A 57,671-nucleotide genomic window follows, 5' to 3' on the forward strand; every position below is an offset into this window, starting at 1 on the left:
TGGTTATTACTGGTGGTTCTGAGGGGATTGGAGCAGCTATTGCCCGCAAGTGTATTAGTCAAGGGGCAAGAGTTTTGATAACAGGGAGAGATGAGGTAAAATTACATGACTTTGCAGATACAGTGGATAGAGATAAAGTCAGCGTTTTAGATTGGGATATATCCGATTGCACAGTTATAGAAGAAAAATTTAAACACGTACTTAATGAATTGGGACAAGTTGATATTTGGATTAATAATGCCGGAATATATAGGGATGTTAATTACAGTTCATGCAGGTTACGGGATTGGGATGAGATAATGTCGACCAATATCAGAGGACCATATTTCGCTACAAACAGAGTGGCTAATTATTTTATAGAAGAAAAAATCAAAGGGGTTATATTAAATATTTCGTCTGAGACAGGAAAAGTAGCAGGCACAAATCCATATGGTTTTTCGAAAAATATAATTATGCAATATACAGAGGGGCTTGCGGTAGAATTAGGGAAATATGGAATTCGTTCGAATGCAATTGCCCCAGGTGGAGTTGCTACAAAGATTGCGGGAAGGACAACAGGTGACGAATTATCATTTCCTGCATTAGGTGGAAGATTAATTACATGTGAAGAAATTGCGGAGTTAGCATTGTTTTTAGTAGCACCTTTAAGTTCATGCATTAATGGACAAGTGATTTATGCTAACGAAGGTAATACTATTGTTATACCAAGTGGAAATATTTATTAGGAGAAAAGAATAAATGTTAGCAATCATAATGGCAGGTGGTAGAGGAACTCGTATTTCAGCTATTGCCCAAGATATACCAAAACCAATGATTCCAATATGTGGAGTGCCGGTATTGGAGAGAGAAATAGTCTGTCTTAGAAATCAGGGATTTACAGATATTATCCTTACTGTGAGTCATATGGGAGAAGTAATTATGGATTACTTCAAGGATGGAAGTCAGTTAGGAGTGCATATTAATTATTACTTTGAAAAAGAGCCGCTGGGCAATGCTGGGGCATTATTCCGGTTGAGACAGGAAATAGAAGAATCTGGAGATGATTCGTTTTTACTATTAAATGCAGATGCTATATTTGACGTTGATTTTAATAGAATGGTAACATTTCACAGAGAAAAGAAGGCTGAAGTGACTTTATTTACTCATCCGAATGCACATCCTTATGATAGTGGACTTATTATTGTTAATCGCAACGAACAGGTGGACAAATGGTTGGCAAAAGAGGATAAGAGACCTAGGTGGTATCAGAATAGAGTGAATGCGGGTTTACATGTTATTGCGAATAGGGTTATTGATGAATATTTGAAATTATTGGCAGATGATGAGAAGATGGTTGTCTCAGATGCAGGGGTGCATAGTGATAAGACGGCAATCGTACCTATTGGAAAAATTGACCTTGATCGTCAGATTTTGAAACCATTATCTGGAACAGGAAAGATGTATGTATACGATAGTCCGGAATATGTAAAAGATATGGGGACACCAGAAAGGTATTATGGTGTATGCAAAGATTATGAAAAAGGAATTGTTCAGGCAAAAAATTTGTCAAATAAACAGAAGGCTATTTTTTTGGATCGGGATGGTACAATAAATAAATATGTAGGATTTTTGAGAAATATTGATGAATTTGAATTGTTACCAGGCGTGATAGAAGCAATCAAAAAAATTAATGCATCAGGTTATCTGACTATTGTAGTGACTAATCAACCGGTAATTGCACGAGGCGAAGTGTCTTATGGAGAACTGGAAGAGATTCATAATAAGATGGAAACACTTTTAGGAGAGAAAGGTGCATATATAGATGCAATTTACTATTGCCCACATCATCCAGACAAGGGATATGATGGTGAAATACCAGAGTTGAAGTTTGAATGTGATTGCAGAAAACCAAAACCTGGGATGTTGTGGAAGGCAGCAACTGATTTTAATGTTGATTTGTCAAAATCATGGATGATTGGTGATGGAGAAAATGATGTATTGGCTGGAAAAAATGCTAGGTGTAAGACTGGATATATAAAACGTGAAAATAAGCTGATAGAAGCTGATATAACAGGTGAATCTTTGCTTGAGGTAATTACGGAAATTCTTAATTAGAATTTTATGAAGGAGAAATATGAGACATTTAGAAAAAAAATTAGGGAAACATATTGATTTGTTAATACAGCGATATCCTGTTTTAGAGTTGTGCAGGCAGGATATAATAGATGGTTATTTAGTTATGGAGGAGGCTTATGAAAATAACCATAAGCTTTTGATTGCAGGCAATGGTGGCTCGGCTGCTGATTCAGAACATATTGCGGGAGAGCTTATGAAACGTTTTAAAACTCCGCGAAAAGTATCAGCAGAATTTGCCAAGAAACTTTGTGAGGTGGATTCGGAGAGAGGACCATCTTTAGCTGAAAATCTGGAATGTGGTCTGATGGCTATTCCACTTGTTGCACATGAAGCACTTACTACTGCGTATATTAATGATGTGGATGGACTTGGTGTATTTGCACAGCAATTATTCGGATATGGAAGAGAAGGGGATGTTTTTCTTGGAATTTCTACATCAGGGAATAGTAAAAATATTATAAGTGCAACTGTTGTTGCAAGAGCATTGGGAATTAAGATTGTTGGACTTACGGGGGCAAAAGGTGGAGAACTTGCAAGTGTTTCGGATGTGGTAGTAAAAGTTCCAGAGACAGAAACCTATATGATTCAAGAACTGCATTTACCGGTATACCATTGCTGGTGCTTGATGTTGGAGGAACATTTTTTTGGATAGTTATGTTTGTTATAAAAAAGGGTTCAAGTACGAAATTAAAAAGTAAGTTTGTAAGGAAGGAAATATGACATGAGGGAAAAAGTTGTGAATAGTGCAGACTTTATTGTAAAAATATTGTCTGTTCTTGTATCAGTATACTTTGTCAGTTCATTAGTATATAGAAATATATATATATGTGTTTCACTGGACCTGTTAATGTATCTAATGTCAGCTATTGTAATTGTAGATTATGTAATGTATGCACTTGATACATATAAAATAAATTATGCAGAAAATAAAATAATAAGAGGATGTATATGGACGATAACAGCCTGTGTATGTAATGTAAAAATATTGGCAATATTATTTGCTGTTTCATTGCTATTTTGGCTTTATATATCCAATGAAAAAAGAAGAAAATTTGATTTTTCGTTTACATTTATGGTGGCATGTTTTGGCATGGAAATCATTAGCGTTATTGATATAATGTATGATTGCGAATATAGACATGGTGCAAAAATGCTGAATAGCTCGCTGGCAGTAGATATTTTGACAGTAATATCAGTATTGATGTATATATATTCAGACAAGATATTTACATGGATGGCAAAATTACCGGCAATTGAAAGAATGACAAATTATAATAGTGTGAATTTTAATGAGGAAACACTTTGGCAGAAGAGGATGACATATGTTGGAGTAATACTTATTGGGTTATTATTGGGATTACATACGTATAATTCTTTTGTCATTAATAAAGATATTTCGAGAATATTTATATTATCATTGATGATGATACTACAAATTGTAATTGTGTATTTTTTATATGACAAGATATGCAGTGACCTAGGCAGAACAGTCAATCTGTTTATAGCAGTAATTACGGTTTGCTTGCCATATATTAATTGTAAAAATTACAGTTTGAAAATGTCTCTTATATATTGTTCAGCGTTTGCAATTTGGTATTGCTGTTTCAAGTTTATAAAGAATAAGAAATGGAGTTGGATAATTGCTACAGTTTTGGCGATTTGTGCGGTTGCTTTTTTGGTTGTAAATGGTTATTATATTATCCCTTTCATAAATGTTGGCATCGGGATTCTTTTGGGAAAGATATTTAAAAAGAAGGAATGTTATTTAATTATTTTATGCATTATATTGATAATATGTGGTCAGGTGTTGTTTGATTATAAATATATAACACCAATGAAAGAATATGATGAAGTAATTAATACTTGCTATGATATCAATGAAAAAGTGGATGTTGACATGTTTTATGTGGGAGAAGATTCTCATATGATAAAGATGTTAAAAGATGGAGATATAACATTTAATTCAACAACCTGCGATAATATAACGGAAAGTGGAGTGATTATATTTGATGCCGCTATTCCAGAAAAATATATTATACATAAATATGTTGTGTTAGAAGACAATCAATTTATTGTTTGCTTTAACGATGAAAGTTTAGCGGAAAATTATCAAAATATGGGAGGAAAATATTCGAAGAAAGAATGTGATGCTCAATTGAATATAGACTATAAGCAGAAAACACACATGGCAGAAGTAACAGTCTCAAATGTAACGGAAGGGTATCATGACCTATCTGTGGCAGTCTGGAAAGGTAATGAGGAGCCAATATGGTATAATTTTGTGGATCATGGAGATGGACAGTTTCAAGTTAATGTAAAGTTGAAAAAATATAAGGAAAATGAAAGGATTAATTTTCATATATATGGGACATTTGAACAGGAAGACCCAAATATTATAATAGGAAGTGACTATTTAATCCCAGCGATTGAACAATAATCAGAAGTATAACAATAACAACAGAGAGGATAAGATAATGGTCTTGGCAGTAATACCGGCTCGTGGCGGCTCAAAAGGAATACCACGGAAAAATGTCCGTTTGATGAATGGAAAACCACTTATTTATTATGCAATTCATAATGCAAAGAATTGTCCAAGCATTGATGATGTTGTAGTTTCATCTGATGATGAAGAGATTTTGAAAATAGCTTCTTCTTATGGTGTAGAGACCATGACCAGAGATAGTGAACTGGCAAAGGATGCCGTGACATTAGACCCGGTTATCTATGATGCAGTCTGCACCATGGAAAAGAAGAAAGGGATTCAGTATGATGTGGTAATTACCTTACAGGTAACATCACCGTTACTTTCTTCTGATACCTTGGACAAGGCTTTGGAAAGCTTTTTGGCTTCTTCCGATGATACTTATATCAGTGTGGTAAATAAGCCGCATTTATCATGGACGAAGAAGGATGGCTGCTATGTACCGAATTATGAGAAACGTCTGAACCGTCAGCAGTTACCGCCGAACTATCTTGAGACAGGTGCATTTCTGATTACAAGAAGAGAATGTATGGAGGTAAACAGCCGTATTGGAAAGAAGGTTTCTGTCTATGAGATGCCGGAGCGTGAGGCGGTGGATATTGATGCAGCTTCCGACTGGGTATTGTGTGAGCATGAACTAAAAAAGAAACGGATTATTCTTCGGGCAGACGGATACAAAGAGCTAGGAATGGGACATATTTATCACTGCCTGACACTGGCATATAATCTGACCGGACAGGAGCTTCTCTTTGTAACAAAAGAGCAGCATGAGCCGGGACTGAAGAAACTGCAGGAAGCAAATATGCCGGTACATACCATTAAGAGTGACGAAGAATTCTTGGAATTCGTGCAGGAATGGAAGCCGGATGTAGTAGTAAATGACTGCCTGAATACCAAAGCAGATTATATCAAAGAATTAAAGAAATATGTAAAACGTGTCGTAACGATAGAAGATCTTGGTGAGGGAGCCGATTATGCGGATGCAGTGATTAATGCTCTGTATGAAGATCATACCAGAGGAGATAATTATTACTGGGGATCCAATTATGTATGTCTTCGGGATGAATTTTTCTGTGCCACACCATCCGTATTTCATGAACAGGTGCAGAATATAGTGGTTATCTTCGGTGGAACAGACCCTTCGAACTTTACCAAGAGAATCTATGAGATGGCAAAGCGGATCCATAAGGATTATCCGGAGATTAAATTCCATTTTGCACTGGGCGTAGGGTATGACCAGAAAGCAAATCAGATTGAGACAGATGAGACAGCAGGCATCTATGTAGAGCAGAATTTAAAACACATCAGCGACCTTTTTGGCAAGGCAGACCTGGCATTTACTTCTCAGGGCAGAACCGTCTATGAGCTTGCCACCATGGGCGTACCTGCAGTGGTTATGGCTCAGAATGAGCGTGAGATGAAGCACACCTTTGCACAGATGAACAACGGTTTCTTAAATCTTGGACTTGGAATCAACGTGGCAGATGAAACCATTGAGACAACCTTTCGCTGGCTGGTTGAGACACCGCAGATTCGAAAGGAAATGCAAAGCCTGATGATGCGTCATGACCTGAAGTCCGGTATTAAGAGGGTAATTGGATTGATTTTGGAGGACGAAGAATAGATTTTGGTAGCAAGAGTGAGACCATTGAGACTAAAAATGAGACCATTGAGACCAAAGTGAGACTAATTGGAGAACAAATATGCAGAAGAACATAGCATGGCTTTCGAGCCTGCGTGGAATAGGCTGCCTCTTCGTACTGGCGGCACATCTTGGCGCAAGCTCGACAAATTATGGAATGTATTTTAACGGCTGTGGCAAAATAGGTGTCTGGCTGTTTATGATTTTCAGTGGATTCTGGTTTCTGTATCCGCTCTGCCAGAGGCAGCAGGCTTTGAAGGGGCGGAATCTTATGGGCTATTATGGCAAGAAAATCATCCGGATTATGATACCATATCTGGCAGTTCTGTTGATTTCCATGGGACTGGGATTTATTCCGGATGGAAAGGAACTGGTGCGGCATTTGTTGCTGATAGATGGATTTGGGCATTTCTGGTATATGCCGGTTATTATGAAATTTTTCCTGATTGCACCGCTGTTCTGGCTGTTGCAGCAGATGATAAGGAATAAAAAATGGCTGTTTGCAATAATCGCAGGAATTGGCATTGCACTGTCAGTAGTATTTCCGTTTACCACATACACAGAAAATTCCACGCAGTTGCGGTGGTATGTTCCGGTATTTTTAATGGGAATGCTTCTTGCAATTATCTGGGACTTCTGGAATAACTGGAAGGAAAACAGCGTAGGAGCAGATGTAATTGTACTGGTGTTGGCAGTAATATTATTTTCCTTTACACCATGGTTCCGGCAGAAACTGTGGGGAATCGAGCCATCTGCTTATCTGCAGAATAAATATCTGCTGATGGGGGGATTGTGGTGCCTTATTATTCTTGGAATCGTAAAAGGAAAAATATGGAAAGCATGGCTTAATAAGAGCCGCATCCTGCAATGGATTGGAGAAATCAGCTTTCCGCTGTACCTCATTCATTTCCCAATCTTAATGCGGTTAAATACTACGGAAATGGGATGGACGAAAAAAGTGATTATTGTATTGGTTACAAGTATTTTACTGGCGGCAATTCTCCATTGGGGCGTGGAAAAGCCATGCATCACATTGGCAAAGAAACTGACAGAATATAAAAAGTCAGAGAAGTAAAGGAGAAATGAATATGAGTAAAATTATAGAACGTGCTCTGACACATAAAGCAGTACTGATTGCAGAGATTGGTGTAAATTATTATGACATTGCAAAGAAAATGAACATTTCCAATATGGAAGCTGCGAAGTTAATGATCAAGAAAGCCAAGGATGCCGGAATCCATGCAGTAAAATTCCAGACCTATAAAGCTGATACGCTGGCAGCAAAGGATTCTCCTTCTTACTGGGATACCACGGAAGAGACAACAACATCCCAGCATGAGTTATTTCAGAAATTTGACCAGTTTGGCGAAAAAGAATATCAGGAGCTGAAGGATTACAGCGACGAAATCGGCATTGAATTTTTATCCACTGCATTTGACATCGAATCTGCAGATTATCTCGATAAGATGATGGATGTCTATAAAATATCTTCATCAGATATGAACAACCTTCCGTTTGTGGAATATCAGGCAAAGAAAAATAAACCAATGCTTATTTCTGTAGGCGCAGCCAATGAGGATGAGATTGACCGCATGATAGCAACAGTCCGTAAGGTAAATAACCAACCGCTTTGCATCCTGCATTGCGTACTGGAATATCCGACTCCGTATGAGCATGCCAACTTAAATAAGATAGCAAGCCTGAAAGAAAAGTATAAGGATCTGATTATCGGATATTCAGACCATACGAAGCCAGATGCCTGCGCAGATGTAATCAAAACAGCGTACAATCTGGGCGCAGTAGTGATAGAGAAGCATTTTACCCTGGACAAGACCTTAAAGGGAAATGACCACTATCATGCTATGGATCCGGATGATGCAAGAAAGATTCTTGCTGGACTGGAATTTATTGATACCATTCGTGGCAAAGGTGATTTATGCTGCTTAGAGACAGAGCAGACTGCCAGAAAGAATGCGAGACGTTCGTTGGTAACAACCTGCGATATTGCAAAAGGAACCGTAATCACAAGAGAAATGCTGACCTTCAAGAGACCGGGAACTGGAATTTCTCCGGAACGGATGGAAGAAATTATCGGATGCACGCTGAAGGTGGATGTGGCAGAGGATACGATTTTGAAGGATGAAATGTTAGGATAGAAAATTCTGAAATGCATAAACTACATCATAGTAACAATTTGACAGTTGCCGTATTTTTTTTACGGCAGCTATTGAAAAGGACTGAGAAGTAAGTTATTATGGATGTAATGAGAGAAAGCGAGGAATCTATGTTATTAGAATTTCACGTAAAGAATTTTAAAAATTTTAAAGACGAATTGATTTTAGATTTAAGCAGAACAAACAATTATGAATTCAGTGAAGAGGCTGTCCAGGATGGTGTTGTTAAGACCGCTTTGATTTACGGTGAGAATGCCAGCGGAAAGACAAATCTTGGTTATGCCATTTTTGACTTGATTCTTCATTTGACAGATAAGGAAAAAGCAAGTGAAGATTATTCTCCATATGCGAATTTAGAGCATCGAGGATACGTGGAATTTTATTACAAATTTCGGTTTGGTGAGCATATTCTTGAGTACAGTTACAGAAAAAGCCCAACAATGCTTCTTGTGAAAGAAGATGTAGAGATAGATGGAAAGAGAGTCATCTTTTTTGATTATAGAGCAAATAAGGGAGAAGTTCTGCTGAAAGGTGCAGAGAATCTTAATACAGATTTGGCAGAGAAAAACATTTCCTTTGTGAAATATATTGCCCGCAATACGGTTTTAGATGATAATGATGAGAATAATACGTTTGAAACTTTTATTGATTTTGTTGAGCATATGCTGATGTTCAGTTCTTTGGCAAAGAATAGTTACCAGGGATTTACAGTAGGAAGTGAAAATATTGGAGAAGGAATTATTGAGAGAGGCTATGTGAAAGAATTTCAGGAATTCCTAGCATCAGTGGGAATTAAATATGAATTGGTGGCAAAAGAGAGTGATGGAAGCAAGCGGTTATTCTGCCGGTTTGGAAAAAGGGATGTAAGCTTCTTTCGGATTGCATCAAGAGGAACCAGTTCACTGGCATTGTTCTACTATTGGCTGATTCAGATGAAAGAAGCATCCTTTGTATTTATTGATGAGTTTGATGCATTTTATCATGATACATTAGCAGAGCAGGTAGTGCGGGAGTTGTTGGCAATGGAACATACTCAGGCATTATTTACAACACACAATACTGCAATTATGACGAATGATTTGTTAAGACCGGACTGCTATATGCAGATTGTCGATGGACAGATTCGTTCTTTTGCAGATTCAACGGAGAAGGAGTTACGCAAGGCACATAATCTGAGAAAGATGTACCAGGCGGGGGCGTTTGATGGAAAATAATTGTATTGCAGTTATCTATGAGGGGAATAAGACAGAACGGATATTGATTGAGAATTTGAAGAAGATTTTCTTTTTAAACAGAGCCAATATTGTTTTTGTTGGATTTCCTGCAGGTCAGAATATTTATATGCTGTGGAAACAAATCCAGAAAGATGAGTACGAAACAGATTTAATAGAGCTGATTCGTGAATATAATAAGGATGCAGCAGAAAAACTAAAGGGATATAGCCGGGATGATTTCTCGGAGATATATCTCTTTTTCGACTATGATGGACATAATTGTAATTTGAGTGCAACAGATCCGGATGGAACTGCTGTACTGGGGGAGATGTTAGAGACCTTTGATAACGAGACAGAATTAGGAAAGTTGTATATCAATTATCCGATGGTAGAAGCAATACGGGATAATAAAAAAGAAGACTGCTGTTACAGAAGGTGCAGCGTATCTTTGGAAGAAGCAGGAAAATATAAGAATATAGTTTCAGATATGAAAGAGTTTCAGGATTTTCGGAAGTATACATATGAAGACTGGCAGTATCTGTGCCAGCAGGCAATAAAGAAAGCAAACTGTATTGTTCAGGGAAAATATGAAACTGCATCTTATAAGGAATTGTTTCAATATTTGTCACAGAAGGATATTTATCAGAGTCAGCAGAAAAATTTTGTAAGCAAAGGGGAAATAGCAATTTTAAGTTCGGTTCCGTTATTTTTGCTGGAATACTTTCCGGGAACCTTTTATGAAAAGATATTAGAGCAAGCATTGTGTTGAAAAAAGTCATCAAAACAAGTAACATGAGATTATATAAATGTGTAAACAAATAAAAAATTAAGGAGGGCACCAATGAAGAAAAAAGTGGGAAACAGATTAATTGCCTTGTTACTGGCATTATTTATGGCAGTAACCATGATGCCGGATATGGTGGTTGGGGCAGAAGAGACAGACAATGGGGTGGCTGATGAAGCACAGAAGTGTGGCTATGAGCAGCCAAAGGCCATCAATGTCGGAGAACTTGATGAGGATGAAGCAGAAGATTTACCAATAGTCAGGGCACAGTATAATGTAGCAGATGCATCTTACTGGGCAGTATATGGCTCCGACTATTATTATAGTAAGATGTCTGGTGCAGAGAAGCAGTTCTATCAGGCACTTTATGATGTGAATATGTCATTCCTTACAGGAAATAAGAGCGCCGGCTATAAGACCTTTGATTCTACGAGACATTATCATTCGGGCTTTGTTTCAATCGGCAGTCTGGATTTGGATACTGCACTGGAAGTAGCAAAAATTCTCCAGATGTCCAATCCGCAGTTCTATTTTGTAAATGATGAGATGCTTTATGGTGTGAATTCAGATGGTAAATATCAACTGGCATTAGGCGTTTACAATACCTGCTCAAATGGAAGTGCAAGAGCGGATAAGACGAATGGAATTAAAAACAAGCTGGATTCATGGATAGCATCGATTAAGAGCAAAGCGACAATTCTTGATATGGAGCAGGAAGCACATGACATTATTATGCAGAATTGCTGGTACTCTGAGAAGGGAAGCTATCATCAGAGCAGTGCCGGAGTTCTGTTAGAAGGTAAAGCAGTATGTGCCGGTTATGCGGAAACCTTTGAAATGCTTTGCAATGCAGTTGGTATTCAGACGGTATGCGTTACCAGCAGCAGTCATGAGTGGAACAAAGTAAAATTATATGGCAGATGGTATGTGGTGGACTGTACCTGGGATGATGATGCAGATGATACAACCGGAACTGCCTATAGTTATTGGTGTTTTAATGTATCCGATAATTTCAGTGATGAATATGGCAAGTGGTCGCATACAGCAGAAAGCTGGTGGAGCAGCTATAGTGTTCCGGTCTGTGAGAATGACAAAGTAATTACAGATAGAGACTATAACTATCAGGGAGTGGATTATTCGTCAGTATTTGATGTGGATTATTATTTGAAAACCTACCCGGATATTAAAGCAGCTTTCGGTGCAGATGAGAATCAGGCATTTATGCATTTTATTAACTGCGGAATGGCAGAAGGACGTCAGGGAAAATCAAGCTTTAATGTAATCTCTTATAAGAACAGGTATAAGGATTTAAGGATGGCATTTGGCAATAATTTACGCTCTTATTATTTGCATTACATATCAAATGGTAAAGCAGAAGGACGTAAGGCGACTGGTGATGTGGCGATTACGGATGGTGTCTTTGTATATAATGGAGTAGACTATTCCGCAGTATATAATTACAGCTATTATATTAAGAAGTATCCAGATATTGCAAAGGCGTTTCCAAATGATGATATCAGTACACTGGCTCATTTTGTGACATGCGGCATGAATGAAAAACGTCAGGGAAATATGAACTTTGATGTGAATTCTTATTACAATCAATATGCAGATTTACGGAGTGCGTTTGGTACAAACTGGAGAGCTTATTATCTTCATTATATACAGAATGGCAAGGCAGAGGGTCGGAAAGGAACCGGAACTAAAACTATGCAGGGAACTACTGTATACAATGGAGTAGATTATTCTGCAGTTTATAATATGAGTGATTATCTGAACAAGAATACAGATGTGAAGAAAGCTGTTGGTGGGGATGACCTTGCTGCGATTGCTCATTTTGTGAATTATGGAATGAAAGAAGGACGTCAGGCAAGCAGTAAATTTGATGTGAATTCTTATCGTATGCGCTATAAAGATTTGAGAAGTGCATTTGGTTATGATTTGGCAAGTTATTATTACCATTATATGAGTTCCGGTAAAGCAGAAGGTCGTCAGGCAACCGGAAAAGTAACAGATATTGACGGGGTTACAGTATATAATGGAGTGGATTATGCTGCAGTTTATAATTTTAATTATTATGTGGACGCAAATCCGGATATCAAGGCAGCATTTGGAAATGACGATCTGGCTGTATTGTCACACTTCGTGAATTATGGAATGAAGGAAGGCCGCCGTGGTTGTGAAGCATTTAATGTGTTGACCTACCGTGAGAAAAATGGAGACTTAAAAGCCGCATTTGGCGATGACTTGAAACAGTATTATATCCATTATATAAACTATGGTAAAAATGAAGGAAGAAAAGCAGCATAGATTGGAATGCAGATAAGAAAGGCTGTTGCACAGGCAGATGAAATTCGGCGGTGCAGCAGCTTTTTCCATTTTGTGACAAAATTCTTAAGATTTTCATAATGACAAGTAGTAATTCTTTAAAGTAGATTCATATCGTGTTACAATACAAACAGTTGTGCAGATAGAAAAATATGGAGAAAATACTTATGAGAAAAACATGGAGACGACAGCTTGCCTTGGGGCTGGCAGTGGTAACAATATGGACGGGTGGAAATGCAGAACATTTCTATGCGGGGCAGAAAAATTGTGAGACTTTGGCAATCAGTACAGAGAGGCTGACAGATACAGAACAGAAAATCAATCTGGATAAAGTCAATTATCAGTTGAAGAAAAGTGCGTATGCACCTGTTTTTGATGCGTCCTATTATGCAAAGAATAATAAGGATTTAAAAATAGCATTTGGAAATGATGAAAATGCACTTTTTCAACATTTCTTAAATTACGGAATGTCAGAAGGCCGTCAGGCAAGTGCGGAATTTAATGTAAGGTCTTATCGGAATGCTTATGCAGATTTACGACAGGCATTTGGAAATGATTTAAAGAGTTATTATCTGCATTATATGAATTGTGGTAAGAGGGAAGGACGGAAGGCAGCCGGTGTTGCAACCTTGCAGAACCCGGTTACAGTATATAATGGCGTAAATTATTCGTCTGTATATAATTACAACTACTATATCAGCAGAAATCCGGATGTTGCAAGGGCATTTCCGGATGATGATATCAGTACTCTGGCACATTTTGTGAATTATGGAATGGCAGAAGGACGCCGGGGAGCACAGAATTTTGATGTAGCATCATACCGGAATGCGTATGCAGATTTGAGACAGGCATTTGGAAATGATTGGAAAAGCTATTATCTGCATTATATGAATTGTGGTAAGAGGGAAGGAAGAAAGACAACCGGTGTCACTTCATTGCAGAATCCGGTTACAACATATAATGGGAAAGATTATGCAGCCGTATATAACTATAATTATTATATTTCAAAATATAGTGATTTAAAGAAAGCATTTGCCGGAGACGACAGAGCAGCAATCCGCCATTTCGTGGAATGCGGAATGGCAGAGGGCAGACAGGCAAGCAAAGATTTTGTATTAGGCGTGTATAAGAGCAATTACAGTGATTTAAGAGCTGCATTTGGCAATGATAATAAGAGCTATTATCTTCATTACATAGATTGTGGTAAAAAGGAAGGCAGAAATGCAGTAACGAAGATTGGTACACCGCCGAAGCCAGAACCAAATCCGGAACCGGAAGAGCCGGCAACAACGGAGGATAAGATTAAAGCAAAGGTTGCAAAAATCAGTAACGATTATGGCGTGACAGTCCTGACTGGAGATTCGGCAGGCTTCTATTGGACGGATACTTATTGTTCCGGAGAGACAGACCCGGAGACAACGCTTACATGGATTACAATGGTGGATGAACAGATGGCAAGATATCCAAAAGGTTTTTTTACAGACATGCAGGATATTACTACAGTAACCATAAAGCTGGTACATAATTTGGATGCCGGTGGAGGTTCTTTTGCAGGAGTGACAAGCAGGGAGTATGGAGATCAGATGTTTATTGCACTAAATACATCTCAGTCCTTTTTATTGTCTGATAGAACCTTTAATCATGAAATGATGCATCTGATAGAATATTATATAGAAGCAAAATCATGGAATGCTTCTACACAGCAGTATGAATCACCATTAAAAGCAACGGAAGCAATCAAACCGGATGCAGAAGTGAATAGTACAAATAATGATTATACCACATCGGACTATAACAGAGGGTGTGAAGAACAATATTATATTTCTGCTTATGCCAAGACCAATGGAAGGGAAGACCGGGCAGAAACATTCACAGATTATATGTTCCGTGCCTATAAGAAGGACTATATGATAAGGGCAGACTATCCTATCCCAAAGAAACAGCAGATTATTGCCGACTGTATCAGACAGTATTTTCCATCAGCAGCAAGCCAGCCGGCAGGCAGTCTTTCATGGGAAAAGTGGTTGCCATAATCAGATAAAGTGTTAAAATAGATAGTTAGTAAAAAGAAACAAGTAGTAAAGCAGCAAAGGAGCAAAGACAAAATGAAAAAGAAATGGAGCAGAAAAGCAGCCCTTTTGCTGGCAGCAGTAACAATTCTTACCAGTCTGCCTACAGAATATCTGTATGCAGCACAAACGCAGGAAACACAGGATACTGTAACGCCAGAAGAGCAGAGCAATGAGGAAACAGTAATAGACACAGCCCTTACCGGACAAGAGAGTATTACAGACACTGAGCAGGAAACGACAGAGGCAGTAGAAGGAACAACCGCTACAGAAGAAACTGCTGATGGAACAGAAACTGCCGGAAAGTCAGAAATAGAAACACAGAGTGCGGACACACAAAATGCAGTGACAGCAGATATATTGGCAGCAGAAGATTTACTGAATTATCTGGTATTAGATAATGCGTACATAGCAGTTGGCGGTACACAGAATGTAGTTGCCAATATCGGAAATGAAGATTTAGCTATTGGTGGTGGCAGATTACTGTATCACAGAGTATCTGATGGAGCAGCTTATGAGATGGCAGCTACAGAGACAGATGGAAACGGTCTCAGATTTTCAGAGACTTTTGCAGATGAGAGCCGTACCGGTGAATATGCACTGGATGCTATCATTTATGAAAAAGATGGTCAGGAATATCAGATTAATTTATCTGATGCAGGAATGGACGTTAGGTTTGGTGTCAATACAGAAGTAGAGACCAATCCGGATGCAGAAGTAGTAGATGAAGCGACCACAGATGTAGATATGGATGTAGTAAGCTTTGATGAAAATGGCAATCAGACATCAGAAGATTCGATTGCAGATGCCATTGCAACCCAGAAAGCAGAAGCAGCAGAATCCGGAATAAGCACAGCACGTTATAATGGAAATGTGGTTGTTGTCTTAGACCCGGGGCACGATGGAACCCATGGCGGAAGTTCTGCAAATGGATTCGTGGAAGCACAGCTGAATCTGAAAATTGCACAGTATTGTAAAGCGGAACTGGAAGAATACTATGGTGTGACTGTATATATGACGAGAGATTCTGCCTCCTGCCCGAATGGTGGGGGAGATAATAAATCCTGCCTCCAGCGGAGAGCTGATATAGCAAGAGATATGGGAGCAAATCTTTTTGTCTCTCTACATAATAATTATTCCAGTGCATCCAGTGCATCCGGTGCAGAAATCTGGTATCCGAACCAGAATTATAACCCATGGACCAGTCAGGTGGGTGGCTCTGCAGCATCCTGTATATTAGAACAGTTGACCAGCCTCGGATTAAAAGGCAGAGGGACACAGATAAGAAATGCAAATGAGGATAAATATCCGGATGGTTCGGCAGCAGATTATTATGCAGTAATCAGACACTGTAAGGAATATGGTATCCCTGGAATTATTGTAGAGCATGCTTTTATGTCTAATTCTTCAGATGCTGCTAACTTTCTTTCCAATGATGAAGGATTAAAAAAACTTGGTGTGGCAGATGCAACCGGAATTGCACAGTATTTTGGGTTAAAGAAAGAGAAACCGGAAGAATATTCAGCAGTATTTGATGCTGCATATTATGCAGACCGCTATCCTGATTTAAAGACAGCATTTGGCAATGATGACAGTGCATTATTACAGCATTTTATACAGTATGGTATGGCAGAAGGACGCCAGGGAAGTTCCCAGTTTGATGTATATTCATATAAGAATCTGTACCCTGATTTGAGGGCAGCATTTGGTAATAATTTAAAGAGTTATTATATGCACTATATTAGTAGTGGAAAGTCAGAAGGCAGAAAAGCCACAGGTGTAAATACATTACAAAAGCCGATAACGACGTACAATGGAATAGATTATTCTGCCGTATACGATTATAATTATTATCTGAAAAAGCATAGCGATTTGGCGAAGATATATACGAATGATGATATAGGATTACTTGCTCATTTTGTGAATTGTGGAATGAGTGAAGGCCGTCAGGCCAAAGACAGCTTTGATGTTTTCTCTTATCGTAATCAATATCAGGATTTGAGAGTAGCTTTTGGAAATAATTTAAAGAGCTATTATATGCATTATATTAGTAATGGTAAAGCAGAAGGAAGAAAAGCTACAGGTGTGAAATCTATTCAGAATCCAATAACAACATATAATGGAGTAGATTATTCTGCGGTATATGATTACAATTTTTATATCAAAAAATATAGTGATTTAGCAAGAATATATACAAATGATGAAGTAGGATTGCTTGCCCATTTTGTAAACTGTGGGATGGCTGAGGGACGTCAGGCAAAGGCTGATTTTGATGTTTTCTCTTACCGGAATCAGTATCAGGATTTAAGACTGGCATTTGGTAAGGACTTAAAGAGTTATTATTTTCATTATATGAATAGTGGCAAAAAAGAAAGGCGGACTGCTGCCGGTGTCAAGGTACTTCAGAATCCGGTAACAATTTACAATGGAACGGATTATTCTGCGGTATATGATTACAACTATTACAACAGTAAATACAGTGATTTGAAATCTGCTTTCAAGGGAGATGACATTGACCTTTTAGCCCATTTTGTAAATAATGGAATGAAAGAGGGACGTCAGGCAAGCAAGAAGTTTAACGTTCAGATATATAAAAACAATTACATGGATTTGCAGCAAGCGTTTGGCAATGATTTAAAGCCATATTATATGCATTATATCCAGAATGGTAAGGCAGAGGGCAGAAATGCAGAATCACAGATATATCATTCTGTAATAACAAAATCAACTACAACAGTAAATCAGATGGTAAATTATTATAATGCCAAAGCTTCTTATCCGGCATACTACGGAAATGCCAATGTTCCTGATATCAGAAGCTTTTGCCAGGTTTATTATGATGAAGCAACGGCAGAAGGAGTGGATCCGGCATTGGCATTCACCCAGGCAATGAAGGAGACTGGTTTCTTAAAATTTACCGGACAGGTAAAAATTGATCAGTTTAATTTCGCAGGAATGGGTGTAACAGATGCAAGCACGAATGGAGATTCTTATCAGAATGTAAGAGAAGGAATCCGGGCGCATGTGCAGCATTTAAAAGCGTATGCAGTAAAGAATCCAACCTTTGCGAATCCTGTTGTAGATAAACGTTACAGTTCCTGGTTTGCAGCAAACCGCTCTGGTACAGCTCCATACATCGAATGGCTTGGTATATCAGAAAATCCATCTGGATTTGGTTGGGCTACAGAAAAAGGATATGGTTATAGTATTTTAAATGATTATATGAATCAGTTATATAAATATTAATAAGAATAAAGAAGATAGGAACCGGATGGTCGTTATTTGACCATCCGGTTTATTTTTGGTACAATATAGAAAGCTATGATTTCTTTTAAAATGGAGGCAACTATGGCAGAAGTAAACTTTATAGTAGAATGTATCAGATTATATGCCCGGGAGGAAAGAACATTGATTATTCGGGGATTTTTCCCGGAAGATAATCCGGAAAACCGAACATTAAAAGTGTATCTGAATCAAAAAGAAATTCCAGTGGAATATACGATTACCAGTGGTGCAGAGGTAAGACGAAGACACTTGCAATACCGGATGAATGTAGGAGAAGAAATCACTGGAAAATTATTGTTACCGGAAGAAACTGTAGTAGATTTTAAAATATGTAGTTGCCTTGGAACAGAAGAGACAGAAGTATATCATGTTAATAAAAAACAGTTCGAGAAGATGATAAATCATCTGGATGGAAATTTGGAGATGGAACGCCTGGAAGATGGGCAATTTGTACTGACAGGATGGTGTGTGGCTGGAGAACAGACAAAGTGCCAGGCACAGGTAGATGGAAAAAATGTTCCGATAGATGTTCAGTGGAAATATCGAAAAGATGTTATGGATGTATTTCCTGAGTTAGAAGAAACGGTAAAATGCGGATTTGAAATTTATGTACCGGAACAAAATGGCAGAAAACTCAGTTTACATTTATATGCAAATGAAAAAGAAAATAAGTATATCGTGTCTCTGGATAAAGTGAGACATGGTGAAAGTGGGCATGATACAGTAAGCCTGTTTCAAAAAGGGATATGTTATTGGAAACAGTATGGTGTGAAACGTACAATACGTAAAATAATTAGAAAAATGCAGGGAAAAAAGGATACTGTATCATACGAGGATTTTCTGAAAAAATATGGTGTGAAGGAAGAAGAACTGGCTCGTCAGAGACAGGAAGTATTTGAAAATGGTCCATGTTTCTCCATTGCAGTTCCGCTGTACCAGACAAAAGAAAAATATCTGCGGGAAATGATAGAATCGGTACAGGCACAGACTTATACGAATTGGGAGCTTTGCCTTGCGGATGGAAGTGGCAGGGAGCACAGCCTCCAGCCTGTTGTCGGGGAATATATTGCAAAAGATAAACGGATTAAATATTGCCTTTTAGACAGCAACGAGGGAATTGCCGGCAATACCAATGAAGCATTGAAAATGGCAGACGGTGATTTTGTTGTGCTGACAGACCATGATGATTTACTTTCTCCGGAAGCACTGTATCAGTGTGCAAAAGCGGTACAGAAGGAGCCGCAGACAGATGTGATTTATTCGGACGAAGATAAAGTGGATATGAGTGGAAAGAAGTTTTTTGAGCCACATTTTAAATCCGATTATAATATTGATTTGTTGTGTACCATGAATTATATCTGTCATCTCTTTGTTGTTCGCAAAGATGTGATGGAGCGGGCGGGGCTATTTGAAAGCTGTTATGATGGTGCACAGGATCATGATTTTATTTTACGCTGTACCGAGAAGGCGGAGCATATCGTGCATATTCCCAAGGTGCTGTATCATTGGCGGTGTCATGCACAGTCAACCTCCGAGAATCCGGAAAGCAAGTTATATGCCTTCGAAAACGGATGCAAAGCGGTAAAAGCACATTATGACAGAATCGGAATTCCAGCAGAAGTGGAGCAGGGACCCTTCTATGGGATGTACCGTACCCATTATCTCTGGAAGGAGCAGCCGCTAGTATCTATTTTGATTCCAAATAAGGATCATGTTGCGGATTTAAAAAAATGTATGGATTCCATTGAAGAGAAATCCTCATACCGGAATTTTGAATTTATCATTGTAGAGAATAACAGTACAGAAGAAGAGACCTTCGCTTATTATAAAGAGATTGAGAAAAGGGATAATGTCAGAGTTTTATATTACAAGGAAGAGTTTAACTATTCAAGAATTAATAATTTTGGCGCAAAAGAGGCAAATGGGGAATATGTCCTGCTTCTGAACAATGATACAGAAATGATTGAACCGGACAGCATCAAAGAAATGCTGGATGTATGCATGCGTCCTGATGTTGGAATTGTGGGAGCAAAGTTAATATTTGAAGATAATACCATTCAGCATGCCGGAGTTATCATTGGATTTGGCGGTGTTGCAGGACATGCCTTTATCGGACAGGACAGAGATGATAATGGATATTTTTCAAGAATTATAAGTGTTCAGGACTTGTCAGCAGTAACGGCAGCCTGCCTGATGGTAAGACGAAGTGTATTTGATGAAGTAGAGGGCTTAAATGAAGAATTTAAGGTAGCCTTTAATGATATTGATTTTTGCCTGAAGGTAAGAAAAGCGGGCTATCTTGTAGTATATAATCCATATGCCCAGTTCTATCATTATGAGTCAAAATCCAGAGGGCAGGAGGATTCCGCAGATAAAGTAGCAAGATTCCAGCAGGAGATAGGTTTATTTGGAGAACGATGGGGAGAACTTTTAGAAAATGGAGATCCGTACTATAATCCGAATTTAACACTGGATAAAGCAGATTTTTCTTTGAAAGAGTAGCGTATTTATTGTGTTAAAGAACAAAAAGTCATATAATGACGTTAATATACAATGGAGGATGAAAAATGATTAATTTCAACGAACCACCTTATATGGAAAAAAGCATGGACTATATCCGTAAGGCGGTAGAAAATAAGAAAATATGTGGGGATGGAGAATACACAAAGAAGTGTAATGCCTGGTTAGAAGAACATACAGGAACAAAAAAGGCATTACTGACAACATCCTGTACCCATGCAACAGAGCTTGCAGCAATTCTGTCAGAAATTAAGCCGGGAGACGAAGTAATTATGCCGGCTTATACCTTTGTGTCAACAGCAGATGCTTTTGTACTAAGAGGGGCAAAGGCAGTATTTGTAGATATCCGGCCGGATACCATGAATATCGACGAAAAACTGATTGAACATGCAATTACGGATAAGACAAGAGCAATTGTTCCGGTACATTATGCCGGGGTATCCTGTGAAATGGATACTATTCTTGCAATAGCAAAGAAATATAATCTTCTGGTGATTGAAGATGCAGCCCAGGGTGTGATGTCTTCTTATAAGGGAAAAGCACTTGGAACCATGGGAGATTACGGATGTTACAGTTTTCATGAGACGAAGAATTACAGTATGGGAGAAGGCGGAGCACTTTTAATCCGGGATGAGAAAAATGTAGAGAATGCAGAAATTGTCCGGGAGAAAGGAACAAACCGTAGTAAATTCTTCCGGGGGCAGATTGATAAGTATACCTGGGTAGAAGCGGGGTCTTCTTATCTGCCAAGTGAATTGAATGCAGCATATCTTTATGCACAACTTGAAGTAGCGGATAAGATTAATGAAAAACGTCTGTCTATCTGGAACCGCTATTGGGATGGATTGGAAAAATTATCTGATGAGGGTAAAATTGCCCGCCCAACGATACCGGATGGTTGTGTACATAATGCACATATGTTTTATCTCAAGGCCAGAGATTTAGAAGAAAGAACAGCTTTAATCAGTTATTTAAAGGAACAGGGTGTACAGGCAGTATTTCATTATATACCATTACATACAGCACCGGCAGGTCAGCGTTATGGTGTATTTGCTGGAGAAGACCGTTATACAACAGTGGAAAGCGAGAAGCTGGTTCGATTACCGTTGTATTATAATCTGTCATTGGAGCAGGCAGATTATGTAATTGATAAGGTCAATGCATTTTACAAAGAGAGATAAATGAAAATACAGGAAAGAGGATTAAGGATATGGTTGTTATTATTGGGGCAACAGGATTTATTGGAATGTATACGGTAGACCGCTTTTTAGAAGAAGGCTATGAGGTGCTGGCAACTGGAAGAAATGCAATCATGAAGCAGGAACTGGAAGCAAAAGGCGTTACCTGTGTGTCATTGGATATTTCGAAAAAAGAAGATTTTGATAAATTACCGACAGAAGGTGTAGAGGGTGTCATTTTACTGGCAGGTCTGCTTCCGGCAAATGCACCGGTGGATATCAGTGCAGATGAGAATGCCGCAGACTATATCCGTATCAATGTAGAGGGAACCATTAATGTGCTGGAATACTGCCGGAAGAATGGCATTAAGAAAGTGATTGCTACCAGCAGCTATGCAGATGTAAGAAATGCATGGAAAAAAGGCGTTGCCTTAAAAGAGACAGAGCCGAGAGATTTCATGTATACTGGAGACCATGCGGTATATGTGATTTCCAAAAATGCCGCCAATGATGTGATGGAATATTATAATGAGCAGCATGGCATGCAGTGTGCATCTTTCCGCCTGCCACCGGTATACGGAGTAGGACCTCATTCTGAGATTTATGTGAATGGTAAATATTATAAGACCGGAATCCAGACCTTTATTGAGAATGCAGAAGCCGGAAAAGATATTGAAATCTGGGGTGACCCACAGATTTCCAGAGACATTATTTATGTAAAGGATGTTGCGAGAGCATTTGTGCTGGCATTACGCAGTGATAAGACCTATGGTCTTTATAATATGACATCCGGTACAGAACTTACTTTAGAGGAGCAGGTGCAGACCGTTATTGATGTATTTGGACCGGGTAAGGGTTCTAAGATTGTCTATCGCCCGGACAAGCCAAATAATACACCATCCTTTTTGTTTGACATGACAAAGGCGAAGGAAGATTTCGGCTTTGTACCGGAATATCTTTCTTATCGTGCAATAATGGAAGATTATAAAAAAGAATTAGAAAGCGGAAGATGGGATAAGTTCATCGCAAGCCGCCGCAAGGATAAATAAGTGCCGGGAGGATGGCAATATGAAGAAAATTGTAATTATAGGAGCGAATTCTTTTCAGAATCCGCTCATTTTAAAGGCAAAAGAGATGGGATATGAGACACATGTATTTGCATGGAAAGATGGCTCTATCGGAGAGAGGACAGCAGATTATTTTTATCCTATCAGCATTGTGGAAAAGGAAGCAATCTTAGAAGAATGCCGGAGGATTCAGCCGGATGCAGTTGCAACAATAGCATCTGATCTTGCCAATATTACCGTGCAGTATCTGGCAGAGCAGCTTGGATTACCACATAATTCTGACAACTGTATCTATATATCTACCAATAAATTTGCTATGCGGGAAGCTTTTTCGAAGCATGGTGTGCCTACACCGGGCTTTGTCAGTGTATGTGAAGGGGATGATTATGCGGCGGCTGTAGCAGATATGCAGTTTCCAATGATTGTAAAACCGACCGACCGTTCCGGAAGCCGCGGTATTATGAGGGTGGAACGTCTTGAAGAGATTGCTCCGGCAGTGGAAGAGGCAGTGCGTAATTCCTTTGAAAAGAAGGCAATTATTGAGGAATATATCGAAGGCAATGAATATAGCTGTGAATGTATTTCTTATCAGGGCAGACATCATGTACTGGCGGTGACAAAGAAATATACCACAGGATATCCTCATTTTATTGAGACCGGACATATGGAGCCGCCGGAGCTTTCTGAAATCGAAATGAACCGGGTGAAGGAATTTATTCCGAAGGCACTGACAGCCCTTGAGATTGAAAATGGTGCTTCTCATTCAGAATTTAAACTGGATGCCGATGGTAATGTACGAATCATTGAAATCGGTTCCCGTATGGGTGGCGACTGTATTGGCTCCCATCTGGTATATTTATCTTCCGGATATGACTTTGTCCGCATGGTAATTGAGACTGCTTTGGGACAGGAACCGGAACTGACACCGGCACATGAGCCAATGTGCGCGGGAATCCGCTTTGTGTTTACAAAGAAGGATCTGGATGTCTTGGAAGAGATTAAGAGCAAAAGTCCGGAACTGCTTCAGATGGTCAGTGAAATGGAGCCGGTAGGAGAACATCAGGTAGTAGACAGTGGAAGCCGTTTTGGTTATTACATTCTGGCTGGAAAAAATCAGGCAGAGATTAAGGATTGGTTGGAACGATGAGTAAAGTAGAAGGAAAGAAAAAGTGGATACTGCTGATTTTACTGCAGCTGGTAATTATGATATACACATTATCCGGTGTGGCAGCGAAGTTTGCAGCAGGATATGAGTTTTTATCCATGGGATTTATTCTGTGTTACGGAGTGGAAATCTGCATCCTTGGATTGTATGCCATTTTCTGGCAGCAGATTATCAAAAGGGTTGATTTGTCGGTAGCATATGCAAACCGGAGCATTGCGATTCTATGGTCTATGATCTGGGCAGCGCTGATTTTTGGAGAACATATTTCGGTACAGAATATTATTGGTGTCCTTCTGGTAATTGCCGGCACCATGATTGTGAATAAGGAGGGTTAAAAGATGATATACTGGCTTTTTCTGGTGGCATCCGTAGTAGTAGCTTCCTTTTCGCAGATTTTGTTAAAGAAAAGTGCTGCAAAAAAATATGATAATGTAATAAAGGAATACTTAAATCCATATGTCATCATCGGATATGCCATGATGGTAGGAACTACCGTATTGACGATTCTGGCATATCATGGAATTGAATATAAGAATGGCCCGGTCATTGAATCCCTGGGCTATATCTTAATTATGATTTTAAGCTTTTTCTTTTTTAAAGAGCCGATTACAAAACGTAAAGTATTTGGAAATGCACTGATACTGCTTGGCATTATCGTGTTTTACTTATAGGAGGGTATGAAAATGGATATATCAGTTGTAGTTCCGGTCTATGGATGCCGGGCAGCACTGCATGAATTGCATAGACGTCTGGTGGAATCAGTAAGCACCATCACCGATGATTTTGAAATTATTCTGGTAAATGATGCCTGCCCGCAGAATTCATGGGAAGTAATCGAAGAAATCTGTAAGGAGGACAGCCGCGTAAAAGGGATTGAATTATCCCGGAATTTTGGACAGATTATGGCAATTACTGCAGGACTGGATGCCTCAAAGGGAGACTGGGTAGTGGTGATGGACTGTGATTTACAGGACCGACCGGAAGAAATCCCGAATCTTTATCGCAAGGCTCAGGAAGGTTATGATGTGGTCTTTGCCAGACGAGCACATAGAAAAGATTCTTTCTTAAAGGTATTGGTATCTAAAATATTCTATAAGATTTATTCCTTTGCATCGGATGGACACTATGATCCGGCAATCTGTAATTTCAGTATCAGCAAACGTGTGGTAATCGATAATTATTGTAAAATGCGGGAAATGCACCGTGCCTTTGTTATCTATGTAAAATGGCTTGGCTTTAAACAGACAGCCATTGATGTAGAGCATGATCAGCGTTTTGAGGGAAAATCTTCTTATAACATGAAGAAGCGTTTTAAGATGGCGGGAGAGATTTTAACTTCCCAGTCAGATAAACTTTTGAAATTCACCATGGGCTTTGGATTCCTGATGTCCATCATTTCAGCAATGATAATTATCGGACTGATTATCTATTATTTTACCGGTCATGTGGCAGCAGGCTGGACTAGTATCGTAGCAACCAACTGTCTCATCGGAGGAATTATTATTATGGTAGTCGGTCTGGTAGGCATTTATGTAGGAAATATCTTTATGCAGTCAAAACAAAGACCATTATATGTGGTGCGCCAGATGCTGAATGAGGAGAAGGAAGATGCAGATTCAAGTCGATAGGAAGAAATGGTTAAAAAATGCAGCAGTATTGTTTGCAGAACTGGTTCTGATTCTTGCAGGGCTGGTTCTGGTGGGAACAGTTGGAGCAAGAGGTTTTGACAATCTGAATGTATATACCACCATCTTCCCACAGTATCAGGATATGGATGAAGTGTTAGCAGGGGCTAACGACCTGATTCCATCGGAGGATGGAAATGGTTATGTGACAGGGAAAGATACTTATTTTGTAATTCCGGTGGATTCGGATAAGTTAATTGATCTTGAGATGAGTCGTATTGAGGGCGAGGGAATCTTAGGAGAAATCTGGCAGTCGGAAAACGAGACCTTTGCAGAAGAATCGTCTCCGTATACTTTTGAACTGGGGCACAACCCGGTTCAGGTAAAGAAAACAACAAAGTATATCCGGGTTAAGATTTCTTCACAACCCGGAGTTCATTATAATCTGTCAAGGATATCTTATCGAAATCCATTTTCTGTTTTTGCAAGAATAAATAAAAGTTCAATTATAACAACAGCCTTTGCATTATGGGGGTTATGTATTCTTTTACAAGTTATGCAATTAGTATTCAAAAATTGCAAAAAGGGTCGCAATTTTTTGCATATAGTATTATACACTGGTTTTGTTGGAATAACTATAGCATATGTATTTCATGATTTTATCTGGGGAGAGAAATTGTTCTTATATATGGATATAGGTTCGGATACGATACAACAATATTATCCATATTATATGAACTGTGTAAGAAGAATATCGGAAGGTTCATTTTCTATCTGGAACTGGGATTATGGATTAGGAACCAGTTTAATCAATAATATTTCTCAGACATTGGATCCTTTTGGTTTATTTGTAATTTTAGGTGGAGTTGTTTTCGGAATAGGAAAAGTAAAACGACTTTTAGTAGTTGCACAGATATTGAAAATTATTCTCTCGGCATTGTTGTGCCGGTACTTCTTAAAACTCTTTCATGTAAGTGAGAGGGCTGCTTGTATTGGTGGATATTTATATGCATTTAATGGATATTTGATGCTTTGGGGACAGCATTATCTCCTGGGAACAATCTGCATTTATCTTTTGTTAATATTGATTTTTTTAGAGAAGCTGATACAGGAATTCAAAGTAAGGTATGTTATGGGACTGGGTATTTCTGTTGCAGCATCAATAATTTACAGTTATTACAATACTTATATGGCGTTGCTGTTTGTTGGCATTTATTGTGTCTTGCGCCTTTTAAACCCAAACTTGAATTGGCCTTTAAAAGAGCGTATAAAACGTGCATTTACAATTTTGGGAAGTATTATTTGTGGGGTACTGGCAGGGGCAGTATCATTACTTCCGGCAGCATCATATCTTACATCCAGTTCATCAAGATTAGATTCAGATATGTCGGCGTTGACAAAATTCTTTCATGGATTATTCTCCGTATACTCTATAGAACAGAATTCAGAAATAGCGGGGCGGATGATATCAAATAATCTATATTACATCAATGACATAAATGCTAGTAGTGGCTGGGGAAATTATTATGAAATGCCTAATATATGCATTACAATTTTTATTTATTTTTTCCTTGGGCAGTTATTAGTACAGAGTATAAAAAAATGTAAGAGTTATAAGAATGCATTATACGGTATTCTTATAACTTTTGTTGGAATTCTACTGGTGTTTAATCCGGGAATGGCAATTGCATTTAATGGATTTGCTTATGCACAGGCAAGGTATACATTCGTACTTATGCCGGTTGCAGCATTACTTGTAGCAGTAGAATGGGATAGACTGACAAGAAAAAAGGAATTTAGTTTTATTGGTCTTGGTCTAGGACTGATAAGCAGTTTGTATATTGCTATAAAAGCGTATAACAAGGCATCATTAGAGGTAAGGAGTTATGATGCAGAAATCATAATGCTGCAAATATGTTTTGCACTTCTTTTGCTGGTAATGTTTCTTTGGAAAAATAAGCAGGGGCGTAAGATTGTAGAAAGCTTACTAATAGTGTGCGTGCTGCTTTCAACATGCACAGAAACCTATATGACAACTAGCCAGAGAGGTACTGCTTATACAACGACAGAGGCAATTGGCTATGATGGTAAAACAATGACGAATGATACTATAGAAGCAATCAGATATTTAAAAGAGAATGACAACACCTTTTTTAGAATGGACAAAACATATACATTTTTATCAACTTTTGGGGATTCTCAGGTAGCAGGTTATTCTGCTGTGACAGACTATAACAGTACGATTAATCGCAATCTGTCAGAATTTTATAATATGTTATATACAGGAGCCATTGTGTTGGATGCACAACGCTTCTTCATATACTCTGATGAGTCTGAAGTATATCCAATGAGTTTGATTAATTTAAAATATGTATTGACAACAGAAGAAGTGGGATATCCATGGGGAAAATTGATTAGGAAAATTGGCAGTGTTTATATTTACAGAAATAAGTATGCTGATTCTGCGGCATCCTTTTACACCAATACAATTTCTCAGAGTGAATGTGCTGCAATGGATGAGACAGACCGGCGTATGCTGTTAAAAGATACCTTGATTGTGCCGGATGAGCAGGCTGCTTTACATGAAACAGAACGTGGAGAAGTAAAGCTTGGAGATTTTGTGGCAGATGGAAAATATTTTACCGGAACTATTTCGAATGAAAAGGAAGGCTTTCTGCTTCTTACAATTCCAGACCAGGATGGATGGGAAGTTTATGTTGATGGTAAGAAAACGGAGACTATCAATGGAGATTATGGTTTCATGGCAGTAAAACTTACTGCTGGCAATCATGATATTAAAGCAGTTTATCATATTCCATATATGAAACAGGGAGCGGTAATGAGCGTATTTGGTGTATTGCTGCTGGTAGGATATTGCTTATGGTTATATCGTAGAGATAGAAAGAAAAAACAGGGGTAAGGTAAATGAAGGAAAAGTTAAAGAAGATACCACCAAAATATATCGTGGCAGGGGTAATCCTCATTGTTATGTTATTGCTATTGATAAAACATCGCAGTATTTTCTATAATTCAAGGCAGGACAATTACAATGACATGAGTGGTGAAGAGGAAAATATTGCAGCAGAGAATGCTGTGATTTCTCAGTATTTTACTGTTTCCGGTAACATGCAGAATATTGCGCTTCTTATGACGAATGATTCAGGAGAAGACGTTACGATTCAGGCGATGCTTAGGGATGCAGAGACGGATGAGGTATTAAGTGCAGTAAAATGTAATGTGCCAAAGTCTACTGGAACAGAAGAAGTAGTAAGCATGGAACTGACCTTAGATGGGGTAGAGGGAACACGTAGTGTTTATCTGACGTTAGAAGAGGAGACCAAGGCATCGGAGGTATATTATTGTGCCTTGGCCGGAGATTATGAACAGACACTTCTTGTTAATGAAGAGGCAACGGCTGCAAGACTTCGTATGTCGGTAGTCTATGGTGGTGGACTCAATAAGACATTTTTCATTCTGTTTGCGCTGGGAATGGCAGTGGTAATCGGAATCTTTGTAATGCCGGTAAAATGGGCAAAGCCGGAAAATATGGTACTGATACTGGTTTTTGTGATGGGACTTAGCATGGCAGTAATCAATCCGGCATTTCAGGAATGTGACGGACCTTCCCATTTCTACCGGAGTATGGACGTGTCCTATGGAAATATACTTGGTTCCTTTGCTAATCTCACACATGAAGATGGTGTGATTTATGTGCCGGAAAATGTACAGGAAATTGCTTATCGTAAGCTGACACCAAATGGCAGTGAAGGAACAGGGTATCTGGAGTATTTACAGACACATAAGTTTTCTAAAAATAAGATAAAGATGACTTATTATGACAGTGTAACTTCAGTAGTGTACTGGCCACAGGGACTTGGAATCTTCCTTGGAAGGACGTTCAATTTCAGTATTTATGGTGTAATATTGATGGGACGTATCTTCAATTTGCTGGCATATATGGGTTTGGCATATGCGGCGGTACGGTTAATGCCGTTTTATAAGAATCTTATGGCAATGTTTGCAGTGATGCCTTTAAGCATTTATCAGGCATCCTCTCTTTCCCAGGATGCAGTATTAAATGGTGTGGGCTTCTTATTTGTAGCACTGTGCTGTTACTATGCTTTTGATGAAAAAGTGAAGCTGAACTGGAAGAAGACACTGGTGCTTGGACTGTTATTATTGACTATGTTCTTAAGTAAATATGTCTATGCGTGTCTTGGCCTTTTGGTATTTATGATACCGAAAGATAAGTTTAACAGCAGAAAAGATTACTGGAAATCCTTTATAATCGCATTACTTCCGTTCGTCATCTTAGGCGGCTATGTCATGTTCCGGGTATCCTCCGGAATCAGCGGGTTACAGGCCGGTGCTGGTGGCGGTGCAGACACCATGACACAGATGCAGTATCTGAAAGCATATCCAATTGCTGCGATAAAGGTAATTATTTCAACATTAATAGTAAACCTGAATGACTATTTACAGCAGTTGAATATGCTTGGAAGCATGAATTATCCATTAACTTTGCTTGCGGTAATAGGACCTTGCTTCCTTTTAGGTGTTGGTCTATTAGACGGTCAGGAAGTAAGAGGACGGATTAAGATACGACACCGGATTATTATGCTGCTTGCTTTTATAATCACTTTTGCAGCAATTATGATGGGACTTTATATCGGGGATGGCATTGCCAATCCGGTAGGTTCTTCTGTCATCAATGGTATTCAGGGAAGATATTTTATTCTGATGCTGATATTACCGTTTCTGGCGCTGGGAAGTGACCATGTGAAACAGGACATCAGACATTTTACGGTAAAATGTTCCGGAATCATGGGCATCATGCTTTTATATGCAGTATTTATGCTGGTGAACACCTGTTACTAAAGGAAGATAGAATAAAGAAAAGCTAGAATAAAGAAAAGTTGGAACAAAGAAAAACAAAGGAAGACTTAAGGAAAAGGGAGAAAACATACGATGGGATGGAACTTTGGAACTACAATTTTTTATGGAATAGCAGTGATTTCACTTTTAAGTGGTGCATTCTTTAGCTATAAGTCAGAGCGGAAGCAGGCAGGAATGACATGGATTGCATTGTTGTTGATTCTGATGAACTGTTATCACACATTCTGGGCAGCAATCCTGAATGTAATTCATATTCCGGTTAATATTATTTCAATGGGAATCATTGACTTGCTTACCGGCGGATTGCTCTGGTTCTTTATCGTAAAGAAAAAGAAATGGCAGAGGTATGAATTTGCCATAGCAGATGCAGCATTTCTTGTAACCGCAGTGGCAATTATTGCAGTATTTGCCAAGGTAAGATATGGCGGAATGGCATTAAATATCAATTTCCTGACCATTGACCCGGCAAACCATTTCCGGGCAGCGATGGATTTAGTAGAGACCGGAACCGTAACCAGTATGTTTTATGAGACGGTGTTAAATGGACTGCTTTTTGAATTCTTAGCTCCATTTGCACCGGTGGATTATTTCTATCGATTCTTCGTCTTAAGTGAACTGATTCAGCTATTGATGTCGGCATTTATCTTCTATGGAATTGCAAGAAGGTTAAGCAAAGACCGGTTTGGCAGAGTGGCAGCTTATGTCCTGTCCTTTATCTATATGATAGGCTATCCGATGTGTTCTATGCTCTATGGCTTTGTTTACCTTGGCATGGGCGTAACGGTTATCGGAATGATTATTATTTTGACAGACGTTTATTTAAAGGATGATATGCCAAAATGGCAGAATATTGTATGTCTGATGTTAGGCTGTCTGGCTATCTTTGAATGTTATGTGATGTTTATGCCGGTTACCTTCTTTGCTTTGATTACCTGCATTTTTGTAAAACAGTTTAAAGTAAAGAAACTGGTATCCAAAGATACCGTGGCAATCTGTCTGACGGTATTCCTGTTCCCATGCATCGTAGGCTTTTATTATACGTATGCAGGTATCTTTACCAATGGCGTGACGGTATCTTCTGCACTGGTAAATGAGGGAGCCTGCTACCGGGATTTGTTTTCAAACTTTGTACTGTTTATTCCATTGATGCTCTTTGGATTCTATGGGATGTGTAGGAAGAAGGAGAATAATCTGGTATTGTTTTTAGCACCGTATACGCTACTGTTTGCTTTATATCTTTTCATGAAGACAGTAAATGGACAAGCATCTACCTATTATTTTTACAAGATTCATTTCCTGTTGTGGCTGATTGCGTTGGTATTGGTCTATTATGCAGTTGTCTATGCAGAAAAGCAGACAAAGGTACTGATAACCGGAAGCTTTGTGATGTGGGCATTTTTAACAGGAATGTACCTTGGCAAGATAGAGGAGAAAATTGCAATCCATAATGATTTGATGATTTCTACTTATAAGGCAGAGGATTTTAATGATATTTTGCGTTATAATTATGTGTCATTTGGCATGCCGGGCTATTCTAAGGAAAAGGAAGAACTTTATCACTGGGTATATAATGAATTAATCAGCAAGGGTGAAGAAATTGTGCCGATGGCAGGATACTGGGAAGATGATTTATGGTATCAGGCAATTTCAGACCAGCGGTATTATGGCTGGGGACAGAGTGACCCGGATCATACAGATTATTTCAATCACCTGAATGCATCTGATGCCAGCTATATTCTGGTATTAAAAGACAGCCAGATTTATGCGGATGAACAGGCTTATTTTGATTCATTAGAGAGAATATATGATACCGGGATAGGTTTTGTGGCAAGAAAGGAATTGTATGAGTAAAAAAGTAAATGTATTACTGTCTGCTTATAATGGAGAAAAGTATATTAAGGCACAGATTGACAGTATTTTAAATCAGTCCTATACCAATGTGGAACTTTATGTCAGGGATGACGGCTCTAAAGATGGAACCCTTGCAATTGTAAGGGAATATGAAGAAAAAGGACTGCTTCATTTGGAAGCAGGAGAGAATGTGGGCTTCGTAAAAAGCTTTGAATGGCTCATTGCAAATGGCGGCGAAGCAGATTATTATGCTTTCAGTGACCAGGATGATGTCTGGTTTGAAGACAAGATTAAGATGGCAGTGGAAAAATTAGAACATGCAAGGGAAGATGTGCCGGTATTGTATTTTTCCAATTATGATTTCTATGACGGAGATTTAAATTTCATGGCGCACCGGGATGGGAAGACGCCGAATATTTCTTTTGTGAATTCATTGGTGGATTGTGTGTCTCTTGGCTTTAACAGTGTATTTAACCGCAAAGCAAAGGACATGGTAACAGAGCAGATGCCGGAGAAATCTACCGGACATGACTGGTGGATGTATATGGTCTGTGCTGGAATGGGCGAAGTAATCTATGATGAGCGTCCGACGGTAAAATACCGCAGACACAATAATAATGTCAGTGATGGTGGGGACAGCTTTATTAAGTTTCAGATCTGGCGTTTTAAACGTTTTTTCCTGAATCATTATTTCCATCATATTCATGAGCAGATTAAGGAATATGGCAAGCTTTATAAGGACAGGATGACACCGGAGAATCAGAAAATCTTAGACCTTTTTACCAAAGACGGCTTTCATCCGCTGATTGCACTGCGCAAGGTTTTTTATCCGAAAAAGTTAAGACAGAAGGTAGTAGATGAGATATTTGTACGTCTGGTATTCCTCATCGGCAGACTGTAAGTTGCAAATTTTAAGAAAACATAGTAAACTGTATAAGTTAACAAGAAGGAGCAACGATGAAATTTACTGTTTTAATTGTAACTTATCATCCAGACTGGACGAAATTGTTAGTAACTCTGGATTCTGTCATGGCACAGACCTTTAAGGATTATGAAATCGTAGTCTCAGATGATGGTTCAGAAGAAAACTGTTTTGATAAGATAGAAGCATATTTTGCAGCACATCAGTTTGCAGATTATACCCTTGTTCCTCATGAGAAGAATCAGGGAACGGTAAAAAATCTCATAGATGGTCTGGCAAAAGCAAAAGGAAAATATGTCCGGGATTTTGGCCCGGGAGATGCATTCTATAATGAACATACCCTGCAGCAGGTGTATGACTTTATGGAAGAGAACCGGTATGAGTCCTGCTTTGGTCTGATGCGGGGGTATTGCCGCAGGAAAGATGACGGTGTAGATTATGTGGAATTTCCGCATCCCTTTGATTTATCTCCGTATAAGAACTGGAATGAGGATAAGATTGTAAAGAATCTGGTGCTGTATCGGGACAATGCTTCCGGTGCATGTACCTGTTATACCGTAGACTATTATATGACTTATCTTAAGAAGATAGAGGGAACGGTCATTTATGCAGAAGATATTTTTCAGATGATGGCAGGCTTAGATGGCAGACCGATGCATTTCTTCCCGGATTATCTGGTATGGTATGAAGCCGATACCGGAGTATCCACTAAGAAGAAAAGCAGCTTCTCGGAGCTTCTTGCACAGGATGTAGACCGTTTCTATGCCATGATTCAGGAGCAGTACAGCGATAATCCATATGTGAAGAAGCAGAAAAAGGTATTGGGATTATATAAAATCAGAAACCTTTATCTTCGTACTTTGTTACGGCTGTTCCGCAATCCGGATGCCATCCGTTATCTTATAAGCCATATGCTGCAGGCACGAAAAGGCGCATACCGGCCATTACATCAGCAGAAGGGATTTTTAGATAATCCGGAATTCGGCAAAGAAAAAGCAGAGTAAGAAGAGAATTGAAACAGGAACTAAAATAAGAGCGAAAATAGAAAGTAACATAGAAAAGAAACGAGAAAAGCAGAACACAGGAATGTGGAAGAAGGAGAATGTCCATGGAAGTGATTAAGTACAGATTTCAGCAGCATGGGGATGAACGCGGTCAGCTGGTAGCATTGGAAGAGATGCGTGATATTCCATTTGAAATTAAGCGTGTTTACTATATGTATGATACCGTCGATGGTGTACGAAGAGGCTATCATGCACACCGGTGTTTAGAACAGATTCTGATTCCGATTCATGGAACCTGTAAGATTCATCTGGATAACGGCAGTGAGACGGCAGAGGTCTTATTGGACAAGCCATATGAAGGCTTATATATTGCAAATAATATGTGGCGGGAAATGTATGATTTCTCCGAGGATGCAGTGCTGATGGTACTGGCATCAGAATATTATGATGAAAATGATTATATCAGGGATTACGATAAATTCCTTGCATTTGTAAAAGAGGAAAATAAGGATAAGTAAAGGAGAATTGCCATGAAAATACCATTTGTGTCATTTGAGAAAATGCATGATGAAATTAAGGACGAACTTACCGGAAAATTTCAGCAGGTTTTAGCGAAAAACTGGTTTATCCAGGGAGAAGAATTAGCAAAGTTTGAAGAAGAGTATGCCGCATATTGTGGCGTGAAATACTGTGTCGGTGTAGGCAACGGACTGGATGCACTGTTCCTTCCACTGAAAGCATATGGAATCGGGACAGGCGATGAAGTCATTGTTCCATCCAATACCTTTATTGCAACTGCACTGGCAGTTTCTTATACAGGTGCAACTCCGGTATTTGTAGAGCCGACTTTAGAGTCCTTTGACATTGACCCGGCAAGAATCGAAGAGAAGATTACCGATAAGACCAAAGCAATTATGGCAGTACATCTTTATGGACAGCCGGCACCAATGGATGAAATCATGGAGATTGCAAAACGTCACAATCTGAAAGTAATTGAAGATTCTGCACAGGCACATGGTGCACTCTATAAGGGAAAACATGTGGGAAGTCTTGGAGACGGAGCCGGATTCAGCTTTTATCCGGGCAAGAACTTAGGCGCATTAGGAGATGCAGGAGCTTTTGTAACCAATGATAAAGAGCTGGCAGATAAAGTACGTGCCCTTGGCAACTACGGTTCTGATTATAAATATCATCATATCTATCAGGGAAATAACTCCAGACTGGATGAGATGCAGGCAGCTTTCTTAAGAATTAAATTAAAGAACTTAGACCGCTGGAATGCAAACCGTATTGAGACAGCAGAGAAATATCTTGCCGGAATTAAGAATCCGGAAATCGCTCTGCCAACTATAATGCCGGATACGAAGCATGTATTCCACATCTTTGCAATCCGCTGTGCACGCAGGGATGAATTAGAGAAGTTCTTAAATGAAAAGGGAATTGGAACCAATAAACATTATCCGATTCCAATGCATCTGCAGGGCGCATATGAAAGCCTTGGCATCAAAAAGGGAGAGCTTCCACTGGCAGAAGAGATTTCTGCAACAGAGCTTAGCATTCCGATGTACTATGGAATGACAGAGGAAGAAACCGGATATGTCATTGATGCAATCAATGCATTCAAATAGAAGAGGAGAGACTATGTTTCGATTTGAAAAATATGAGGACAGTTTAGAGGAACAGTGGGATAAATTTATCACAGAAAAATCCATAAACGGAACCTTTTTACAGAGCCGCCGGTTCTTCAATTATCATCCGGCAGGCAGATTTAAAGATGTATCTTTGGTAGTATATAATGAGAAAAATAATATCGCAGCCCTGATTCCTGCATGTGAATTGGAGCAGGATGGAAAAAAGGTTTTTTTCTCCCACAAAGGAACTACCTTTGGCGGTATCATTATCGACAAGAAGCATCACAATGCCAAACATGTAGTGGTATTAGTAGAAGAATTAAAGGATTATCTTAAGGAGCAGGGCTATGATGAGGCTTACCTTAAGATGACTTCCGATATTTTTTCAGAAGTAGAAAGTGATTTATTCCAGTATGCATTCCAGCATGCAGGCTATACGGAGCATAAGGAACTGAGCACTTATGTAAACTATGCTACCTATAAAGAGGCAATTCTATCTAACTTTGCACAGGGAAAACGTACCAATGTACACAACTGTGAGAAGGAAGGCCTGGAATGCAGACCGCTGACGACAGATGATGAGATTAAAGAATTCTATGATATTCTCTGTGAGAACCTTTCCAAGTATGATACCAAACCGGTACATACTTTAGCAGAGCTTTTAGATTTCAAGAATGACCGTTTTCCGAAGGAATGTGGCTTCTTTGGCATCTTCAAAGAGGATGAAATGTTAGCTGGCTCCATGATGTTTTATTTCGATAAAGTAGGCTGTGCCCATACACAGTATCTTGCTGCAAGACAGGCGTTTAATAAATTAAGCCCGATGACCTTTATGTATTATTCCATGATTGTGGAAATGAAGAATCGTGGCTATAAACGGATTTCCTGGGGAACAGCAACCGAAGATTTGGGTAATTATCTGAATATGGGACTGATTACCAGTAAAGAAGACTTCGGAAGTTCCTATTGTAATAACCTGACCTACTCAATTACATTGTAGGCACTGGAGGATAGTATGAAAGTAAGCGTCCTTGTGACTTTTTATAATCAGGAAGATTATGTGGATGAGGCATTGCAGAGTGTCTTTGACCAGAAATGTGATTTTGATTTTGAGGTGCTGATTGGTGACGATGGTTCTACCGATGGCACCATGGCAAAATTACAGAAATGGAAGCAGAAATATCCGGATAGAATGGAAATTTATGTGATGGACCGGGAACCTGGTGTGAAATACAACAGCAGCCAGCGGGCATCAAGAAACCGTCTGAATCTTTTGCAGTATGTAAAGGGAGAGTATTTTGCTTATCTCGATGGGGATGATTTCTATATCGATGACCATAAACTGCAGAAGCAGGTAGAGATTATGGATCAGCCGGAAAATGCAAAATATGCAGTCTGTGCCCACAATGTCTATGCCTATGATGAGAAGACGAAAGAAAATACACCATTTTTAAACTGCAATCATACGATGAAATTAAAGGGAAAAACCTATTGGGGACGTTTCTATTTCCATCCGGATTCTATTCTGATGCGAAGTGCCTATATCAAGGATATTCCGATGGATGTGGTAGCAGATTATTTTAATGATAATACCATTACGTTCTGTTTTATCAAGCATGGGGATGTATATTATATGCCGGATATTATGGCGAGCTATCGTCAGACCGGAGACGGCATCTGGACGGGAAATTCCCGGTTTATCAACTATCTTAGAAATTTGATGGACTATGACTTGGAGCAGAAGATTGCACCGGAATTTATCCGCTACAGTCTCGTACGTCACCGGGCAGATATGAGTTTCATGCATAAATGTAAGGAACAGCCAGCCGGAGAAAAGGTGGCTTTCTATGAGGAAAAGATAAAAAAAGACGGACTTACAGTATCCGAGGCGTGGTTAGAATATTGCAAGACCGGAAAGATGTCTGATAAAAAGGCATTAAAATTATACCGGAAGGCAATGCTTTGGTATTTTGTATGCCATGTAAAATGGCTGTTCATTGACAGTTTATTATTACACAATTAGGATATCTGGAATGGATGGAATCAAAGATGAGTGAGAAGAAAAAATTTGGCTTTGTGGTATTGCATTATTGCACTCTTGATATGACGAAGAAGTGTATTGCGGCAATTCAGGAGAAAATGGCACAGGCCGATTATGAAATTGTGGTAGTAGATAATGCATCCGGCAACGGAACCGGCAAAGATTTAGCAGAGTGCTATAAAGATACAGAGCATGTAAGTGTTCTTTTGAGTAAGGAAAATCTCGGCTTTGCCAAAGGCAACAATCTTGGTTATGTATATGCAAGAGAAGAGCTGCACTGTGATTTTATCTGTGTGATGAATAATGATGTGATTTTATTGCAGGATAACTTTGCACAGCTGGTGGAGGCAGCCTATGAAGCCCATCAGTTTGCAGTAATGGGACCGCATATTGAATTAAAGGATGGCAGGGAAAATGCCATGTATTATGAAATTGCATCCATTGAGGGTTTGAAAAAAGAACGCCATGTATATGAGACGAGATTAAAACACATTACCTCTTCCATTTATCCGCTTTGGAATCTTTGGGACAGAGCAAAGCTGCTGCTTCGCATCTTCCTTGGAAAGATTCATGTCATGCCGGAATTAAAGAAACATGAAGACTGCACAGAAGGCTCCTTGGAATATCAGGATGAGCTGGTACTGCATGGCTGCTGTCTGATTTTCTCGCCGATTTATCTTACAAAATATAAAGATGCATTCGTACCGGATACCTTTATGTTCCGGGAAGAGGAACTTTTATATTTAAGATGTAAAGAAGCGGGAATACCGATGGTATACTGTCCGGAGGTAAGAATTCTTCATCTTGAGGATATCTCTACGGATTATATTTATAAGACCGAGCGCAAAAAAGAAATCTTTAATCTGGAGAATCAGATTAAATCGCTTGGAATTCTCTTGGAACATTTAGAGGCAATGCAGAAGTAACAGCGAGGACATATTGTGAAAGAAGTAAAATCAATCAAATTTAACTTTATAATGAATCTGATTCGGGTTTTGATGACAATAGTATTCCCGCTGATTACCTATCCATATGCAACGCGGGTACTGAATTCTGCCGGAGTGGGACGGGCTGCCTATGTAGCATCCATTGTCAGCTATTTTCAGCTGGTAGCATCCTTTGGTGTTAATAATTATGCCATTACAGAGGGTGCAAAAATCCGTGACGATAAGGCAAAATTAAATAAATTTGCTTCGGAGATGTTTTTCATCAATCTGGTATTTACGGTGCTTGCTTATATCGGATTTGCAGGTGCGTTGTTCCTGCCGAAGTTTGACGGCTATGAAATGCTGCTGTTAATCAGCAGTTCTACGGTTCTATTTACCACCCTTGGTATGGAATGGCTCTATGAACTGTTGGAAGAGTATGAGTATATTACGATTCGTTCTGTCATTTTCCAGGTAGTAGCACTTGTAATGCTATTTGTGCTGGTACGGAATGAAGGTGATGTGGCATGGTATGTGGCATTGACTGCGGTATCTACCGTTGGCTCCGGTGTGCTGAATTTTATTCACAGCAGACATTACATCCATTTATTTGAAACAAGAGTCCATTGGGCTGATATCAAGGTTCATATGAAACCGATGGTATATATGTTTGGCGTTTCGATTGCATCTGTTATTTATCTCAATTCCGATATTACAATGTTGGGATGGATGAAGGGAGATAAGGATGCGGGAATCTATACAACGGCATCGAAGATGAATCAGGTTTTGTGTACGCTGATTAAATCTCTGAGTACGGTTATCATGCCCCGGATGGCATATTATCTTGAAAATGACCAGAAGGATAACTTTGACCGACTGTTAAAACAGGCATTCCGTTTTATGATGATGTTAATTGTACCATGTATGGTGGGTATGCTTTTGATTTCGCCGGAAGTCATTCATCTGATATCCGGTAAGAATTACAGCGAGTTTTTCCCGAGTGTTACAACATCGAGAATTCTTGCCATCAATTTGTTCTTCTCGCCGATTAACGGCTTTATTGCATATCAGATATTTATGCCAAAGAAGAAAGAGAAGATTATTTTCTGGGCAACCTTGGGTGGCGCAATCAGTAACCTTATCATTAACTACCTGCTGATTCCGGTATTAAGCTACGATGGAGCAGCAATTGCTACCGTACTGGCAGAGGCAATGGTAATGTTAATCTGCATTATCTTAGGACATAAGATGATACCGTTTAAGGGAATGATGCAGGGTGTCTGGAAATATGTCATCGCATCCGTTCCGATGGTCATTGCATATGTGCTGTTTCAGAAGGTAACTTTCAGCAGTTATTTGATTTATATGTTACTGATGATTATAATTGGAGTAGTAACCTATGGCATTATGCTTTTAATCTTAGGGGATGAACTGGTGCGTGAAGAAGTACGCATGATATTTGGAAAATTGAAACACAATGAAAAATAAGGAGGATACACATGAAAATTGCAGTAGCAGGAACCGGTTATGTGGGATTGTCAAATTCCATTTTATTAGCACAGAATAATGAGGTATGGGCAGTCGACATTGTTGAAGAGAAGGTCGATCTGATTAATCATAAGAAATCTCCAATCGTCGATAAGGAGATTGAAGAATATTTAGCAGAGAAACCATTGAATCTGCGGGCTACCACAGATGCAAAGGCAGCATATGAAGGAGCAGATTTTATTATCATTTCCACTCCGACCAACTATGATGAGAAGAAGAATTACTTTGATACATCATCCGTAGAAGCCGTAATCAAGCTGGTTATGGAATATGCACCGGATGCAATTATGGTTATCAAATCTACAGTTCCGGTTGGCTATACCGAAAAAGTAAGAGCGCAGTTTGGCAGCAAAAATATCATCTTCTCTCCGGAATTCTTAAGAGAAGGAAGAGCATTATATGATAACCTCTATCCATCCCGTATCGTAGTGGGATATCCGAAAGAGGATGAAAGCTTAAGGGCAAAGGCAGAAGAGTTTGCCGGCTTATTAAAACAGGGTGCTATCAAAGAGGATATTCCGGTATTATTAGCACACCTCACCGAGGCAGAAGCAATCAAATTATTTGCAAATACTTATCTTGCACTGCGTGTTTCCTATTTTAATGAGCTGGATACCTATGCAGAGGTAAGAGGATTAAATACCAGACAGATTATCGAAGGCGTAGGCTTAGACCCACGAATCGGTAATTATTATAACAATCCATCCTTCGGATATGGCGGATACTGCCTGCCAAAGGATACCAAGCAGTTACTGGCAAATTATGCGGACGTTCCAAATGATATTATCGGAGCAATCGTTGCAGCCAATACGACAAGAAAAGATTTCATTGCACAGCAGATTTTAGATAGAAATCCTTCTGTAGTAGGTATTTATCGTCTGACCATGAAGACCAATTCCGATAACTTCCGCCAGTCTTCTATTCAGGGCGTTATGAAACGTCTGAAAGCAAAGGGCATTGAAGTAGTGATTTATGAGCCAACCTTAAAGGATGACAGCTTCTATAATTCCAAAGTAATCCGTGACTTAGATGAGTTCAAGAAGATGTCCGATGTTATTGTATCCAACCGTAACAGTGCAGACTTAGAGGACGTGCAGGACAAGGTATATACCAGAGATATTTATGACAGAGATTAATTTTAGAAAATAAAGCTGCCTGATTAGAACGACGAGATTAGCGCAGTGAGATTAGAGCAGTGAAAAAAGGAGACAAGATGAAACTGAGCCTTTATAACCTCAGAAAAGGTTTCCGATATTTAAAAAATTATGGTTTAAAGGAATTCTTCATCCGCCTGAAAGAAAAAGGAGAACCGGAGCAGATTTCCTATGCGGAATATGCAGTAGGCCATAAGGTAACAGAAGCACAACTTAAGATACAGACAAAAGAATCTGATAAGTGGTCTTATCGACCGCTTATCAGTTGTGTTTATATGGGAGAAAATAGAGAAGATGCGTTGGCTATGTTAGAACAGCAGAGCTATACCAACTGGAATCTAACCTGTATCGATAAGCTTTGTACCGGAAAAGAAATAGAACTTTCCGGGGAATATACAGCGCTTATTGAGGCGGGTGACACCATAGAACCGGATGCTTTATACGAGCTTGCCCATGCCATTGCTTTTCCAAAAGAGACAAAGCAGTCAGGAATTCACTGGGAAGAAATCGGAAAGCCGGATTTGGTTTATACGGATGAAGATGTCAGATGTCCGGATGAATCAAAGACAACGGAGACAGCAGAGCCTCTTTTAAAGCCGGACTTCAGCCCGGATTATCTGGAAAACTACTGTTATATCAGACATTTATGCTGCATCAGAAAAACGGTATTCCTGCAGGCACTAAAAGAAAATGACGGAAATCCTGCAATAGAAGAACTGATCTGCCGGGCGGCAAAGCAGTCCGATAGTATCATCCATATTCCCAAAGTGCTTTATCATACAAAGGCGGAGCATGCACCGAGAGTAGAGCATGCATCTATGGCAGCAGGCAGTCACAAAAAGAAGCAGCCATTGGTATCCATTCTGATACCGAATAAAGACGAAAAAGCTTCTTTGGAAAAATGCATCACATCCATTCGGCAGGGCAGCTACCGGAATTATGAGATTATCATTATAGAAAATAACAGTAAAAGCGAAGAAATCTTTGATTATTATAAAGAGCTGCAGATGCAGTATCCGGATATCCGTGTGGTAGAATGGAAACCTGAAATACCGGGTACTTTTAATTATTCAGCCATTAATAACTATGGAGCATCCTATGCAAAGGGTGACTATCTTTTGTTCTTAAACAATGATATTGAGATTATAACAAAGGATTACATGGAACGGATGCTTACCCTGTGCGGAAAAGAAAATACCGGAGCAGTGGGAGCAAAGCTTTATTACCCGGATGATACGATACAGCATGCCGGAATTGTCATAGGCATCGGTGGACATGCCAGAGGAATTGCAGCCAATATGTGTGTAGGACAGGTACGCAGCGATAGTGGGTATATGTATAGAGCCAGCCTGCGGCAGAATTTAAGTGCAGCAACAGCAGCATTTCTTATGGTGCCGGCAAAGGTGTTCCGTGAGGTGGACGGATTCTGCGAAGCTTTATCAGTAGCATTTAATGATGTGGATTTGTGTCTTAAAATCCGGAAGAAGGGTTATCTTATTATATATGAACCATCCGTAGAAGCGTACCATTATGAATCAAAGTCCAGAGGACAGGAGGATACAGAGGAGAAAGTACGCCGTTTTCAGGAAGAGATTGAATATATGCGAGCCCGCTGGATTGATATTTTAAAGCAGGGAGATCCCTATTATCATCCTGGACTGACCCGTTACCGGACAGATTATTCCCTGGGACAAAAGCACTAAGGCATTGCAGAATTTGTAAGAAAGTGGTAACTTTGTAACTGAGTATAGAGAAAAACAAGTAACAGGGAGGTAGAGTTACACATGATGAAAGTTTATATTTGTCCGAAATGTGGCTGGATACGGACGGTTTCAAGAAGAAATGAAGTGGAATGTTTTAAATGTGGAAATGAAAAGATGGTTCTGGCAAAGATTCCTTATGAGAAATATGGGAAGATGAGTGAGAAAGAACGGAAAGACTATTCGGAAAGCTGGCTGTATATTCACAGAAACAGCATTTGACAGAAGAAGAACATACTTTTTTCACAGAAAATTAAGAAAGAATTCGGTTGTACCTGACAGGGTAGGACTGGTATAATATTCCTAAAAGGATGGCTTGTATTGCATAAGAGGGAATAGATTATGTATAAAAAAGAACGAAAAAGCTGGATGAAGCATCTTGACTTTACGATTCTGGATATTATCTGTCTGGAACTTGCATATGCCTTATCCTATTTTATGCGTTTTGGAAGAAAAAATGAGTTTTTAAATGAGGAATATCAGCGATTAGCGGTAGTCCTTATTTTGATTGATATCTGCGTGGTATTTTTCGGCGAATCCTATAAGAGCATTCTGCGGAGAAAGAATACGCAGGAATTTAAGCATGTTGTTGTTCATGCAACAATCATTGTTGCCGGAATGATGGTATATGGATACTGGACCAGACAGTCTGACTTCTCCAGACAGATTTTCCTGATGTTCTGGGGACTGTCTATGATTTTTGAATTTGTCGGCCGTTCCGGGCTTAAGAATTTTATTAAGAAAAAGATGATGAATGACAGAAATCTGTCTGCCATGATAGTGGTAACGACAGATGAACTGGTGGAGAGCTGTCTTAAGGAATTTGAAAATCTGCCATATCGGGAATTTGCCGTGCACGGAGTTGTTGTAGTGGATGCAATGCGTAAGGGAGAAATTATCCGGGGCATTCCGGTGGTAGCAAATGCAGATGATTTCTTTGAATATGTAAAAAATAATGTGGTAGATGAAGTATTTATCAATGGCAATACTATAGCCAGCAGCCAGGCACTGGCAGATGATCTGCTGGAAATGGGCGTTACGGTACATTTTAATCTGGTACATGCTTCCAAGCTGATGCCGAATAAAGTAATCGAGCAGTGTGGAAATTATATGGTTTTAACTTCCAGTATGTGTATTGCAACACCACGTCAGTTGTTTTTTAAACGTCTGATGGACATTGTAGGCGGTTTTGTGGGATTGGTGATTGCAGGTATTGCTACCATTATTTTTGCACCGATTATTAAGAAGCAGTCACCAGGACCGATTTTCTTTTCCCAGATTCGTGTGGGAAAAAATGGCAGGAAATTTCGCTTTTATAAATTCCGTTCCATGAATGTAAATGCAGAAGAACAGAAAAAAGAGCTGATGGGGCAGAATGAGATGTCAGGGCTGATGTTTAAGATGGAAGATGATCCGAGAGTATTTCCGGTTGGCAGGTTCATGCGGAAGTTTTCCATTGATGAACTGCCACAGTTCTGGAATATTTTAAAAGGGGATATGAGTCTGGTAGGCACAAGACCGCCGACGGAGGAAGAATTTGCCGGATATGAGGCAAGGCACCGGGCAAGACTCGGAATTAAGCCAGGACTTACCGGAATGTGGCAGGTCAGTGGAAGAAGTGACATTACGGATTTTGAAGAAGTGGTACAGCTGGATACCTACTATATTACAAACTGGTCACTGGCATTGGATATTAAAATCTTGTTTAAGACCATTCAGGTTGTTGTAACAGGAAAAGGATCGAAGTAAGCAATGGGATTAACGAAAAAGGCTGCATATGCAGTTGGAATGATACGCAAGCATGGACTCCGGGGACTGGCGATTAAAGTAATGGAAACAAAATATGAGCCCATAGACCATGAATATACGAAAAACTGGCAGAATTATATGGTGACAAAAGAAGAATGGAAGGTGCAGCGGAATACGTTGTTTGAACATATGCCGCTGGTTTCTGTTGTAGTACCATTATATGAGACACCGGAATGCTTCTTACGGGAACTGATAGAGGGCATGCTGGGACAGTCCTATGAAAACTGGGAACTGTGTCTTGCAGATGGAAGCCCTACTGATAAAATCGAACGTTTTCTTGCAGAAAATTATAAAGAGGATGCAAGAATACGTTACCGCAGACTGTTGGAAAATGGTGGGATTTCAGAGAATACCAATGAGGCAGTTGCGATGGCAATGGGTGAATATATCGGATTATTGGACCATGATGATGTGCTGGCTGCCAATGCCCTTTATGAAGTGGTGCGGATGTTAAATGCCCATCCGGATGCACAGGTGATTTATTCCGATGAAGATAAAATTGATGCAGAATCCGGGATACACAGCCGGCCACATTTTAAGACGGATTATAATCCGGAATTGCTGATGCATTATAATTATATCTGCCATTTTCTGGTAGTAAAGAAGACCATGTTAGAGAAGGTGGGGGATTTCAATCCCTGCTATGATGGTGCCCAGGACTATGAACTGGTGCTCCGCCTGACGGAGCAGACGGATGCCATTTATCATATTCGAAAGATTCTTTATCATTGGAGAATACACAGTGGTTCCACGGCAGGTAGTTCCCTGTCCAAGGATTATGCCTATGATGCGGGAAAGCGGGCATTGGAAGCCTACGTGCAGAGGCGGAAAATCCCGGCAGAGATTAAAGAAGCCCAGGGGCATAATTCTTATGAAGTGATTTATGAACAGGAAGTTCCGGAGCCGGAGCTTATTAATCTTGCGGAAATAAAGGAAAAAGATGCTTTAAATGAACTGGTAGAAAACAGCACAAGGGAATATCTTTTCATTTATGACAGCCGTCGCACCAGATTGCTTGGGGAGAGAGAACGAAAAGAACTGGCACAATATGCCTGCTTAAATAAAGTGGGACTGACAGGTGTCCGGTTTAAAAAGCACCGGAAGTTAGTTTCGGCAGGCATTGGCGTATTACCGGATGGAAAGAAGGGATACCTTTTTGAAAAACTTCCGGTCTGCTTCAAGGGATATTTCAACCGGGCAGTGCTTCCCCAGAATGTCAGCGCCGTTCCGCTGGAACAATGTATCATAAAGAAAGAAGCATATCTTAAGGCTGGCGGAATTGCTCTGGATAAAGAACCGTTAGAGCGAGCAATAGATTTTGCCGGACGTCTGCAAAAAGCGGGATATCAGATTATGCTGGATGCAAAACTTACAGCAGTTTATAAGGGATAGAAAATGAAACATGTATTTATTATAGGCAGTAAAGGAATTCCGGCGGCTTACGGCGGGTTCGAGACATTTGTAGAGAATCTGACCGGACAGGCAGTCAGTGAAGACATTCAGTACCATGTGGCGTGCATGTCTGACCATAATGAAGAATTTACTTATCATAATGCGAAATGCTTCCGGGTGAAGGTGCCGGATATCGGACCCGCGAGAGCCGTGTATTATGATTTGGCAGCATTTCGTTACTGCATTCAGAAAATTAAAAAAGAAAAGATAGAGGATGTCGTTGTCTATGTGCTGGCATGCAGAATCGGACCATTTGTGGGGCACTTTAAAAGGCAGCTGCACCGGTTGTCTGGTACACTTTATGTAAACCCGGATGGACATGAATTTATGCGGGCAAAATGGAATAAATGGATTCGTAAATACTGGAAATATTCGGAAAAGGGAATGGTAAAGCACGCAGATTTATTAGTCTGTGATTCAAAGAATATTGAACAGTATATCAGGGATGAATATCATAAATATCAGCCGAAGACCACATTTATCGCATATGGAACACTATCTTATAAAGCAGGTGAACCAACAGAGGATTTGCTGGCATGGTATCAGAAGTTTGATATCAGAAAAGAAAATTATTATCTTATCGTCGGAAGATTTGTCCCGGAAAATAATTACGAGACAATGATTCGGGAATTTATGGCATCTGATTCCACAAAAGATCTTGTAATCATCACAAATGTGGAAGAAAATGCTTTTTATGAAAGTTTAAAAGAGAAAACCGGCTTTTTAAATGACAAGCGGATTAAATTTGCAGGAACCGTGTATGATGCTGCATTGCTGGCAGAAATCCGCTGCTTTGCTTATGGATATTTCCATGGACATGAGGTGGGAGGAACCAATCCATCCCTTCTTGAGGCACTCAGTACCACAAAACTGAACCTGCTTTTAGATGTGGGCTTTAATAAAGAAGTGGGGGAAGATGCCGCACTGTACTGGAATAAGAAAAACGGAAATCTTGCCACACTGATTCAGAAGGCGGATACTATGGATGAAGCAGAGAGGGAAGAGCTTGGCCGGAAAGCGAAGGACAGAATGAAGAAATGGTATAGCTGGGAAGCAATTGTACAGCAGTATGAAACACTGTTTCTTACAGGAGAGGAAGAGAGAGAATGATATCGGTCTTAGTAGTAACCTATAACGGAGAAACCTATATCAGAGAACAGATAGACAGCATACTTAAAAATATCGGACTGGGTGATGAACTGGTGGTATCGGATGATGGTTCACTGGATACTACGAGGGAAATCCTTAAGTCCTATCGGGAACAGGATGCCAGAATCCGTGTTATGGAAGGACCGGGTGAAGGCGTTATTGCCAATGTGGAAGCAGGACTTAGGGCGTGCCGGGGCGATTATATTTTCCTTGCAGACCAGGATGATGTCTGGATGCCGGATAAAGTAGAGAAAGTCATGGAAGTATTCCGGAGGAAGAAAGCCATGGTTGTGGTTCATGATGCCAGAGTGACAGATGCTGCATGCAAAGAGACACTGATGCCGTCCTTTTTTGTTTACCGCCACAGTGGAAGAGGTGCGATTAAAAATATGATTAAGAATACCTATATGGGCTGCTGCATGGCATTTCGGAAAGAGGTATTGGATGCAGTACTTCCGATTCCGAAGGATGTTACCATGCATGATCAGTGGATTGGTGTGAAATGTGATTTGAAATATCACCGCACGGTATTTTTAAAGGAACCATTGATTCTTTACCGGAGGCATGAAAAGAATGTATCCGATTTTTCCCATAACAGCGTGGGTGTAATGATTAAGAATCGCTTAATTTTTCTAAAACGGATATTAAGCTATCATGGATAATATTGACACAAAAAGTGTTTTGTTATATATTAGTTTCAATTGTTTTGAAAAAATGAATAGAAAATGTTTAACATCAGGAAAATAAGATAATGGAGATGACTTATGAGTACAAGTAGTAATAATAGAAACCGTAAAAGAAAGAAAATGACCAGACGTCAGAGAAGAAAGAGAAAATTGATTCTTTTTATAGTGGAAGTACTGGTTATCTTAATTCTTCTGGCAGCATTATTTGTAATTATTAAATTAAATAAACTCAATAATACCGGTGATTTGGATGAAGATAAGCTGAATATTAATATTGATGCCAAAACCCAGGAATTGTTAGATGGTTATACGAACATTGCATTATTTGGTATTGATAACCGCAGTACCGGCAAATATGAGTCCGGAAACAGTGACTGTATCATGATTGCAAGTATTAATAATGATACGAAGGAAGTAAGACTGATATCGGTTTATCGTGATTCTTTCCTGGCAGTAGATGATGATGACAATTTAAGAAAACTCAATGCAGCATATGCAAAAGGCGGTCCGACCGGTGCAGTTGCAGCATTGAATAAGAATCTTGATCTGGATATTAAAGAGTATGTAGCTGTGGACTTTAATGCAGTTATGGAAGTGGTAGATGCACTGGGTGGAATTGAACTTGATATTAGTTCCAAAGAAGCAGAAACCATGAAAATATATATCAATGAGATGAATGAGGTAATGGGAACCAATGGAACAGCAGTTTCCGGACCTGGACTTCAGACAGTGAACGGAATCCAGGCATTGGCTTATTGCCGTGACCGTTACAGCGGTGGTGATGACTACGGCCGTACCGAGCGTCAGAGAACCGTTATCAGTAAAATAGTCGAGAAGGCAAAAGCAGCCAGTCTTCCTACATTAAATAAGGTGATTGATAAATTATTCCCGGATATTTCCACAAGTCTTAGCAGTTCTGAAATATTGGGACTGGCAGCAGGCATCAAAGACTACGAACTGGCAGATACACAGGGCTGGCCATTCCAGCTTACCACAGAGCGTATGGGAGGAAAGCTTGGCGATGTAGTAGTTCCTACAGATCTGGAAACCAATGTGAATTTACTGCATCAGTATTTATTTGATGTAGAAGATTATGAGACAACACAGACCGTAAAGAATATCAGTAAATCCGTAATCAATGAGTCTGGAAAGACTGCTTCGGATACAGTAAGAGATACAAATCCGTTTACGGCAGAGGACACAGAGGCGGATACCCAGACACAGTAAAGAAAGATAAATAAAAATATTCATAGGAAAAGCTGTCTGGAATAGGACAGCTTTTCTTTCGCAGGAAATAAGGAAGAGACGAAAAAGAGACGGAAAACGAATTCAGAAAAGTTGTTTCTTATATCATGACAGGAGGTTCTCCATGGCGGGAAGAACATCGGAAAAAGGGAATACAACAGGAAAAACAATATTCTGCTTTATCGGAAAGGTAATTGGAGCTGGAATTACAGCATTTGCAATTCTGGCGCTTTTTTGCGTATTTTATTACAACCCTCCGGTACATGAACCATGTGGAAATGGAGTGACCAGCTATGTAAGACAGGCAGATACGTTCTGGGCGAGAGGAACGGAAGGTTTTGCCATGGGAACTACAGATGACAGTGGTTATAACAACAGTTATCCGGCGGATGGAAGAAAGACTGCTATTTTAATGATGGGTTCTTCCCAGACGGAAGGACTGTATGTCAACGAGGATGATTGTGTATCTTATTTGCTAAATGAGAAATACGCCGAAGATGGAAGCAACCGGTATGTATACAACGTGGGAATGTCAGCCCATACCATTTACCGTAATATCAGTAATTTGGAAAATGCCCTTAAGGTTTATCAGCCTGCTGAATATGTTGCGTTAGAGACCGGAACACTGGCAATGAATCCGGTAGAAGCTGCTCAGGCATTAAATCATGAAATGCCGGAGCTGACAGCGGGAAGCGGAATACCGGCACTGGAAGTATTAGAAAAGAATCCTTATATCAAGCTATTGTATCAGCAGTATAAGAATCTGCAGAGCCAGAACAATGGAGAAGCAGATGTAACAATTACGGAAAATGCCGGATATGATGTATTTGGTGATGACACCTATGCGGCCACGGAGGAACTGCTTGCCTATATCAGCAGGACAGCGGAAGAAGCAGATGTTCAGGCGGTGATTTATTATATTCCGGATATGACATTGACAGAGGATGGCAGTTATGAATGCTCTGCAAGTGTGGACACCAGAGATACTTTTGCAGAATTATGTGGAAAATATAATATTATTTTTGCGGACATGACAGATTCCGTAGAGGAAGCTTATGTGAAAGAGCATATTGTAGCCAGTGGATTTGATAATACAACAGTTGGCTATGGGCATCTTAATGCATATGGACATGAGCTTCTGGCACAGTGCATTTATGATGCAATCGGAGAGGAGGAGCAGAGATGAGTTTTGCAAGTGTAAGCTTTTTACTGTTTTTTCTTGTAGTGCTTCTTCTTTTACTTCTTGTACAGAGGGTGCTGCCTTTTGCGGAAATAAAGTGCCGCATCATATGCCAGGGAATCCTTCTGATAGCCAGTTATGTTTTTTATGGCTGGTGGAATATGCGGCTTTGCCTGCTTTTAATGGGAATTACATGGATTTCCTTTTTTACCGCGGTAAAAAAAGATGAAAAGCATCTGCGGCAGAGCCGGATTTCTCTTCTGATTGGAGTAGGCACGCCTTTGGCGGTCCTTGGAATTTTTAAATATTATGATTTCTTTGTGACTTCCTTTTGTGATGTGTTTCATCTGACACCGGGAGTGCTGAATCTGATTCTTCCGGTAGGAATTTCCTTTTATACCTTTCAGGCATTGAGCTATACCATTGATGTCTATACCGGGAAGATAGAAAAAGAAAAAAGCTTTTTGCAGTTTGCGTTGTACTTAAGTTTTTTTCCACAGCTTGTAGCGGGACCGATTGTAAAAGCATCGGAGTTTCTGCCACAGCTTAAGGAGAACCGGAAGGTTACACTTGCGGGACTGGAAAGTGGAATACAGATATTTGTATTTGGTATGTTTAAAAAAGTGGTACTGGCGGACAATATTTCTGTATTTGTGGATGAAGTATATCGTAGTCCGCAGATATTTGGTTCCGGAACGGTTGCACTGGCAGTAGCAGCCTATGCCATTCAGATTTATATGGATTTTTCCGGTTATTCGGATATGGCAATCGGCTGTGCAAAATGTATGGGCTATGAATTACCGGTGAACTTTAACCTTCCATATATATCCCATAATGTCAGTGAGTTCTGGAAACGGTGGCATATCAGCCTTTCAAGCTGGCTGATGCAGTATCTTTATATTCCGCTGGGTGGTAACCGCAAGGGACGTATTCGTACTTATGTAAACCTGATGATAACGATGCTTTTAGGGGGACTCTGGCACGGTGCAGAATGGAGCTTTGTATTGTGGGGTGGTCTCCATGGACTGGCTCTTTGTATCCATAAGGGCTTCCGGAAACTGGCTGGGTATCAGAAAGGGCAGGAGAGAAAGAAAAATGTTCTGGTGGATACCTTATCCATCCTCGGAACGGACATTTTTGTCTGCATCTGCTGGATATTCTTCCGGGCAGAAAATGTGCCGAAGGCATGGCTGGTATTAAAACAGTTATTTGGCTTCCGGGCGGGCATTACACATCCGTACAGCTTTGCCATTGCAGCAATTATTATTCTTTGCATTGCAACAGTGGCTGCATATCTTAGGGCAGCAAAGAAAAAAGAAAAGACCGTCAATGGTTTTTATCCGGTTATGGATTTAAATCATTTCTGGTCTCTTGTGATTTTCTTTGTTGAGATAGGCCTTATCCTTGGTCTGGCTTATGTGAAGGGCAGTCCGTTTATTTATTTTCAGTTTTAGGTAAGGCAGTTTGTGTGTCTGCCATGGAGGTCTTTGGTGTCATCGGTTCATCAATAATGAATGGTGGACGGTTTCTGGTGGCATCATAAATACGCCAGATGTAGGAACCAATAATACCGATGGAAAGCATAATAATTCCCATACCCATTAAAAGTACGATTAATAATGAGGTATAGCCTTCTGCAGTTATAATTCCGGTCATTTTCCGGTAAATTGTAATAAAGAACAGAATGAGTGCAAAGAGAAATACTCCGGCACCGGCTGCAGTGACCATGGTAATCGGAAAGCTGGAGAATCCTATCAGGGAATCCGTGGCAAGTTTTATTTTTTTGTGAAGAGTCCATCGGGAATGTCCGATGGTTCTTTTTTTCCGGATATAAGGAACAGTTGCAGTCTGAAAGCCACTCCACAGGACCTGTCCCATAAGAGAGGTATTTTTTTCCTTCATTGCGACCAGCAGGTCAATGATTTGGCGGTCAATCAGAAAACTGTCAAATCCACCTTTGGGCATGGTGGGAAGTGCAACCTCCTTCATAATATAGGCATAAAGGGAAGAAACAGCTTTCTGTGTAAGAGGTTCTTCACGGTCAGCACGGGTAGCAAGTACTACTTTATTACCATCCCTGTATTTTTCTAACATACTTAAGATTAATTCTGACGGTTCCTGTAAGTCTGCAGCTTTGCGGACAGCACAATCGCCACTGCAGCGGGAGAGTCCTGCAAGAATGGCAGCATGTTCACCAAAATTACGGGATAATTTTAATGGGATAATATGTGTATCCAGGCGGGCAAGCTCGCAGATGACATCATAGGATTTATCTTTGGAACCATCATCAACCATGAGAATTTCATAGTCACAATCTAGTTTACATAAAACCTTTTCCCGCAGATCATTGTAAAGTGGAAGAAGGTTATCATGGTTAAAATACACTGGTATTACAATGGATAGTTTCATAACATTGGCTCCTTTCATAAAGTATTACTTCTTGATTCTTTATTATGATAACGTATGTTTTTGTAAAATCAATAGGGTAAAGAAAGTCTTAAGAAAATAGTAAGAGAACTCTTAGTTGTCTGGATAAGTTTTCAGGAGTATAATACCAACGATTCATCATGAAGAAGAAATTAATAATGAAAAGGAAATGAGAATGGAAAAGACAAATCAGACTCTGAAAAGAGGGTATTTAATATGTTTATTTCTGGCATTGACAATTTGGAGTATGGCAACTACTTCCGGAAGCGGGCCGGATGAAGCAATGAAATATGATATCTGTAATTATATAGCGTCCCATGGAAAGCTTCCTGATGGAACGGACCCGGCGCTAAGAAATCCAATCTGGGGAATATCATATGGATTTACTCCGATTCTGTCATATATGATAAGCGGAGTTTTTTTGAAAATAGCTTTTTTATTTACCACAAATGCGTATTGGCTGTATGTGGCAGTCAGATTCACCAGTGTACTTTCCATAACCGGAATGGCATATTTGATGTTTCAGATAGGAGAGTACTTATTTCAAACCAATAGAAGCAGATTTTTGTTCGTAATGTCTGGAACCCTGCTGCCCCAGGTAATGTATCTTGGAAGTTATCTGAATAATGATTCCTTTGCATTATTTACAATTGCATGGATTATTTATGCCTGGCTTAGGGGCAGGGACAGACACTGGGACTGGAAAAGCTGTATCCTATTAGGAACTGGAATAGGGTTATGTGCATTATCTTATTATAATGCCTACGGTTATCTTTTGATGAGTATACCGTTTTTCTTTATTTCCTACTGGAAGGAAAGGCAAATAGAAGGTGAAGGAAAAAGAACTGACATGCATCGGATGTTCAGGATGGCAGCAGTAATTGCTATTGTAGCAATACTTTTAGCTGGCTGGTGGTTTATCCGGAGTGCAATATTATATGATGGTGATTTCCTTGGACTTCGAACAACGGATAAATATGGGGAAATGTATGCACAGCCGGGATTCCGTCCGTCAGAACGGCCGACGCCATATCATCAGGGCTGGTCATGGTACCAGATGTTATTTACTTCCGGCTGGCTGAGAACATCACTGATCAGCTTTATTGGAATATTAAGGACCTGCGACTGGAATCTGATGGGCAGGGGCTATCTGGGGATTGGAATACTTTTTCTTGCTGGAATCATTGGCTATCTGGCAGGCGGGTGGAAAAGAAAAATATTTTCGTCAGACAGACTGCTGCATATCACATTTCTGATATGCATGGTAATTCCATGCGGATTGAGTATTTATTATTCTTTTTATAGTGACTATCAGCCACAGGGGCGGTATCTGATGCCGATGCTGATTCCGTTTCTTTATTTTGTCACGACAGGACTGACTTTGGTACTTGAAAAGATACCACAAAAAGTAAATCGTATGTTATACGGTGGAATTTATATGTTTTTCATATTGATATCTGCAGCAAGTTTTTATTATGTTCATGCGCTGATATAGATTTCAAAAAAGGGCTGGATAATCCCCGGTTATTCTTATATAATGTCAAAAGGACGATAAAGACAGTTCTATAAAAGATAGGATGAAACAACAGCAATTGGAATAGAATGTAAAAGAAAAGCAGGAGGAAGAATTATGTGCGGAATTGTTGGATATATAGGGAAGAAACAGGCTGCACCAATTTTGTTGGATGGACTTTCAAAACTGGAGTACCGTGGTTATGATTCGGCAGGTATGGCAATCTTTGATGGGAAGAAGATTAACATGGCTAAGGCGACCGGAAGATTAAAGGTATTATCTGAGCTGACCCATGAGGGTGCTACCTTGCCGGGAACGGTTGGAATCGGTCACACACGCTGGGCAACCCATGGTGCACCGAGTGATATCAATGCGCATCCACATTTCAATGAAGCCGGTACGATTGCTGTGGTACACAATGGTATCATTGAAAACTATATGAAATTAAAGAAAAAGTTATTAGAAAAAGGCTATAAGTTCCAGTCAGACACGGACACTGAGGTTGTGGCCCAGCTGCTGGATTATTACTATACCGGGAATCCATTGGAGACCATTACCAAGGTCATGCATCGTGTGGAAGGTTCTTATGCACTGGGAATTATCTTTGCAGAGAATCCGGATGTTATCTATGCAGTCCGTAAGGACAGTCCTCTGATTGTAGGAAGAGGTGAGGGGGAGAATCTGATTGCATCCGATGTCCCGGCAATTTTAAAATATACCAGAGATGTATATTTTATTGAAAATGAAGAAATTGCCTGCCTCTCCGAGGAAAAAATAGAATTCTTTAATGTAGACGGGGAATCTATCGAAAAAGAATGCAAACATATCGAGTGGGATATTCATGCAGCAGAAAAAGGCGGCTATGAGCATTTCATGTTAAAAGAAATGAATGAACAGCCAAAGACCATAAGAGATACCATCAGTCCGCGTATCAAGGATGGCAGAATTGTCATCGATGAGCTTGGAATGAGTGACGAAGAAATCAGAAATATCAGCAGAATTCACATTGTTGCCTGCGGTTCTGCTTATCATACCGGATTTACCAGTAAGTATATTTTCGAGGGAATGGCAAGAATTCCGGTAGAAGTAGATGTGGCATCTGAGTTCCGCTACCGGAATCCGATTTTAGAGGACGGAGCCCTTGTCATTATTATCAGTCAGTCCGGAGAGACAGCAGATTCCCTGGCGGCACTCCGTATGGCAAAAGAGCGTGGCGTTAAGACCCTTGGTATTGTAAATGTAGTTGGAAGCTCCATTGCAAGAGAGGCAGATAAAGTAATGTATACCTGGGCTGGACCGGAAATTGCAGTTGCAACTACAAAGGCATACAGTGCACAGCTTGTGGCACAATATCTTCTGGCAATTAAATTTGCACAGGTTCGTGGTAAAGTTTCAGAAGCAGAAGTAGGAGAAATGCTTCGTGACCTTAAGAAACTGCCGGATCAGGTAGAAATGTTACTGAGCCATAAAGAGAAGATCCAGAAATTTGCCAACCGTTTCATTGCAGCTAAGGATATTTTCTTTATCGGAAGAGGAATTGATTATGCGATTTCCATGGAAGGCTCTTTAAAATTAAAGGAGATTTCCTATATTCATTCTGAGGCATATGCAGCAGGTGAGTTAAAGCATGGAACCATTTCTCTGATTGAAGATGGTACACCGGTCGTTGCAGTGGCAACACAGGATGCACTGCTGAAAAAGACCATCAGCAATATTGTAGAAGTGAAGACCAGAGGCGCATTTGTCATGGCAGTCACCAATGAAGGCAATACAGAGATTGAAAAGACAGCAGATTATGTCATCTATATTCCACAGACCAATGCATATTTTGCCAATTCACTGGCAATTATTCCATTACAGCTGTTCAGCTACTATGTAGCAGTTGGAAAGGGCTGTGATGTGGATAAACCAAGAAATCTTGCAAAATCTGTTACGGTTGAGTAATTCCAGTGCTTTGACTTAAGATAGCTCCACCGTCCGTTGAATACGGATGCCACATAATGCCTGCAAGGGGCACTAAGGATTTCGGATAAAGTTTAATTCATCTGGCAACCGGCGCATATTCACATCCATGTTCAGATGCGCCTCGCTGGCACGTCCTGTGCCAGCGTTGCCGGGTGCCAGACGAAATCCTAAGTGCCCCTAACAGTCCTTATCAGGCATCCGTACTTCGACGAACGGTGGAGCTATCTATGTCAAACATTGGAAAGACTGTTTTTATAGCAAAAAGCAAAACGAAATATTAAGAACGGTGGTATTTCGGTGTGAAAATAAAATGTCCTTTTTTATAGAAAAAATTCTAATGTAAAATATATCCTCTTTTGCAGAGCTTTTTACAAATTAAACATAAAAGAAACATATTTTTCTCAATAAATAAACACAGAACTGACACAATTTATGGATATTATCATAATCAGAAAGTAACAAAGAGATGAAAGGAGTAATCTTTATGGAAAACAATTATAACAACAATTTTAACTCCAGCTCTCCTTATTCATATAATCAGACGAACCAGCAGACAGGAGACGGAACAAATACTTCATGGAGCAGTCAGGTGAACGGAAATACTTCACAGGGCTACAGTCAGGGAACCCAGTATGGACAGGGAAATGCCTATTATAGTCAGGGAACCCAGTATGGACAGGGAAATGCCTATTATAGTCAGGGAACACAGCCATATGGACAGAATCAGCAGAAGAAAAAACGGAAAGAAAAAGTAAAGAAAGAACATGGTAAAGGTGGATTTGGTGTAAAACTTGCAAAATGTGCAGCTATTGCATTAGTCTTTGGATTGATTTCAGGAAGCGTATTTGCGGGAACAAATCAGCT

At 39.7% G+C, this 57,671-nt stretch carries 44 protein-coding genes (2 of these 44 only partly in view); 43 read left to right on the forward strand and 1 reads right to left on the reverse strand.

Annotated elements, in window-relative coordinates:
• From DWX96_RS01795 to DWX96_RS01990, 40 genes are all read left to right on the forward strand, one after another.
• Window positions 1-725, forward strand: the 3' portion of a protein-coding gene (locus DWX96_RS01795) for an SDR family NAD(P)-dependent oxidoreductase (RefSeq protein ID WP_118056488.1). Its footprint begins 100 nt before the window's first position; only the last 725 of its 825 coding nucleotides appear in the window; its start codon lies beyond the left edge, outside the window; the stop codon is at window positions 723-725.
• Window positions 726-738: 13 nt separating this feature from the next.
• Window positions 739-2,094 (forward strand): D-glycero-beta-D-manno-heptose 1,7-bisphosphate 7-phosphatase, encoded by a 1,356-nt coding sequence (gene gmhB / locus DWX96_RS01800; RefSeq protein WP_118056487.1) that lies wholly within the window; start codon window positions 739-741, stop codon window positions 2,092-2,094.
• Window positions 2,095-2,113: 19 nt separating this feature from the next.
• Window positions 2,114-2,767 carry a D-sedoheptulose-7-phosphate isomerase gene (locus DWX96_RS01805; RefSeq protein ID WP_118056486.1) on the forward strand — a complete coding sequence of 218 codons (654 nt, stop codon included), beginning with the start codon at window positions 2,114-2,116 and terminating at the stop codon, window positions 2,765-2,767.
• A 69-nt stretch (window positions 2,768-2,836) separates the two neighbouring features.
• Window positions 2,837-4,552 carry a hypothetical protein gene (locus DWX96_RS01810; protein WP_118056485.1) on the forward strand — a complete coding sequence of 572 codons (1,716 nt, stop codon included), beginning with the start codon at window positions 2,837-2,839 and terminating at the stop codon, window positions 4,550-4,552.
• 37 nt (window positions 4,553-4,589) lie between these two features.
• Window positions 4,590-6,221, forward strand: a complete 1,632-nt coding sequence (locus DWX96_RS01815; RefSeq protein WP_118056484.1) for a cytidylyltransferase domain-containing protein — start codon at window positions 4,590-4,592, stop codon at window positions 6,219-6,221.
• A gap of 79 nt (window positions 6,222-6,300) precedes the next feature.
• Window positions 6,301-7,314, forward strand: coding sequence for an acyltransferase family protein (locus DWX96_RS01820; protein WP_118056483.1), 1,014 nt, complete (start codon window positions 6,301-6,303; stop codon window positions 7,312-7,314).
• Between the two features lie 13 nt (window positions 7,315-7,327).
• The gene (locus tag DWX96_RS01825) at window positions 7,328-8,395 is read left to right on the forward strand and encodes an N-acetylneuraminate synthase family protein (protein ID WP_118056482.1); all 1,068 of its coding nucleotides are present in this window, start codon (window positions 7,328-7,330) and stop codon (window positions 8,393-8,395) included.
• 98 nt (window positions 8,396-8,493) lie between these two features.
• A complete protein-coding gene (locus DWX96_RS01830; RefSeq protein ID WP_242988686.1) occupies window positions 8,494-9,627 on the forward strand; it encodes an AAA family ATPase in 1,134 nt (377 codons plus the stop codon).
• Complete coding sequence (locus DWX96_RS01835; RefSeq protein WP_118056481.1) at window positions 9,617-10,396, forward strand: hypothetical protein; 780 nt, start codon at window positions 9,617-9,619, stop codon at window positions 10,394-10,396. The genes DWX96_RS01830 and DWX96_RS01835 overlap by 11 nt, the downstream gene beginning before the upstream one ends.
• A gap of 72 nt (window positions 10,397-10,468) precedes the next feature.
• Entirely contained in the window at window positions 10,469-12,721 is a 2,253-nt protein-coding gene (locus tag DWX96_RS01840; RefSeq protein ID WP_118056480.1) for a transglutaminase domain-containing protein, read from the forward strand.
• 185 nt (window positions 12,722-12,906) lie between these two features.
• Window positions 12,907-14,772 (forward strand): hypothetical protein, encoded by a 1,866-nt coding sequence (locus DWX96_RS01845; protein WP_118056479.1) that lies wholly within the window; start codon window positions 12,907-12,909, stop codon window positions 14,770-14,772.
• 72 nt (window positions 14,773-14,844) lie between these two features.
• Window positions 14,845-18,054 carry an N-acetylmuramoyl-L-alanine amidase gene (locus DWX96_RS01850; RefSeq protein ID WP_118056478.1) on the forward strand — a complete coding sequence of 1,070 codons (3,210 nt, stop codon included), beginning with the start codon at window positions 14,845-14,847 and terminating at the stop codon, window positions 18,052-18,054.
• A 102-nt stretch (window positions 18,055-18,156) separates the two neighbouring features.
• Entirely contained in the window at window positions 18,157-20,595 is a 2,439-nt protein-coding gene (locus tag DWX96_RS01855) for a glycosyltransferase family 2 protein (RefSeq protein ID WP_118056477.1), read from the forward strand.
• Between the two features lie 65 nt (window positions 20,596-20,660).
• On the forward strand, window positions 20,661-21,794 hold the full coding sequence (gene rffA, locus DWX96_RS01860) for a dTDP-4-amino-4,6-dideoxygalactose transaminase (RefSeq protein ID WP_118056476.1): 1,134 nt from the start codon (window positions 20,661-20,663) through the stop codon (window positions 21,792-21,794).
• A gap of 29 nt (window positions 21,795-21,823) precedes the next feature.
• Window positions 21,824-22,840 (forward strand): NAD-dependent epimerase/dehydratase family protein, encoded by a 1,017-nt coding sequence (locus DWX96_RS01865; protein WP_118056475.1) that lies wholly within the window; start codon window positions 21,824-21,826, stop codon window positions 22,838-22,840.
• A 19-nt stretch (window positions 22,841-22,859) separates the two neighbouring features.
• Window positions 22,860-24,005, forward strand: coding sequence for an ATP-grasp domain-containing protein (locus DWX96_RS01870; RefSeq protein ID WP_118056474.1), 1,146 nt, complete (start codon window positions 22,860-22,862; stop codon window positions 24,003-24,005).
• Window positions 24,002-24,358, forward strand: coding sequence for a transporter (locus DWX96_RS01875; protein ID WP_117698685.1), 357 nt, complete (start codon window positions 24,002-24,004; stop codon window positions 24,356-24,358). The genes DWX96_RS01870 and DWX96_RS01875 overlap by 4 nt, the downstream gene beginning before the upstream one ends.
• 3 nt (window positions 24,359-24,361) lie before the next feature.
• Window positions 24,362-24,694: an EamA family transporter gene (locus DWX96_RS01880; RefSeq protein ID WP_117698686.1), complete on the forward strand. Its 333-nt coding sequence runs from the start codon at window positions 24,362-24,364 to the stop codon at window positions 24,692-24,694.
• Between the two features lie 12 nt (window positions 24,695-24,706).
• A complete protein-coding gene (locus DWX96_RS01885; protein WP_118056473.1) occupies window positions 24,707-25,651 on the forward strand; it encodes a glycosyltransferase family 2 protein in 945 nt (314 codons plus the stop codon).
• Window positions 25,632-28,568, forward strand: coding sequence for a YfhO family protein (locus tag DWX96_RS01890; protein WP_158561795.1), 2,937 nt, complete (start codon window positions 25,632-25,634; stop codon window positions 28,566-28,568). The genes DWX96_RS01885 and DWX96_RS01890 overlap by 20 nt, the downstream gene beginning before the upstream one ends.
• A 5-nt stretch (window positions 28,569-28,573) precedes the next feature.
• Window positions 28,574-30,526, forward strand: coding sequence for a DUF2142 domain-containing protein (locus DWX96_RS01895; RefSeq protein ID WP_118056471.1), 1,953 nt, complete (start codon window positions 28,574-28,576; stop codon window positions 30,524-30,526).
• 90 nt (window positions 30,527-30,616) lie between these two features.
• Window positions 30,617-32,395, forward strand: coding sequence for a hypothetical protein (locus tag DWX96_RS01900; protein WP_118056470.1), 1,779 nt, complete (start codon window positions 30,617-30,619; stop codon window positions 32,393-32,395).
• On the forward strand, window positions 32,388-33,296 hold the full coding sequence (locus DWX96_RS01905) for a glycosyltransferase family 2 protein (protein ID WP_118056469.1): 909 nt from the start codon (window positions 32,388-32,390) through the stop codon (window positions 33,294-33,296). Before DWX96_RS01900 ends, DWX96_RS01905 begins: the two co-directional genes overlap by 8 nt.
• 56 nt (window positions 33,297-33,352) lie before the next feature.
• A complete protein-coding gene (locus DWX96_RS01910) occupies window positions 33,353-34,321 on the forward strand; it encodes a glycosyltransferase family 2 protein (protein WP_118056468.1) in 969 nt (322 codons plus the stop codon).
• Between the two features lie 104 nt (window positions 34,322-34,425).
• The gene (locus DWX96_RS01915) at window positions 34,426-34,839 is read left to right on the forward strand and encodes a sugar 3,4-ketoisomerase (RefSeq protein WP_022244453.1); all 414 of its coding nucleotides are present in this window, start codon (window positions 34,426-34,428) and stop codon (window positions 34,837-34,839) included.
• Between the two features lie 12 nt (window positions 34,840-34,851).
• Window positions 34,852-35,949, forward strand: a complete 1,098-nt coding sequence (locus DWX96_RS01920; RefSeq protein ID WP_118056467.1) for a DegT/DnrJ/EryC1/StrS family aminotransferase — start codon at window positions 34,852-34,854, stop codon at window positions 35,947-35,949.
• Window positions 35,950-35,962: 13 nt separating this feature from the next.
• Window positions 35,963-36,952 carry a GNAT family N-acetyltransferase gene (locus tag DWX96_RS01925; RefSeq protein ID WP_117840488.1) on the forward strand — a complete coding sequence of 330 codons (990 nt, stop codon included), beginning with the start codon at window positions 35,963-35,965 and terminating at the stop codon, window positions 36,950-36,952.
• 15 nt (window positions 36,953-36,967) lie between these two features.
• Window positions 36,968-37,975 (forward strand): glycosyltransferase family 2 protein, encoded by a 1,008-nt coding sequence (locus DWX96_RS01930; protein WP_117840490.1) that lies wholly within the window; start codon window positions 36,968-36,970, stop codon window positions 37,973-37,975.
• A 26-nt stretch (window positions 37,976-38,001) separates the two neighbouring features.
• Entirely contained in the window at window positions 38,002-38,919 is a 918-nt protein-coding gene (locus DWX96_RS01935) for a glycosyltransferase family 2 protein (protein ID WP_158561794.1), read from the forward strand.
• A gap of 15 nt (window positions 38,920-38,934) precedes the next feature.
• A complete protein-coding gene (locus DWX96_RS01940) occupies window positions 38,935-40,407 on the forward strand; it encodes a flippase (protein ID WP_118172998.1) in 1,473 nt (490 codons plus the stop codon).
• 11 nt (window positions 40,408-40,418) lie between these two features.
• Window positions 40,419-41,603 carry a nucleotide sugar dehydrogenase gene (locus tag DWX96_RS01945; protein WP_118056466.1) on the forward strand — a complete coding sequence of 395 codons (1,185 nt, stop codon included), beginning with the start codon at window positions 40,419-40,421 and terminating at the stop codon, window positions 41,601-41,603.
• Between the two features lie 77 nt (window positions 41,604-41,680).
• The gene (locus tag DWX96_RS01950) at window positions 41,681-43,324 is read left to right on the forward strand and encodes a glycosyltransferase family 2 protein (RefSeq protein WP_118056465.1); all 1,644 of its coding nucleotides are present in this window, start codon (window positions 41,681-41,683) and stop codon (window positions 43,322-43,324) included.
• An 81-nt stretch (window positions 43,325-43,405) separates the two neighbouring features.
• Complete coding sequence (locus tag DWX96_RS01955) at window positions 43,406-43,603, forward strand: hypothetical protein (protein ID WP_022244445.1); 198 nt, start codon at window positions 43,406-43,408, stop codon at window positions 43,601-43,603.
• 120 nt (window positions 43,604-43,723) lie between these two features.
• Window positions 43,724-45,130: a sugar transferase gene (locus DWX96_RS01960; protein ID WP_118056464.1), complete on the forward strand. Its 1,407-nt coding sequence runs from the start codon at window positions 43,724-43,726 to the stop codon at window positions 45,128-45,130.
• 3 nt (window positions 45,131-45,133) lie between these two features.
• Complete coding sequence (locus tag DWX96_RS01965) at window positions 45,134-46,582, forward strand: glycosyltransferase family 2 protein (protein ID WP_118056463.1); 1,449 nt, start codon at window positions 45,134-45,136, stop codon at window positions 46,580-46,582.
• 3 nt (window positions 46,583-46,585) lie between these two features.
• Window positions 46,586-47,752: a beta 1-4 rhamnosyltransferase Cps2T gene (gene cps2T, locus DWX96_RS01970; RefSeq protein WP_118056462.1), complete on the forward strand. Its 1,167-nt coding sequence runs from the start codon at window positions 46,586-46,588 to the stop codon at window positions 47,750-47,752.
• Window positions 47,749-48,453: a glycosyltransferase family 2 protein gene (locus tag DWX96_RS01975; RefSeq protein WP_118056461.1), complete on the forward strand. Its 705-nt coding sequence runs from the start codon at window positions 47,749-47,751 to the stop codon at window positions 48,451-48,453. Before cps2T ends, DWX96_RS01975 begins: the two co-directional genes overlap by 4 nt.
• A 102-nt stretch (window positions 48,454-48,555) precedes the next feature.
• On the forward strand, window positions 48,556-49,704 hold the full coding sequence (locus DWX96_RS01980; RefSeq protein WP_117946448.1) for an LCP family protein: 1,149 nt from the start codon (window positions 48,556-48,558) through the stop codon (window positions 49,702-49,704).
• Window positions 49,705-49,846: 142 nt separating this feature from the next.
• Window positions 49,847-50,908, forward strand: coding sequence for an SGNH/GDSL hydrolase family protein (locus DWX96_RS01985; RefSeq protein WP_118056460.1), 1,062 nt, complete (start codon window positions 49,847-49,849; stop codon window positions 50,906-50,908).
• A complete protein-coding gene (locus DWX96_RS01990; protein WP_118056459.1) occupies window positions 50,905-52,356 on the forward strand; it encodes an MBOAT family O-acyltransferase in 1,452 nt (483 codons plus the stop codon). The genes DWX96_RS01985 and DWX96_RS01990 overlap by 4 nt, the downstream gene beginning before the upstream one ends.
• Here DWX96_RS01990 and DWX96_RS01995 read toward each other — a convergent pair.
• Window positions 52,337-53,311 (reverse strand): glycosyltransferase family 2 protein, encoded by a 975-nt coding sequence (locus tag DWX96_RS01995; RefSeq protein ID WP_117697452.1) that lies wholly within the window; start codon window positions 53,309-53,311, stop codon window positions 52,337-52,339. The two genes, DWX96_RS01990 and DWX96_RS01995, sit on opposite strands and share 20 nt — an antisense overlap.
• Window positions 53,312-53,504: 193 nt before the next feature.
• Between DWX96_RS01995 and DWX96_RS02000 the strand changes: the two genes are divergently transcribed.
• From DWX96_RS02000 to DWX96_RS02010, 3 genes are all read left to right on the forward strand, one after another.
• Window positions 53,505-54,824, forward strand: coding sequence for an ArnT family glycosyltransferase (locus DWX96_RS02000; protein ID WP_158551977.1), 1,320 nt, complete (start codon window positions 53,505-53,507; stop codon window positions 54,822-54,824).
• Between the two features lie 135 nt (window positions 54,825-54,959).
• Window positions 54,960-56,786, forward strand: coding sequence for a glutamine--fructose-6-phosphate transaminase (isomerizing) (gene glmS / locus DWX96_RS02005; RefSeq protein ID WP_118056458.1), 1,827 nt, complete (start codon window positions 54,960-54,962; stop codon window positions 56,784-56,786).
• A gap of 505 nt (window positions 56,787-57,291) precedes the next feature.
• A protein-coding gene (locus tag DWX96_RS02010) for a S1C family serine protease (protein ID WP_118056457.1) crosses the window boundary here: on the forward strand, window positions 57,292-57,671 show its 5' end (the start). It continues 1,108 nt past the right edge of the window; the window shows 380 of its 1,488 coding nt (coding positions 1-380); its start codon is at window positions 57,292-57,294; the stop codon falls past the right edge of the window.

The organism is Roseburia sp. AF22-2LB, from assembly GCF_003461125.1.
Taxonomy (GTDB): Bacteria; Bacillota; Clostridia; order Lachnospirales; family Lachnospiraceae; genus Roseburia_C; species Roseburia_C amylophila.

What these genes read in the sequence shown, in the direction of transcription:
- DWX96_RS01935 (WP_158561794.1), top strand. Translation starts at nt 38,002, where the DNA reads ATGAGTGAGAAGAAAAAATTTGGCTTTGTGGTATTGCATTATTGCACT.
- DWX96_RS01915 (WP_022244453.1), top strand. Translation starts at nt 34,426, where the DNA reads ATGGAAGTGATTAAGTACAGATTTCAGCAGCATGGGGATGAACGCGGT.
- DWX96_RS01965 (WP_118056463.1), top strand. Translation starts at nt 45,134, where the DNA reads ATGGGATTAACGAAAAAGGCTGCATATGCAGTTGGAATGATACGCAAG.
- DWX96_RS01920 (WP_118056467.1), top strand. Translation starts at nt 34,852, where the DNA reads ATGAAAATACCATTTGTGTCATTTGAGAAAATGCATGATGAAATTAAG.
- DWX96_RS01820 (WP_118056483.1), top strand. Translation starts at nt 6,301, where the DNA reads ATGCAGAAGAACATAGCATGGCTTTCGAGCCTGCGTGGAATAGGCTGC.
- DWX96_RS01930 (WP_117840490.1), top strand. Translation starts at nt 36,968, where the DNA reads ATGAAAGTAAGCGTCCTTGTGACTTTTTATAATCAGGAAGATTATGTG.
- DWX96_RS01830 (WP_242988686.1), top strand. Translation starts at nt 8,494, where the DNA reads ATGGATGTAATGAGAGAAAGCGAGGAATCTATGTTATTAGAATTTCAC.
- DWX96_RS01890 (WP_158561795.1), top strand. Translation starts at nt 25,632, where the DNA reads ATGCAGATTCAAGTCGATAGGAAGAAATGGTTAAAAAATGCAGCAGTA.
- gmhB (WP_118056487.1), top strand. Translation starts at nt 739, where the DNA reads ATGTTAGCAATCATAATGGCAGGTGGTAGAGGAACTCGTATTTCAGCT.
- DWX96_RS01850 (WP_118056478.1), top strand. Translation starts at nt 14,845, where the DNA reads ATGAAAAAGAAATGGAGCAGAAAAGCAGCCCTTTTGCTGGCAGCAGTA.
- DWX96_RS01825 (WP_118056482.1), top strand. Translation starts at nt 7,328, where the DNA reads ATGAGTAAAATTATAGAACGTGCTCTGACACATAAAGCAGTACTGATT.
- DWX96_RS01805 (WP_118056486.1), top strand. Translation starts at nt 2,114, where the DNA reads ATGAGACATTTAGAAAAAAAATTAGGGAAACATATTGATTTGTTAATA.
- DWX96_RS01910 (WP_118056468.1), top strand. Translation starts at nt 33,353, where the DNA reads ATGAAATTTACTGTTTTAATTGTAACTTATCATCCAGACTGGACGAAA.
- DWX96_RS01960 (WP_118056464.1), top strand. Translation starts at nt 43,724, where the DNA reads ATGTATAAAAAAGAACGAAAAAGCTGGATGAAGCATCTTGACTTTACG.
- DWX96_RS01925 (WP_117840488.1), top strand. Translation starts at nt 35,963, where the DNA reads ATGTTTCGATTTGAAAAATATGAGGACAGTTTAGAGGAACAGTGGGAT.
- DWX96_RS01810 (WP_118056485.1), top strand. Translation starts at nt 2,837, where the DNA reads ATGAGGGAAAAAGTTGTGAATAGTGCAGACTTTATTGTAAAAATATTG.
- DWX96_RS01855 (WP_118056477.1), top strand. Translation starts at nt 18,157, where the DNA reads ATGGCAGAAGTAAACTTTATAGTAGAATGTATCAGATTATATGCCCGG.
- DWX96_RS01905 (WP_118056469.1), top strand. Translation starts at nt 32,388, where the DNA reads ATGAGTAAAAAAGTAAATGTATTACTGTCTGCTTATAATGGAGAAAAG.
- DWX96_RS01990 (WP_118056459.1), top strand. Translation starts at nt 50,905, where the DNA reads ATGAGTTTTGCAAGTGTAAGCTTTTTACTGTTTTTTCTTGTAGTGCTT.
- DWX96_RS01840 (WP_118056480.1), top strand. Translation starts at nt 10,469, where the DNA reads ATGAAGAAAAAAGTGGGAAACAGATTAATTGCCTTGTTACTGGCATTA.
- DWX96_RS01985 (WP_118056460.1), top strand. Translation starts at nt 49,847, where the DNA reads ATGGCGGGAAGAACATCGGAAAAAGGGAATACAACAGGAAAAACAATA.
- rffA (WP_118056476.1), top strand. Translation starts at nt 20,661, where the DNA reads ATGATTAATTTCAACGAACCACCTTATATGGAAAAAAGCATGGACTAT.
- DWX96_RS01995 (WP_117697452.1), bottom strand. Translation starts at nt 53,311, where the DNA reads ATGAAACTATCCATTGTAATACCAGTGTATTTTAACCATGATAACCTT.
- DWX96_RS01955 (WP_022244445.1), top strand. Translation starts at nt 43,406, where the DNA reads ATGATGAAAGTTTATATTTGTCCGAAATGTGGCTGGATACGGACGGTT.
- DWX96_RS01950 (WP_118056465.1), top strand. Translation starts at nt 41,681, where the DNA reads ATGAAACTGAGCCTTTATAACCTCAGAAAAGGTTTCCGATATTTAAAA.
- cps2T (WP_118056462.1), top strand. Translation starts at nt 46,586, where the DNA reads ATGAAACATGTATTTATTATAGGCAGTAAAGGAATTCCGGCGGCTTAC.
- DWX96_RS01895 (WP_118056471.1), top strand. Translation starts at nt 28,574, where the DNA reads ATGAAGGAAAAGTTAAAGAAGATACCACCAAAATATATCGTGGCAGGG.
- DWX96_RS01875 (WP_117698685.1), top strand. Translation starts at nt 24,002, where the DNA reads ATGAGTAAAGTAGAAGGAAAGAAAAAGTGGATACTGCTGATTTTACTG.
- DWX96_RS02000 (WP_158551977.1), top strand. Translation starts at nt 53,505, where the DNA reads ATGGAAAAGACAAATCAGACTCTGAAAAGAGGGTATTTAATATGTTTA.
- glmS (WP_118056458.1), top strand. Translation starts at nt 54,960, where the DNA reads ATGTGCGGAATTGTTGGATATATAGGGAAGAAACAGGCTGCACCAATT.
- DWX96_RS01815 (WP_118056484.1), top strand. Translation starts at nt 4,590, where the DNA reads ATGGTCTTGGCAGTAATACCGGCTCGTGGCGGCTCAAAAGGAATACCA.
- DWX96_RS01900 (WP_118056470.1), top strand. Translation starts at nt 30,617, where the DNA reads ATGGGATGGAACTTTGGAACTACAATTTTTTATGGAATAGCAGTGATT.
- DWX96_RS01845 (WP_118056479.1), top strand. Translation starts at nt 12,907, where the DNA reads ATGAGAAAAACATGGAGACGACAGCTTGCCTTGGGGCTGGCAGTGGTA.
- DWX96_RS01885 (WP_118056473.1), top strand. Translation starts at nt 24,707, where the DNA reads ATGGATATATCAGTTGTAGTTCCGGTCTATGGATGCCGGGCAGCACTG.
- DWX96_RS01980 (WP_117946448.1), top strand. Translation starts at nt 48,556, where the DNA reads ATGAGTACAAGTAGTAATAATAGAAACCGTAAAAGAAAGAAAATGACC.
- DWX96_RS01870 (WP_118056474.1), top strand. Translation starts at nt 22,860, where the DNA reads ATGAAGAAAATTGTAATTATAGGAGCGAATTCTTTTCAGAATCCGCTC.
- DWX96_RS01945 (WP_118056466.1), top strand. Translation starts at nt 40,419, where the DNA reads ATGAAAATTGCAGTAGCAGGAACCGGTTATGTGGGATTGTCAAATTCC.
- DWX96_RS01835 (WP_118056481.1), top strand. Translation starts at nt 9,617, where the DNA reads ATGGAAAATAATTGTATTGCAGTTATCTATGAGGGGAATAAGACAGAA.
- DWX96_RS01975 (WP_118056461.1), top strand. Translation starts at nt 47,749, where the DNA reads ATGATATCGGTCTTAGTAGTAACCTATAACGGAGAAACCTATATCAGA.
- DWX96_RS01865 (WP_118056475.1), top strand. Translation starts at nt 21,824, where the DNA reads ATGGTTGTTATTATTGGGGCAACAGGATTTATTGGAATGTATACGGTA.
- DWX96_RS01880 (WP_117698686.1), top strand. Translation starts at nt 24,362, where the DNA reads ATGATATACTGGCTTTTTCTGGTGGCATCCGTAGTAGTAGCTTCCTTT.